At 67.2% G+C, this 56930-nt stretch carries 51 protein-coding genes, 1 tRNA gene and 3 pseudogenes (1 of these 55 running past the window's edge); 20 read left to right on the top strand and 35 right to left on the bottom strand.

The genetic code is table 11. From position 1 onward, the window contains the following. The 5 genes from E3T28_RS05775 to E3T28_RS05755 all read right to left on the bottom strand — a co-directional run. Positions 1-107 carry the 5' end (the start) of a LolA family protein gene (locus tag E3T28_RS05775; protein ID WP_134428783.1) on the bottom strand. Its footprint begins 1069 nt before the window's first position, so the window shows 107 of its 1176 coding nt (coding positions 1-107); it begins with the start codon at positions 105-107; its stop codon lies beyond the left edge, outside the window. A gap of 104 nt (positions 108-211) precedes the next feature. Next, a complete protein-coding gene (locus E3T28_RS05770; RefSeq protein WP_134428781.1) occupies positions 212-538 on the bottom strand; it encodes a TFIIB-type zinc ribbon-containing protein in 327 nt (108 codons plus the stop codon). 362 nt (positions 539-900) lie between these two features. Further along, the gene (locus E3T28_RS05765; RefSeq protein ID WP_134428779.1) at positions 901-1158 is read right to left on the bottom strand and encodes a zinc-ribbon domain-containing protein; all 258 of its coding nucleotides are present in this window, start codon (positions 1156-1158) and stop codon (positions 901-903) included. Between the two features lie 3 nt (positions 1159-1161). After that, a complete protein-coding gene (locus tag E3T28_RS05760; protein ID WP_241979183.1) occupies positions 1162-1698 on the bottom strand; it encodes an SRPBCC family protein in 537 nt (178 codons plus the stop codon). 14 nt (positions 1699-1712) lie between these two features. Further along, positions 1713-3203 carry a phytoene desaturase family protein gene (locus E3T28_RS05755; RefSeq protein WP_134428864.1) on the bottom strand — a complete coding sequence of 497 codons (1491 nt, stop codon included), beginning with the start codon at positions 3201-3203 and terminating at the stop codon, positions 1713-1715. A gap of 272 nt (positions 3204-3475) precedes the next feature. Here E3T28_RS05755 and E3T28_RS17300 point away from each other — a divergent pair, with 272 nt between their 5' ends. The 9 genes and pseudogenes from E3T28_RS17300 to E3T28_RS05715 all read left to right on the top strand — a co-directional run. Next, positions 3476-3691, top strand: a complete 216-nt coding sequence (locus E3T28_RS17300) for an AsnC family protein (RefSeq protein WP_134428777.1) — start codon at positions 3476-3478, stop codon at positions 3689-3691. 266 nt (positions 3692-3957) lie between these two features. Continuing rightward, positions 3958-4947, top strand: a complete 990-nt coding sequence (locus E3T28_RS05745; protein ID WP_134428775.1) for a serine hydrolase domain-containing protein — start codon at positions 3958-3960, stop codon at positions 4945-4947. Positions 4948-5274: 327 nt separating this feature from the next. Then, the gene (locus E3T28_RS16780) at positions 5275-5430 is read left to right on the top strand and encodes a hypothetical protein (RefSeq protein ID WP_166786935.1); all 156 of its coding nucleotides are present in this window, start codon (positions 5275-5277) and stop codon (positions 5428-5430) included. 426 nt (positions 5431-5856) lie between these two features. Then, positions 5857-6393: a DoxX family protein gene (locus tag E3T28_RS05740; protein WP_134428773.1), complete on the top strand. Its 537-nt coding sequence runs from the start codon at positions 5857-5859 to the stop codon at positions 6391-6393. After that, positions 6390-6791, top strand: a complete 402-nt coding sequence (locus E3T28_RS05735; RefSeq protein ID WP_134428771.1) for an Rv1678 family membrane protein — start codon at positions 6390-6392, stop codon at positions 6789-6791. The genes E3T28_RS05740 and E3T28_RS05735 overlap by 4 nt, the downstream gene beginning before the upstream one ends. Beyond that, positions 6788-7963: an Rv1679 family acyl-CoA dehydrogenase gene (gene fadE16 / locus E3T28_RS05730; RefSeq protein ID WP_198417161.1), complete on the top strand. Its 1176-nt coding sequence runs from the start codon at positions 6788-6790 to the stop codon at positions 7961-7963. The genes E3T28_RS05735 and fadE16 overlap by 4 nt, the downstream gene beginning before the upstream one ends. After that, complete coding sequence (locus E3T28_RS05725) at positions 7960-8772, top strand: Rv1680 family SBP-like protein (RefSeq protein WP_134428769.1); 813 nt, start codon at positions 7960-7962, stop codon at positions 8770-8772. Before fadE16 ends, E3T28_RS05725 begins: the two co-directional genes overlap by 4 nt. Continuing rightward, a complete protein-coding gene (locus E3T28_RS05720) occupies positions 8766-9812 on the top strand; it encodes an Rv1681 family radical SAM protein (protein ID WP_198417160.1) in 1047 nt (348 codons plus the stop codon). Before E3T28_RS05725 ends, E3T28_RS05720 begins: the two co-directional genes overlap by 7 nt. Beyond that, a pseudogene (locus tag E3T28_RS05715) lies at positions 9813-11024 on the top strand (oleate hydratase); the annotation flags it as partial. It abuts the gene before it with no gap. A 983-nt stretch (positions 11025-12007) separates the two neighbouring features. On the opposite strand, the gene E3T28_RS05710 reads toward E3T28_RS05715, so the two are convergent. From E3T28_RS05710 to E3T28_RS05695, 4 genes and pseudogenes are all read right to left on the bottom strand, one after another. Further along, on the bottom strand, positions 12008-12697 hold the full coding sequence (locus E3T28_RS05710; RefSeq protein WP_134428767.1) for a cation efflux transmembrane domain-containing protein: 690 nt from the start codon (positions 12695-12697) through the stop codon (positions 12008-12010). After that, a complete protein-coding gene (cmtR, locus tag E3T28_RS05705) occupies positions 12697-13047 on the bottom strand; it encodes a Cd(II)/Pb(II)-sensing metalloregulatory transcriptional regulator CmtR (RefSeq protein WP_134428858.1) in 351 nt (116 codons plus the stop codon). Before cmtR ends, E3T28_RS05710 begins: the two co-directional genes overlap by 1 nt. 416 nt (positions 13048-13463) lie before the next feature. Next, positions 13464-16250, bottom strand: coding sequence for a cation-translocating P-type ATPase (locus E3T28_RS05700; RefSeq protein ID WP_134428766.1), 2787 nt, complete (start codon positions 16248-16250; stop codon positions 13464-13466). Between the two features lie 826 nt (positions 16251-17076). Further along, a pseudogene (locus E3T28_RS05695) lies at positions 17077-17553 on the bottom strand (transposase); the annotation flags it as partial. Between the two features lie 142 nt (positions 17554-17695). Here E3T28_RS05695 and E3T28_RS05690 point away from each other — a divergent pair. Then, positions 17696-18166 (top strand): MauE/DoxX family redox-associated membrane protein, encoded by a 471-nt coding sequence (locus E3T28_RS05690; protein ID WP_134428764.1) that lies wholly within the window; start codon positions 17696-17698, stop codon positions 18164-18166. 327 nt (positions 18167-18493) lie between these two features. Here E3T28_RS05690 and E3T28_RS05685 read toward each other — a convergent pair. The 6 genes and pseudogenes from E3T28_RS05685 to E3T28_RS05660 all read right to left on the bottom strand — a co-directional run. Continuing rightward, positions 18494-19510, bottom strand: a pseudogene (locus E3T28_RS05685) (ISL3 family transposase); the annotation flags it as partial. Further along, positions 19402-20301 carry a phage integrase central domain-containing protein gene (locus E3T28_RS05680; RefSeq protein ID WP_420898260.1) on the bottom strand — a complete coding sequence of 300 codons (900 nt, stop codon included), beginning with the start codon at positions 20299-20301 and terminating at the stop codon, positions 19402-19404. The pseudogene E3T28_RS05685 and the gene E3T28_RS05680, both read right to left, overlap by 109 nt. A gap of 97 nt (positions 20302-20398) precedes the next feature. Further along, complete coding sequence (locus E3T28_RS05675) at positions 20399-20563, bottom strand: helix-turn-helix domain-containing protein (RefSeq protein WP_134428857.1); 165 nt, start codon at positions 20561-20563, stop codon at positions 20399-20401. Between the two features lie 216 nt (positions 20564-20779). Beyond that, positions 20780-20851, bottom strand: a tRNA-Gln gene (locus E3T28_RS05670). 125 nt (positions 20852-20976) lie between these two features. Continuing rightward, entirely contained in the window at positions 20977-22497 is a 1521-nt protein-coding gene (gene gltX / locus E3T28_RS05665; RefSeq protein ID WP_134428760.1) for a glutamate--tRNA ligase, read from the bottom strand. An 11-nt stretch (positions 22498-22508) separates the two neighbouring features. Then, the gene (locus E3T28_RS05660) at positions 22509-23528 is read right to left on the bottom strand and encodes a LysR family transcriptional regulator (protein ID WP_134428855.1); all 1020 of its coding nucleotides are present in this window, start codon (positions 23526-23528) and stop codon (positions 22509-22511) included. A 118-nt stretch (positions 23529-23646) separates the two neighbouring features. Here E3T28_RS05660 and E3T28_RS05655 point away from each other — a divergent pair, with 118 nt between their 5' ends. Beyond that, positions 23647-24789 (top strand): aminotransferase class V-fold PLP-dependent enzyme, encoded by a 1143-nt coding sequence (locus E3T28_RS05655; RefSeq protein ID WP_134428758.1) that lies wholly within the window; start codon positions 23647-23649, stop codon positions 24787-24789. Between the two features lie 239 nt (positions 24790-25028). Here the strand turns inward: E3T28_RS05655 and E3T28_RS05650 are convergent, their stop codons facing one another. Then, entirely contained in the window at positions 25029-25739 is a 711-nt protein-coding gene (locus E3T28_RS05650; protein ID WP_134428756.1) for a type 1 glutamine amidotransferase domain-containing protein, read from the bottom strand. Positions 25740-25785: 46 nt separating this feature from the next. Beyond that, entirely contained in the window at positions 25786-26805 is a 1020-nt protein-coding gene (locus E3T28_RS05645; RefSeq protein WP_134428754.1) for an NADP-dependent oxidoreductase, read from the bottom strand. 95 nt (positions 26806-26900) lie between these two features. On the opposite strand from E3T28_RS05645, the gene E3T28_RS05640 reads away from it, so the two are divergent. Continuing rightward, positions 26901-27518, top strand: coding sequence for a TetR/AcrR family transcriptional regulator (locus tag E3T28_RS05640; protein ID WP_134428752.1), 618 nt, complete (start codon positions 26901-26903; stop codon positions 27516-27518). Positions 27519-27574: 56 nt separating this feature from the next. Here the strand turns inward: E3T28_RS05640 and E3T28_RS05635 are convergent, their stop codons facing one another. From E3T28_RS05635 to E3T28_RS05625, 3 genes are read right to left on the bottom strand one after another with little or no spacing between them, the layout of a single operon-like run. Further along, complete coding sequence (locus E3T28_RS05635) at positions 27575-28345, bottom strand: fumarylacetoacetate hydrolase family protein (protein WP_134428750.1); 771 nt, start codon at positions 28343-28345, stop codon at positions 27575-27577. Beyond that, positions 28342-29487 (bottom strand): branched-chain amino acid aminotransferase, encoded by a 1146-nt coding sequence (locus E3T28_RS05630; RefSeq protein WP_134428748.1) that lies wholly within the window; start codon positions 29485-29487, stop codon positions 28342-28344. Before E3T28_RS05630 ends, E3T28_RS05635 begins: the two co-directional genes overlap by 4 nt. Next, a complete protein-coding gene (locus E3T28_RS05625; RefSeq protein WP_134428746.1) occupies positions 29484-30557 on the bottom strand; it encodes a 3-isopropylmalate dehydrogenase in 1074 nt (357 codons plus the stop codon). Before E3T28_RS05625 ends, E3T28_RS05630 begins: the two co-directional genes overlap by 4 nt. A gap of 102 nt (positions 30558-30659) precedes the next feature. Between E3T28_RS05625 and E3T28_RS05620 the strand changes: the two genes are divergently transcribed. After that, positions 30660-30911: a DUF6458 family protein gene (locus E3T28_RS05620; RefSeq protein ID WP_134428744.1), complete on the top strand. Its 252-nt coding sequence runs from the start codon at positions 30660-30662 to the stop codon at positions 30909-30911. A gap of 30 nt (positions 30912-30941) precedes the next feature. Here the strand turns inward: E3T28_RS05620 and E3T28_RS05615 are convergent, their stop codons facing one another. After that, positions 30942-32465: an MFS transporter gene (locus E3T28_RS05615; protein ID WP_241979188.1), complete on the bottom strand. Its 1524-nt coding sequence runs from the start codon at positions 32463-32465 to the stop codon at positions 30942-30944. 95 nt (positions 32466-32560) lie between these two features. Here E3T28_RS05615 and E3T28_RS05610 point away from each other — a divergent pair, with 95 nt between their 5' ends. Continuing rightward, on the top strand, positions 32561-33154 hold the full coding sequence (locus E3T28_RS05610) for a TetR/AcrR family transcriptional regulator (protein ID WP_134428742.1): 594 nt from the start codon (positions 32561-32563) through the stop codon (positions 33152-33154). Here E3T28_RS05610 and serA read toward each other — a convergent pair. Beyond that, positions 33144-34736, bottom strand: coding sequence for a phosphoglycerate dehydrogenase (serA, locus tag E3T28_RS05605; RefSeq protein ID WP_134428741.1), 1593 nt, complete (start codon positions 34734-34736; stop codon positions 33144-33146). The two genes, E3T28_RS05610 and serA, sit on opposite strands and share 11 nt — an antisense overlap. Positions 34737-34833: 97 nt before the next feature. Here serA and E3T28_RS05600 point away from each other — a divergent pair, with 97 nt between their 5' ends. Then, positions 34834-35229: a DoxX family protein gene (locus E3T28_RS05600; protein ID WP_134428740.1), complete on the top strand. Its 396-nt coding sequence runs from the start codon at positions 34834-34836 to the stop codon at positions 35227-35229. A gap of 3 nt (positions 35230-35232) precedes the next feature. Here E3T28_RS05600 and E3T28_RS05595 read toward each other — a convergent pair whose 3' ends face one another. The 3 genes from E3T28_RS05595 to E3T28_RS05585 all read right to left on the bottom strand — a co-directional run bounded on the left by E3T28_RS05595 (position 35233) and on the right by E3T28_RS05585 (position 37376). Beyond that, positions 35233-35601, bottom strand: a complete 369-nt coding sequence (locus tag E3T28_RS05595) for a hypothetical protein (protein WP_134428739.1) — start codon at positions 35599-35601, stop codon at positions 35233-35235. Continuing rightward, a complete protein-coding gene (locus tag E3T28_RS05590; protein ID WP_134428738.1) occupies positions 35598-36188 on the bottom strand; it encodes a hypothetical protein in 591 nt (196 codons plus the stop codon). The genes E3T28_RS05595 and E3T28_RS05590 overlap by 4 nt, the downstream gene beginning before the upstream one ends. Before the next feature lie 132 nt (positions 36189-36320). Beyond that, a complete protein-coding gene (locus E3T28_RS05585) occupies positions 36321-37376 on the bottom strand; it encodes a zinc-dependent alcohol dehydrogenase family protein (RefSeq protein ID WP_134428737.1) in 1056 nt (351 codons plus the stop codon). Positions 37377-37448: 72 nt separating this feature from the next. Here E3T28_RS05585 and E3T28_RS05580 point away from each other — a divergent pair, with 72 nt between their 5' ends. Further along, positions 37449-38363, top strand: coding sequence for an alpha/beta fold hydrolase (locus E3T28_RS05580; RefSeq protein ID WP_134428736.1), 915 nt, complete (start codon positions 37449-37451; stop codon positions 38361-38363). Positions 38364-38473: 110 nt separating this feature from the next. Here the strand turns inward: E3T28_RS05580 and E3T28_RS17295 are convergent, their stop codons facing one another. The 7 genes from E3T28_RS17295 to E3T28_RS05545 form a co-directional block, all read right to left on the bottom strand. Beyond that, the gene (locus tag E3T28_RS17295) at positions 38474-38632 is read right to left on the bottom strand and encodes a hypothetical protein (RefSeq protein ID WP_241979187.1); all 159 of its coding nucleotides are present in this window, start codon (positions 38630-38632) and stop codon (positions 38474-38476) included. A gap of 382 nt (positions 38633-39014) precedes the next feature. Beyond that, entirely contained in the window at positions 39015-40454 is a 1440-nt protein-coding gene (locus E3T28_RS05570) for an FAD-binding oxidoreductase (RefSeq protein WP_134428734.1), read from the bottom strand. A 208-nt stretch (positions 40455-40662) separates the two neighbouring features. Next, positions 40663-41739 carry a ketol-acid reductoisomerase gene (gene ilvC / locus E3T28_RS05565; protein WP_134428733.1) on the bottom strand — a complete coding sequence of 359 codons (1077 nt, stop codon included), beginning with the start codon at positions 41737-41739 and terminating at the stop codon, positions 40663-40665. Between the two features lie 43 nt (positions 41740-41782). Next, positions 41783-42292: an acetolactate synthase small subunit gene (ilvN, locus tag E3T28_RS05560; RefSeq protein WP_134428732.1), complete on the bottom strand. Its 510-nt coding sequence runs from the start codon at positions 42290-42292 to the stop codon at positions 41783-41785. Positions 42293-42295: 3 nt separating this feature from the next. Further along, positions 42296-44116, bottom strand: a complete 1821-nt coding sequence (locus E3T28_RS05555) for an acetolactate synthase large subunit (RefSeq protein ID WP_134428731.1) — start codon at positions 44114-44116, stop codon at positions 42296-42298. A 37-nt stretch (positions 44117-44153) separates the two neighbouring features. Continuing rightward, positions 44154-45848 carry a dihydroxy-acid dehydratase gene (gene ilvD, locus E3T28_RS05550; RefSeq protein WP_134428730.1) on the bottom strand — a complete coding sequence of 565 codons (1695 nt, stop codon included), beginning with the start codon at positions 45846-45848 and terminating at the stop codon, positions 44154-44156. Positions 45849-45894: 46 nt separating this feature from the next. Further along, positions 45895-48087: a bifunctional alpha,alpha-trehalose-phosphate synthase (UDP-forming)/trehalose-phosphatase gene (locus E3T28_RS05545; RefSeq protein WP_241979182.1), complete on the bottom strand. Its 2193-nt coding sequence runs from the start codon at positions 48085-48087 to the stop codon at positions 45895-45897. Positions 48088-48356: 269 nt separating this feature from the next. Between E3T28_RS05545 and E3T28_RS05540 the strand changes: the two genes are divergently transcribed. Together E3T28_RS05540 and E3T28_RS05535 are read left to right on the top strand one after the other, a co-directional pair. Beyond that, positions 48357-49019 (top strand): hypothetical protein, encoded by a 663-nt coding sequence (locus E3T28_RS05540; RefSeq protein ID WP_134428728.1) that lies wholly within the window; start codon positions 48357-48359, stop codon positions 49017-49019. Then, on the top strand, positions 49016-49792 hold the full coding sequence (locus E3T28_RS05535; protein WP_134428727.1) for a PspA/IM30 family protein: 777 nt from the start codon (positions 49016-49018) through the stop codon (positions 49790-49792). The genes E3T28_RS05540 and E3T28_RS05535 overlap by 4 nt, the downstream gene beginning before the upstream one ends. 334 nt (positions 49793-50126) lie before the next feature. Here E3T28_RS05535 and E3T28_RS05530 read toward each other — a convergent pair whose 3' ends face one another. The 3 genes from E3T28_RS05530 to E3T28_RS05520 are packed head-to-tail and all read right to left on the bottom strand — an operon-like array spanning position 50127 to position 55563. Next, entirely contained in the window at positions 50127-52043 is a 1917-nt protein-coding gene (locus E3T28_RS05530) for a YhgE/Pip family protein (protein WP_134428726.1), read from the bottom strand. Then, a complete protein-coding gene (locus tag E3T28_RS05525) occupies positions 52040-54940 on the bottom strand; it encodes an MMPL family transporter (protein ID WP_134428725.1) in 2901 nt (966 codons plus the stop codon). The genes E3T28_RS05530 and E3T28_RS05525 overlap by 4 nt, the downstream gene beginning before the upstream one ends. 5 nt (positions 54941-54945) lie before the next feature. Then, positions 54946-55563 carry a TetR/AcrR family transcriptional regulator gene (locus tag E3T28_RS05520; protein WP_241979181.1) on the bottom strand — a complete coding sequence of 206 codons (618 nt, stop codon included), beginning with the start codon at positions 55561-55563 and terminating at the stop codon, positions 54946-54948. A 106-nt stretch (positions 55564-55669) separates the two neighbouring features. Here E3T28_RS05520 and E3T28_RS05515 point away from each other — a divergent pair, with 106 nt between their 5' ends. After that, a complete protein-coding gene (locus E3T28_RS05515; RefSeq protein WP_134428724.1) occupies positions 55670-55858 on the top strand; it encodes a hypothetical protein in 189 nt (62 codons plus the stop codon). Between the two features lie 92 nt (positions 55859-55950). Next, positions 55951-56367: a hypothetical protein gene (locus tag E3T28_RS05510; RefSeq protein WP_134428723.1), complete on the top strand. Its 417-nt coding sequence runs from the start codon at positions 55951-55953 to the stop codon at positions 56365-56367. The last annotated feature ends 563 nt before the right edge of the window (positions 56368-56930 follow it).

Here is a 56930-nt window from a genome sequence, read left to right as displayed (position 1 = left end):
GGCAGGTCAACGGCGGCACCGGCCTGCAGCGGCACGGCAAGCACGCCAGCGACGATGACAACCGGAACGACGATGGCGGGGAGCCACTTGACTGAATTGCGTGACATGATCAACGACCTGTTCCGAAACGAATCATACTGTGATGCTACGCCGAGGCTCTGACAGTGGGCTTGGAATCCCGCTGGGAGGTTGCCCACAAACGGCGGCGCGCCTAACCGAAGAGTTCACCCAGCCAGTTGTCCTTCTTCTTGGGCCGATACCCGTCACGATTGTCGTAGCCGCGGTCCCGGTCGTCGTGGCTCCGATCACGGTCGCCGTATTGCGGCGCACGAGTGCGCGGGTCCGGGTATTGCTGCACCGGTGTGGCGGCAACCGGCTGGACCGGTGCAGCCTGGGCGAATTCTTTTTCGGCCCGGTCGAGGATCTTGTCGAGCTCGCCTCGGTCGAGCCACACGCCGCGGCAGTCGGGGCAGTAGTCGATTTCCACGCCACTGCGTTCGCTCATGACGAGGGTGGTTGAGTCGTTGGGGCACTTCATGGGATCCTCCGGGACGTCGTGGGGTTCCGATCCTAGACAGCCAGGCCGGGCTGATCCTGAGAGCCGCCGGGGACAGCGGTCGCCCCGGTGGGTAGTGGGGCGATTCTCACCCGTGTTCAGGGCCCCGTCTGGCTGGTCGTCTTCCGCACAGCTGCCCCTGGGCAATACGTCACCGCCGAAGACGTTCTCGACCTCCTGGTCGCGTTCGGTTGGATCGACGGCGCCATCCGCAACGAACGAGTCAGGAGCAACGGTGAGCCGGGCACTGTTGATTCCGCTCCACAGCGGTCAGCTTCCTGATCAAGCGCGTCCTTCTCGACGTCGTTGATGAGCCGTTGCACGTGACAGCTGTCGACCACTCCCTAGCCTGCTGAGGCGTGTGGTGCCGCCCAATCCATGGAGTGCCCAACCTGGGTGGCAGTGAGGCGTGTGGTGCCGCCGCAGTTGGTGCATTCGTTGGCGTAAGACTTCGCCAGGGGGAATAAAGGCACGAAGAACAGCGTGAATTTCGTAGACTTTTTCACCACCTGCTGCTGTGCGAGAACCCCGCAATATCCGCACACGAACGAGACAACGTTTATCACCGCACGATGGGCACGGGTGCCGAAGAGTAGGAACATGATCTACTTTCCCAGCGTCGCAGAGTGGTCGGGCAGGTTGGGAATCCTCTGGGCAGTGTCCGCCTTTTTCGACTTCGACATTGTGGTCGTTCCTGGTACCTGGGGGACCTTCCCGGCGCCGCCCTCAGCAAGGAATGCCAGCCGTCGCAGGGTCTCCACGTTTCGCATCCGGATCGCCGAGTCACGTAGGAATAGGGGCACGAACCGGCCGGGGCCGGCGGTGGCGTCCTCGGTGATGCGGACCATGCATCCGTTGCCTCGCGCTTTGACGTCGACGGCCACATGGGCCTCGCCGACCGGCCAGCCACGCGCCTTGAAGAGCGCATGCCGGGGTGGGTCCCATTCCAAAGCAGACGTGGAGTCGTCGATCAGGGCCGGCCAGACACCCACCGAGTGATGGATGGCGCTCCCTGCTTCCGGCCACGTCGCATCGACAGCCCGCATTCGCGAGGCTCCGACTACCCAGCTCGGGTAGAGCCAGCCGTCGGCCAAGACTGCGAAGACGTTCTCGGGCGGGCAGTTCATGGTGTGGTGGTTCACGGCCACAGTGTCACCTATTTCTGGTTGGTCGTTATCTGATTGGTCGATTTCTGCGTGGTCGGGGAGAGATCGGGGGCGGTGAGCACCCCGAGGTCGTGGCGAAGAGCGCTCAGAGCCGCGTGCCAGCCGGCCAGACCATGCACGCCCGGGCCCGGCGGCGTGGACGACGAGCACAGGTACACCCCGTTCAAGGGAGTGCGCCAGGGGTCCGGGGACAGGACCGGCCGCCGGAGGAGTTGGGTCAGACTCACCTCGCCAGCCGAGATGTCCCCGCCGATGTAATTGGGGTTCAGCTGTTCCATCTTCGTGGCGGTGCGACCCGTGCTGGCCAGGATCGTGTCGCGGAACCCCGGGGCGTAGCGCTCGATCTGGCGCACGATCGCGTCGGTCTGGTCGATGGTGGAACCGCGCGGAACATGGGTGTACGCCCAGAGGGTGTGCTGACCGGCCGGAGCGCGACTGGGGTCGATGCCGCTGGGCTGGGACACGAGAACATAGGGCTCCTCGGCGTGACCGCCGCGTGCGACGGTGTTCTCAGCTCGCCGCATCTGCGCCCGGGTGCCACCCACGTGCACGGTGCCCGCCGCCCGCAACCCGGTGGCCTGCCAGGGCACCGGATCTGAGATGGCGAAGTCGACCTTGGCGACGCCGTTGCCGTAGCGGAAGGCGCGAAGCTTTCTCGCGTATGCGTCGGGCAGCTCGCCCTCGGCAAGCCGCAGCAGCGCCCGAGGCGTCAGGTCCAACATCACCACCCGGGCCGGTGGCAGGTCGCTCAGCCGCCGCACCTCGGTCGACGTGACGATCTCGCCACCGTGAGCGAGCAGGTCGTCGACCAGCGCGGCCACGATCGCGCCACTGCCGCCCACCGGGATCGGCCAACCGCCGGCGTGGGCGTACGTGGCAAGAGTGAGACCGGCACCGGAGGTGGCGACGCTGGGCAGGGCCCTGATCGTGTGCGCACTGACGCCGGTGAGCAGGGCGGGCGCGATCTCACCCGAGAAACGCAGGTCCCAGAGCGGACTGCCCTGTTCGAGGGCGCGCAAGCCGAAGCGCAAAGCGGTGGCCGGGTGCTGTGGCAGCCGCAGAAGCTGCGCGCCGGTGAACTCGGCCACCTGCTCAGCATGGGACACGAGGGGCGCGAACAACCGGTTCCAGGCCGGGCCGTCCCGGCCCAGCTCGGCAACGGTCCGCGTCAGGCTGCGATAGGCGAGGCCCGCGGTGCCGCCCGGCAACGGGTGGCCGTAGGAGACCTCCGGAACGACCAGTTCGATCCGGTCCGCGAGCCCGAAACGTTGAAAGAACTGGGAAGCCAACGCAAGCGGGTGCACGGCGGAGCAGACGTCGTGGTGGAAGCCCGGCAGGGTCAGTTCCGCGGTGGCGGCGCCGCCACCGACGTTGGCGGACTTTTCGTAGACGCGCACGGAGAGCCCGGCTCTGGCCAGGGTCACCGCTGCAGCCAGGCCATTCGGCCCGGAGCCGACCACGATCGCGTCGACGTCCGTCACTTTTCGCTGCACAGTCACCATCTCATCCCCCACTCGTTCTCGGAAGAGTCTCCCCGTCGGTCCTGACATCGTTCACAGGAACCAGGTGGCCGACGGCCGTCTAATGCCCCACGGCGATGAGACGCCACATCCGCTTCCGAGACCAGCCGCGGAGCCACGCCGCCGAGCCGGAGGCATGCGGCGGGTGCCGACACTCGACGTCACACTGAGCCCACTCGCGTACTTCTGAATTGATCTCGTCGCCGCTCACTATCGTCAACTAGTATTGACGAATGCAGGCGGAGCGATTGAGAACACTTGTCGGAGCGATGGACGGCAAGGGACCAGCTGAAGCACTGCAAATCATTGCCGAGCTCCATCGAGAGGTGGGGCGCAGTGAGGCAGGCCTCGTTCGCAGTGCTCGTCAGGCCGGGCTGTCATGGGAGGCCATTGCTCAGTGCCTCGGCGTAACCAAACAGGCAGTGCACAAGAAGTACGGCAAACGGTAGCGCGCAGTCAGGCAGCCGCTCCAGCGCCGAGGACCGCACAGCCCCATCGAACTGCACAAACGTTTAGAACCCGACCGCTCAGCGATGACTTCTGGGCGCTTTCGCCTCAACCTGCTGCAACATCACATCGAAGCGAGATCGCGGTGGCACCGAACCACTGGCGTCAACCGACGTTGACTTTCGGCGAATGGATCACCTATGGTTTGATCGAACGCATCGTCAACAAAGATTGACGAGCAACGAGAACGGGCGGAAAGGAAGCTTTCATGGAGATTGGCTGGACTGGGGATGCTGAACTCGTTCATGCTGTGGGCCGCGTCTTCCGTTCAACCGGAGCAGCAGCAGCAGTGGCAGTGATCACCCCTCAGGGCGGATTGACCGCAACTGTGGGTGCGGACCACCATTCCACCTTCGAGATCGGCTCGATCTCGAAGGCACTCACGGGCATGTTGTATCGCGACGCGACCGAGCGCAGTCTCGTCTCGCAGACAACAATCCTTCGCGACTTGCTTCCGCTCGAAGGCCACGGAAAGGTCGGCTCAGTGCGCCTGAGTTCCCTGTCCATTCACCGTTCCGGTCTTCCCGGTTTACCGCCCGGGATGCATGCACTTCGCCGCACCGTCGACTTCTGGTTCCGAGGGCAAAACCCTTACGGTGATTCGCTCGCTGATCTCCTCGAACAGACTCGCAACGTGCGAGTCGGCTCTGCCCGACCCAGGTACTCGAACCTCGGTTTTCAGTTGCTGGGGCACGCCGTGGCGCAAGGCGCCGCGACTAGCTACGAACGACTCCTGCACGAGGTCCTGGGCGAGGGATTCTCGACGCCCATCCGCGCTGATGACCTTGGGCCGATGGATCTGACTGGGTTCAGCCGATTCGGACGCCCACTGCCCGCTTGGGTAGGTGAGGGGCTCGCGCCGGCAGGAGGCGTCCGCGCGACGATAGGCACGATGCGGGGCTTCCTCAGCTCGATCCTCGACGGATCGGCGCGGGGTCTTTCCGCGCTCGAGCCGGTCTCAAAATACTCTTCCAGGGTCGGTATCGGTGCAGGGTGGATCACACTCGAGTTCCAGGGCCGCGCAATCACTTGGCACAACGGCAGTACCGGGGGGTTCAGCAGCTGGATCGGTCTCGACCGAGATGCGGGCGTCGGAGTTGTGGTGCTCGCGGCAATGCATGGGTCCGTCGACAGGCAGGGATTTCGCCTCCTGACGGAATTCGCTGCATCCCGGAGAAGCGCCATTGTTTCTCGCTGAAACTTGGCGAGCAGAACGGTCGGGAGCAGGGCCGTTGGCCTCGGTGCACGACCGCAGCCGTGAGCAGCCGGGTCGTTTCGGGACGGGTCCGTGACTTCGGGCAGCGATCGTCAGTTCGAGGAGCGTGCGCCTCCCGACGACGAGTCCCCGCCGAAGGTTCGACGATTGCCGCTGCTCCCTGTCACCTCCCAGTCCGATGGCGCTCCCGGCCTCGGCGGCCGGAGGGCGGGGCCGAATCTTGGTGATCCCGGGCGTGGCGGAGATGCCGGTGTCTGTCGCCGCGGTCATCACGGGGGTCGACGGAGCGGCGGCGCGAGCGTGCCGATCGTGACGGTCGTGTCCGTGGAGACGACGGACACGTCGCCGGCGAGGTCGGTCGCCTTCGCGGTCACGGTGCGGGCGCCGTCCGGGAGCAGGCTCGAGGTGATCGAGTATGTGGTCGTCGTGGTGGTCAGGCTTCCGATCGGCGTGGTGCCGTCGTAGACGGATGACGAGGGTTGCGACTGTCGCCGACCACGGACGCCCCGGTGTACAGGGTCACGGTCGCCCCGGTCTCCGTGGTCCCGGTGAACACCGGGGTGGTCACGTTCGTGTTGCGGTTTCGAGCAGGATCGCCAGCTTCCTGGTTCCCGCGGACGGGTTCGAGGACTTCGCCAGCGGATTGCTCGGTGGGAAATCCTCCAATTTTCCGCCGCCCCTGGAATAGCCACCCCCAGGTTGAGTTCGCGGTCGGTACATGTTTGTCGCAGCGGAAATCGCTGATGTCAAAAAAATTGGCCCTACATGATCGTCACCGGTCACCAGACGGTTGCGCTAGCCGACCGCCCCCGACCTGTCAGGGTCTCGTAATGTTTTCGTCGTTGCGCTCAACGCTCGATGTGGTTTGACTGATCTCGTCGAAAGGAACCCATGTCCACAGCGGCGAGCGCACTAGTCGACGCCCCGGAGATGTCGCGCGCTTCGAGAATCATGATCGCCGCGCTCCGCTGCGGCGTCGCCCTCATGTGGATCCAAAATGTCGCGTGGAAGGTACCCCCGGACTTTGGCCGGGCGAATAACGACGGCCTGTACTTTTGGGCCGGCCTGGCCGTTTCGCATCCGGTGTTCGCGCCGTATTCAACGTTCGTCGACGTGGTCGTGCTGCCGAACATTGTCGTCTTCGGATGGTTCACGCTTCTGATCGAGGGCGGGCTGGGCGCTTTCCTGCTTGTCGGCCTCGCGACACGATTCTGGGCCGTCGTCGGTATCGGCCAAACATTGGCGATCACCCTCTCGGTGCTGTTCGCACCCGATGAGTGGCAGTGGTCGTACTACCTGATGGGGCTCGCTCATCTCGCCCTCTTCGCGACTGCGGCCGGGCGCTGCTATGGAGTCGACGGACTACTGCGCACGTCGTGGTCGGCGTCATCCGGACGACTCTCACGTCTCATGTTGAGGGTGTCGTGACAAGCGTCTTCGGAACATCGACGGCCTACGACCGCGGGACGGTAGTGATCGGTGCCGCCGCGATCGTTCTTGCCGGTTTCGTCTTCGGCACCTCGCTCCCCACTGAGTTTCGATTCGTGAACATCGGACTGGTCGGCGCGAGCATCCTGGTGGCCGCCGGCATTCTCGCGATCGTGAGCGGCATCATCCGGAGCCGGCTGCTGCGATTGATTGCAGGGACGCTGCTGACGGGAGCCGCCCTCCTCCAGCTCGTGGGCCTCGCCCTGTCGGTCCGGCCTCTCGGCGGTGACGCCTCAGCGATGGCGGTGGCCGGCGGCCTGGGCATGGCACTGCTCGCACTCTCGTTGTCACCAGCTCCCCCAGCCCAGCCGCACGACCCGACGAAAGGCAGACCGTGATCGATGTTGTCAAATTACTGAATCCCGTTGTGGAGATCGCCCGCCGGCATGCGCATGACGTGGATGCTGAGGGCCGCTTTCCCGAGGAAGCGGTCGCCGCGCTGCGGTCATCGGGACTGCTTGGACTGACTCTTCCAACCGAGGTCGGTGGGCTGGGCCGAGGACCGCGGGAGCTTGTACTGGTGGCCGGTGCCCTCGCCGGCGCCTGCGGGTCGACAGCGATGATCTACCTCATGCACGTGAGCGCCGCGATGCCGATCGCTGCGGCGCCGCCCACCGGGATGCCGGGACTGCTCGCCGACCTCGCGAGCGGCCGCTCGCTCGCGTCGCTGGCCTTCTCCGAAGCAGGTTCGCGCTCCCACTTCTGGGCGCCCGTTTCGCGAGCGACATCGATACCGGAGGGCATCCGGGTTTCCGCGAAGAAGAGCTGGGTCACCTCGGCCGGCCACGCAGACGTCTACGTCATCTCCACGGGCACACCGGATGCGGAGGGTGTGGACCTCTTTGCGATCCCCGCCGGCACGACCGGCCTGTCGATCGATCGCCCGTGGAAGGGCATGGGATTCCGTGGGAACTCTTCGAGCCCGATGACCGTCGACGTCGACACGACCGAGGGCTTCCGTCTAGGCGCGGCGGGTGGAGGGTTCGATCTGATGATGGGGCAGGTGTTGCCGTGGTTCAACCTGGGCAACTCCGCCGTGTCGATCGGTCTCAGCCGAGCCGCGGTCGACGCCGCGGTACGGCACACGATGGGAGCGCGGCTCGAGCATCTCGATCAGAGCCTGTCGTCTTTGCCGACCATCCGGGCACAGCTCGCGAAGATGTCGATCGATCTCGCCAATGCGAGCGCCTACCTCGACGTGGCCGCGGGCAAGGTCGCCGCTCCCGAAGACGACACTCCCCTTTTCGTGCTCGGAAGTAAAGCATCGTCAAACGATGCTGCGCTGCGTGTCACGGATGTCGCCATGCGCGTGTGCGGCGGAGCGGCGTTCTCTGAGCACCTGCAGATCGACCGCTACTTCCGCGACGCGCGAGCGGGACACGTGATGGCCCCGACATCCGACGTGCTCTACGAGTTCTATGGTCGTGCGATCACCGGCCGATCCCTCTTCGATGCGCCGACGGCTGCTGCCGGGGCTCCACAGCCCGAGACGGCCGGGGCCGCAGCATGAACGCTCCACTCGTCATCGGCTCGGTCGCCTACTCGCCCAACGTCGTACCGATCTGGGAAGGGTTGCGGGACTACTTTGCCGAGACCACGACACCGATCGACTTCGTGCTGTTCTCCAATTACGGCAGGCAGGTCGATGCTCTCATCTCCGGATCGCTCGATCTCGCCTGGAACACCAACCTCGCCTGGGTGCGCACCGTCGCCCAAACCGATGGCGCATGCCGCGCTCTCGCCTCGCGCGACACGGATCTCGTCTTCAAGACGGTGTTCGTGGCTCGCTCGGGGAGCGGGTTCACCTCGCTCGAGAGCCTTCGCGGCCGCCGCCTGGTTCTAGGATCGCGTGATTCGGCCCAGGCGGCGATCCTTCCGATTCACTTCCTGCGCGAGGCCGGCCTCGGTGAGGGAGACGTCAGTCTCACCCGGATCGACAGCGACGTGGGAAAACACGGCGACACCGGTCGAAGCGAGCTCGATGCCCTGCGTGCAGTGCTCGACGATCGGGCGGATGCCGCCGCGATCGGCATCAACACGTGGAACGCCATCGGGCGAGGTGAGTTGCTGCCCGGGGCGTTCGAATCGTTCTGGACTTCACCTGAGTACAGCCACTGCAACTTCACCGCGATGCCGTCGCTCACTATTGAGCGCGCGGATCTCTGGGTCGCGAATCTGCTCGCAATGGATTGGCAGAATCCGCAGCATCGTCCGATCATGGAGATGGAGGGCCTGCAGGCCTGGGTTCCTCCGAGGCTTGAGGGCTACTCGTCCCTCGTTGCCGCCGTGAGCGAGCAGAGAATCGCCCCGAGATGGTGACCCCGACCTCGCCCGTGAGCCCGTCGGTGGCCGAACCCACCGCGATGGGTGTCGTCCTCGACCTCATCGAAGGCATCGGGCGTGTACCGAGGGGCGGGACGGTGACTGTCGGACTTCGACAAGCGCACCGTGCTGCCGCGCTCGGCCTCGTTGCGGCGTGGTGTGCCGCGAGCGGCAACGAGATCGTCGTGGCCGAGGAAACGACCCTGACCGTTCGTCACGGGCGCACCCCCGACCCGCTCGCGCAACTCGACCCCGCTCAACGACCGGGATCGCGGGTGTGGGTCTACACGAACTTCGACTGCAACCTCGCCTGCGACTACTGTTGCGTTCGCTCGTCACCGAAGGCGGAACGGCGGGCGATTGGGGCCGACCGGCTCCAACAGATCGCGCGTGAGGCCGCCGACGCGGGGGTCGGCGAACTCATCCTCACGGGGGGCGAGCCGTTCCTTCTGAACGACCTCGATGATCTCGTGAAGTCGTGCACCGACGCACTTCCCACGACACTGCTCACCAACGGAATGCTGTTCCGAGGCGCTCGACTCGAGCGCCTGCGCCGAATGGATCGGTCCCGGCTCACCCTCCAGGTCAGCGTCGATTCAGCCACTCCGGCCATCCACGACAGTCACCGCGGAACCGGGTCGTGGGCGAAGGCCGTCAGCGGCATCCGCATCGCGCATGAGGAGGGGTTCCGCGTGAAGGTCGCGGCCACTCTTCCCGCCGATCAGATGCACGAGCTCGATCCATTCCACGTCTTCCTCGACACCCTCGGAATCTCACGCGAGGATCAGGTCATTCGCGCGCTCGCGCACCGCGGTGTCGCCGACTCCGGCATCGAGCTCACGGTCGACTCGCTGATCCCCGAGGTCACGATCACAGCCGACGGTGTGTACTGGCATCCGGTCGCGGCCGATCACGACGACCAGTTCGTGACTCGAGACATCTTCCCCCTTGCGGATGCGATCGCAGAGATCACCCGCCGTTTCGTGGCACACCGCCGCGCGGCCGACCGCGCCGCGGAGTGGTTCCCCTGCGCCTAGCGAGACGACCCGAACTATTCCCTTCAGCGGGCCACGGTCAAGCGGGGCCAGGACGCCGGCACCGGAGGCCGCTTCGATCTCTCCGAAAGTTCCCAACAGGAACTCACCAAGGTCTTCTTGGCCACCCGTGAGTCGATGGAGGGTAAGCGGATCAACGAGGTCTTCAGCGAGGACTTCCTCACCACCACCTTCTGGATGTATTGGCGAACCATGTTCGCCTTCGAGGAGCGGCACTCCGCTCTCGAGATGAAGCTGTACCTGAACCGCTTCATCCACCTCATCGGCGGACTGCCCGACTTCACGGCCCTGAAGTTCACGAAATACAACCAGTACGAGTCCCTTGTGCTGCCCTTGTACCGTTGGTTGCTCGACCAGGGCGTGACATTCAGGTTCGGCACGGAGGTCACCGACGTCGACTTCGCGATCACGGCCGACCGCAAAACCGCCACGGCCATCCACTGGATCGCTGAGGGCGTCAGCGGCGGCATCGATCTCGGCGACGATGACCTCGTACTCACCACAATCGGCTCACTGACGGAAAACTCCGACAACGGGGACCAGCACACACCGGCAAAGCTTGACCAGGGCCCAGCCCCGGCCTGGGACCTGTGGCGCCGCATTGCCGCACAGGACCCGTCGTTCGGGCACCCGGACGTCTTCGGCTCGCACATACCGCAGACCAAGTGGGAGTCGGCAACGGTCACAACGCTGGACAGGCGCATCCCTGCGTACATCGAGAAGATCGCCAAACGCGATCCATTCAGCGGGAGGGTCGTCACCGGCGGCAGCGTCACCGCCACGGACTCCTCCTGGCTGCTGAGCTGGACCGTCAACCGCCAGCCGCACTTCAAGCAGCAACCCCAGGACCAGATCGTGGTCTGGGTGTACTCGCTTTTCGTCGACAAGCCTGGCGACTACGTGAAGAAGTCCATGCAGGAGTGCACCGGTGAGGAGATCACTCAGGAGTGGCTCTACTACATGGGCGTCCCTCTAGCCGAGATCGCCGAGCTCGCCGCGGAGGCCGCCACGTGCGTGCCCGTGATGATGCCCTACATCACGGCGTTCTTCATGCCCCGGCAAGCAAACGACCGACCCGCTGTGGTCCCGTCCAACGCGGTCAATTTCGCGTTTCTCGGTCAGTTCGCCGAAGCCGGGACCCGAGACACCATCTTCACGGTCGAGTATTCGGTGCGCACCGGAATGGCACGAGTGCCCGAAGAGCCTTCCCGAACACCACTCCCCTGAACGCCGTGCGATTTCCCGCAGCGACACACCGTCGCTCTTGTGAAGGCGAGGAACTCACGCCCAATCTTCCACTCTGATCATCCAGCCAATCGTGGTCGAGTGGATTAGTTTTACAGCCGTAGTCGGTGGGCTCCTGGGCAAGGTTCGTTCGCGGCAGCACGCCTGGGCCGCGGCAATACGCGTGCTCCCGCGCGGGGTACCTTCGTGACACAACCTGGCAGGCGGGCATCGTCGAGTCCTCGACCCGACGCCGCGGCGCGCTTGGTTATTGGGCCCCGCACCGCGTCCAGGGTTCATGTCATGCGTCTAGCGACCGCCTCCGGCCTAGCTCGTGTTCAACGTGCCCCGGTTTGGATGCACGCTGGTTTACACGCCGCGGAGCAACCAGTCGTTGTCAGGGTTTCTTCCACCCTCGGGGTCAGGTGAGTCCGAAGCCGGCACGGACATGCTCTGCTCGTCCACTGGCACTCGAGCGGGCAAGACCAGCCAGCGGTCCAGCGGCGCCGCGACCCCAGGACCAGGTTCGTCTTCCTCAACATTTTCGTTCGAGTCCCCGATCACGTGGTCCACCTTCCGTTCGTCAACCTCACCGTCCAACTGTGTGATCCACCTAGACGACTGTCATGCTCCTCGCTCGAGTACCCGCCGCCCCCGAGATCGCAAACCGGCCGCCCCAACTGGAACGACTCCGTTCAGCCCTGCTGCTGAGTGTACGCCCGTCTATAGCTGGCCTCCCGGCGCCCATCCTTGGTGTTTGTTGCCAGACAAGCGCGGGCGATGAACTGGCAATCGTTGGATCACGTGGCCTGATGCCCGGCGAATCCATGGGTAGCAGCTCTGGTCGAGAACGACCGAACACCTCTGGACAAGGACCCCGCAGCTTGTGGAGGCGTTCATCTTCATCTACATAGATTGATGTCACTATTCGGCCGGAGGCCGGCCGAGTCGGCCTAGCTGCGTCGGTCGCTGGTTCTCTCTTCGAGTTGCTCGTTGTCGTCATCCTCAACCATCTCGCTGAGAACTTCGGATGGTGATTCAACGTCACCGCGCCACGCCTCAACGCCTTCCCGGATCGCGAGCACAGCGACGACGAGAGCCGCAACGGAATCGGCCCAGGCCCAGCCGAATAGGCTGTTGAGCAGCAAGCCGATGAGGACGGTTCCGGAGAGATAGATACACAACACGAGTTGCCTGGCATCGGCCATCACGCTTTTCGATCCGAGTTGGCGGCCGGTTCCAAATTCGATCCAAGCCAGCACGGGCATGACCAGCAGGCTGAGGGTCGCAATGCCGATACCAAGCGGGCTGTGGTCCACGTCCTGGGCTCCGGTGAGTGAGAGTACGGAGTCGGTGACCACGTATGCGGCCAAGGCAAAGAACGCAATCCCGATCGCGCGCACTGTCGCCTTCTCCCAGCGCTCCGGGTCCTTCCGGGTGAACTGCCAGGCAATGGCTAGAGCAGAGAGCACTTCCACGATCGAATCGAGGCCAAACCCGATCAGTGCGGCGGAGGACGCCAACGCGCCGGCCCAGATTGCCACGACAGCTTCGATCACGTTGTAGATGATCGTGAAGGCGACAATGAACCGCACCCGGCGGTGCAGGACTGCTCGGCGGGCCGCGGTCACTGTGGCAGTCATCAGGTCGCCTCGCAGCAGCCTGCGATCGAGCATGCCGGGTCGAGGCAGGGTGCGTTCTCCTCAACGGCCAGCGTCACGTCGACCAGCGCGGTTAGCGCCCGGCCGAGGTGTGGGTCTGCAATTTCGTAGCGGGTCTGTCGCCCCTCAGTTTGTGCCACGACGATGCCGCAATCTCGCAGACACGTGAGGTGGTTTGACACGTTAGAGCGGCCGAGTCCCAGGTCACGGGAGAGTATGGCCGGGTAGCTCGGGCCGTCCAGCAGGGTGATGAGGATGCGAGAACGCGTCGGGTCCGCCATCGCGCGGCCCAGCCGGTTCATCACGTCAATACGGGTAGTAATAGTCAGCACATGATGACTATACATCGAACACTGTATTAACAAGGTGCCAGAATACGGCAGAACTGCGCGTGCGCCGTCCTTCGAAGTAGCGGTCGAATCGAGAAAGCGGCGGGCACGAGCGCTCTCCTCGGCCGTGATCGAGCGGACGACCGAGCCGCCTTCACCGGCGGCCGATGAGGAGAGTTCGCCGAGTAGCATCCGTTCGACGTCGACAAGGCCATCGCCTGATGGCGAAACTCAGCTCGAGCCTCTTCGTAGGTCGCGGCCGTCGCGCCGAGGCGATTCAGGGCACCTCTGTCGTCACGGGTGGAGGCGCGGGCTCGGTACCGACCACTGGGGAAGGGCCGGCCGTCCACCGTGCGCAGTGCGCCGGAAGGGATCGAGGCTAAGCGCCGGGTGGAGCCGCACGTGTGCGCTACTTAGCGTCAAGCCCGAAGCGTAACGTTTCCTACGGGCAGTGCTCCCTGCTCTCGCGGCGTACGGTTTCCAATCCGTCGGATGACGGCCTTGGCACCTTCCATCACCACGAAAACGCCGACGGCAACGCCAGCTGTCAGCGCCCAACTGTGGAAACCGATGGGGGTTGAGTCGAACCAGTAGTTCATGAACGGCGCGTAGGTGAACATGATCTGCAGGGCCATCAGCAGGCCGGCCGAGATCCACAGGTTGCGGTTACCGGTAAGCACCCGAACAGTGAACGCGGAACCGTTGAGCAGACGGCAGTTCAAGAGGAAAGCGAGCTGGCCGAGGGCGAGCATCAGGACTGCGGACGTCTGTGCCACGGCGTAATCGCCGGTGCGGTCGCGCTCGAGGAGGTAGACGGCGAGGGTCGCGACGCCGATGACGACCGAGGCGGTGAGGACGACGGCGATCGCCCGCGACGACAGTACCTGCTCCGTAGCTGAGCGCGGCATGCGCCGCATGATGCCTGGCTCTGCGGGCTCTCCCGCCAAGGTCAACGACAACGTGAGCGCGGTGATCAAGTTGATCCAAAGGATCTGCACGGGGGAAAGCGGCAGAGCAATCCCCGCCAGGACCGCAGCGAGGATCACAAGGGCCTGCGCGCCGTTGGTGGGCAGCAGGAAGACTACGGACTTGCGGATGTTGTCATAGATCCGCCGGCCTTCCTCGACGGCGCGTTCGATGGTCGCGAAGTTGTCGTCGGCGAGAACGATGTCCGCCGCTTCCTTGGTCGCTTCGGTTCCCTTGATGCCCATGGCCACGCCAACGTCGGCGCGCGTGATCGACGGGGCGTCGTTGACGCCGTCGCCGGTCATGGCGACGACCTCGCCGTGGGACTGCAGGGCGCGCACGATCCGCAGCTTGTGCTCCGGGGAGGTGCGAGCGTAAACGTCCACGTCACGTACGACCCGGCGGAGTTCGTCGTCGTCCATCGCGTGGAGGTCGGCGCCGGTCAGCGCGAGGACTTCGCCCTCGGCGGGGGCGATGCCCAGCTCACGGGCGATCGCCGTCGCAGTCCCGCGGTGGTCGCCGGTGATCATCTTCACGCGGATGCCTGCAGCGTGGGCCTCGGCGATCGCAGCGGTTGCCTCGGGGCGTGGTGGGTCGACGATGCCGATGACGCCGAGGAAAGTCAGGCCGCCATCGAGGTCGCCCAGCACGATGTGGTCGACACCGTCGGCCGGGCGTGTGGCTGCGGCCAGCACGCGCAGTCCTTTGGCCGAGAGTGCGTCGATCCGCTCCTCCCACGCCGCCCGGTTGACCGGTGCGGTGCCGCCGTCGGCAGAGCGCTCGGTGTCGGCTCGGTCGAGAAGGCGGTCCGGGGCGCCGACCACGTGGACGAATCGGGTCACGCCGTCGGGGGTTGAGCCGGTCGGGAGCTCGTCGAGGGTGGCTGCGAACTTGTGGGTTGATTCGAACGGCACCGCGCCGACGCGGGTCGCGGCGCCGGTGGCTGCGCCGGCTTTCGCCGCCAGGACGTCGAGGGCTCCCTCGGTCGGCACGCCGACGACCCGCCAGCCGTCTTCCGTCTGTTCGACGTGGGCGTCGTTGGTGAGACCGGCGGCCAGCACGAGATCGGAGAGGTCGGGGTGGGCGGCGAGGTCGGCGGTCTGGCCGTCGGAGTTGACGACCCGACCCGCGGGGTCATAGCCGGTGCCCTCGACTGTGTAAGTGCTTACTGCCGTGACGACCGTCCGGGCGGTCATCTCGTTCTGTGTGAGCGTCCCAGTCTTGTCAGAGCAGATGGTCGTCGTCGAGCCGAGGGTCTCAACCGCCTCCATCTTGCGTGTGATTGCGTGGCGTTTAGCCATCTGCTGCACGCCGAGCGCTAGCGTGATCGTCACCAGGGCTGGCAGTCCCTCAGGCACCGCAGCCACGGCGAACCCGATGGCCGCCGAGATGAGCTCATCGACACCCAGGCCGTGCACGAACCAGCCGACGAGCAACATGACAACGGCGAGCACTCCGATGAGGATCGACAGTTGCTTACCCAGGTGGGCGAGCTGTCGGGCGAGCGGGGTGTCCATCTGGTCCTGCTCGGACACGAGCGCCGAGATACGGCCGATCTCCGTGTCCCGCCCCGCAGCCACGACCACGGCCTCGCCGTTGCCCGCGGTGACGATCGTCCCTGAGAAGAGCATCGACGTTCGGTCCCCGATGCCCGCGTCCGCAGCCACGATTTCATGGCTCTTGTCAGCGGCCACCGACTCGCCTGTCAACGCAGACTCGTCGACCTGCAGCCGCCCGGAGGTCAACAGCCGGACGTCCGCCGGCACCCGGTCGCCGCTACGAACGCGGACGACGTCACCGACGACGATGGTCGCGGAGTCGACCACTCCCCAGGTCCCGTCGCGCCGTACCTGTGCGCTCAACGACTGCATCTTACGCAACCCCGCGAGCGCCGACGCCGCACGGCCTTCCTGGATGAAGCCGATCAGCCCAGTAGCCGCGATCACAACAGCGATGACGGTGAAGTCGACCCAGTCACCCGTGATCGCCTTCAGCACGGCCGCCGCGATGAGGATGTATATCAAAACGTCAGCGTACTGGGCCAGCAGCCGCTTGAAGACGGACGGCTGGGGCGGAGTAGGCAATTCGTTGCGACCGTCGCGCGCGAGGCGGGATTCGGACTCGTGTTCCGTCAGGCCTTCTGGCCCGCTAGCGACGGCGCGCAATACCTCCTCCCCAGTGATGGCCCAGGACGCTGGGGGCGCCTCGGTGCGGGAGTAGTCGGTCTCAGAAATAGTCATCTGGCGTGCTCCTTGGCATGGTGCGGTATCGCATGATCGTCCGTCCAGCGCAAGCGGCGCTACCGCAATAAGCGAGCGATTGCACTGCGTCGGCCTCCGGCTCATCTGTCCTTGGTGACCTGTGCGTCGCCGACCGCGATTGCAGTCGGGTTGTTTCTGATTGTAGACACCCGAAGAGCATTTCGGTAATCACAATGCGTACGTCAGATGAAATCCGGTGCGTTACGCAGAGAAGCCTGCTGGAGCGCAACGAGGTCGTCGCCCGCGCGCTGAATCCGGCGTCGCGCAGGCGCGACGCCGGAAGTTCATCGGGGCCGAACTGCTCTCGACTGGCCGGCCGAAGGTGAGGGCGTTATCGCGAGCAGTCCGCGCGCACGGTGCGCCCGTTCCCAGGAATCGAACGTATGTTCCAATCGGATAATGGGAGCGAACAAGAGATATCCGAGTAGCCCGCACCCGCCACCTCAGTGCAGGCCGACAGCCTAATGCAGGTCGAACCCGACTACGGGGGGCGAGTTCATCGCGCGGCCGGACGCCACGCGCCGTCTACGTCGAGTGGGAACACCGTGGGCTGCATCGGGTCTGGGTCTGGGCCTCAGCGGTGGAGAGCTGCGGGTTGTCCTGATCAAGGACGTCTCGCGCCGGCGCTGGCGCCAGGCTCACCTCTGCCAACCGACAGTGCGAACTTGACCTCTATCCACCGGTCGGTCTGGTTGAGTCGGCCCGCCACCGTTTGAGCTGAGGTTTCTCTCGGCGGGCGTGGCGGAGCGACCGGCCTTGCTGCCGGTGATGTTCCTGGTTCTGGTTGCGCCGTGGGGCTGGGTGGTCAGATGGACTTGGTTCGCGGCGGGCCGCAGGCCGCCGCGAACAAAGCTGTCCACCCGGTTTCCCAGGGCCAGCTGGCCGGGAGATGCAGGACGTGTATCCGAGCCGAGGTCGAGATGCGCGCCGGAATTTGAATCAGCTTCCGGCGGATGGTGCCGGTGCGCGCTTTGCCGAGGGCGCTGCCGGCGAGGGTTCCGGTGGCGCGGGAGAGGTTGAACGCGATCGTGGGCAACACCAGCCAGGCGGCTTTGGCGGTGAATTTCCCAGACGGCAGGTGCGCCAGCGCACTGTCTTTGAGATCGGCGTTGACCTGCTCGATGATCGCGTGTTGCCGGTGGGTTCTATCAGCGCTGACGGTGTCTGGGGTGCTGGTGGTGAAGAACGCGTGGAACCGGCGCGTATCGAACAGGGTCGGTTGCCCGGCGCCTTCAAACGGGTTTCGTTCCGGGATCCGGCGAACGACCAGGCGTCCCTCGACTATTTGGACATCTGCTGGAGTCCGGCGACTTTCTCATGGAACGGACATTGGCGGCGGCCATGGCTACGGTTCACGGGCACTACGCTGGGTGAGGACGGTCGTAGGCCGCCCTGCGTAGCCAAGTAAACAAGCGAGGAAATCCATGCTGGATAGGCTGTTTTACTCAATCTTCCGCATCGCCGTGGGCATCCCGCTGCTCGTCGGCGGTACGGACAAGATCATCGCCCTCGTCTCAGGTGACAGCGGCCTTCGCGACTGGCTCCTGGGCATGTTCGCGGAAGAGCCCGTGCCCGACTGGATCGTGACGCTTGCCGGGACACTTCTGCCGTTTATGGAGTTCGCGACCGGCTTCCTCGTCGTCCTCGGGATCTTTCCTCGGATAGGCGCGACGCTCGGGCTGCTTACGTTTGGCATGTTCTTGTTCGGCGCTGAGCTCACGCACTACGTCGAAGGCCAGATCACCGAGATCATTCAGCAGATGTTGTTCACTCTCGGGTTTTTCCTGGTGGCTCTCTATGCGAAGCTCCCCGATCCGCTGCGGATCTACCCGCGTCGCCCCATCGACACGTGGTCCTCGCACCTTCCGGAGGATCGCTCGGTGACAACAGGCTGACGGGAGGCGAACGCCCGGCAGGTGCGCCCCAGCCGAGCACGCTCGCGTCGAGCGACACCATCAAAGGCATCGATCGGATGTCCGGAGTGATGCAATTCGTGCTCTTCCTCGCGCACAGGTTCCCCGTGCGCCCTACGATGGCGCGACCGACACCGTCGTAGGCCTCGCCGTCACCGGAGCGATCGAACACTCGGACACTAGGCATCGGGGCAACCCGCCTCACCGGGCTCAAGTACGACACCGTCCTGCACCTACCGCAACCCGATACGAACACACAGTTAGAAACCCGCCGAAATGAGGCTCTCCTGACTTTTCCGTGGGTTGAATCCGGCCGGGAAGCACGGGTTTATGCCCGCCGAGGCTGAGCATCGCGGGGGCGATGAGGGCCTCGGGTGATTTGAAGCCGAATGTGAGGCGGATCTTGGTGTTCATGGATTCGACGCGGCCGTTGGATAGGCCGTGCTCAATGGACGCCAGGATCGCGGTGCGGTGCTTCACGATGCTCTTCTGCAGTTTCACGAAGGACGGGATGTGGCAGCAGCGAGCCCAACCAACCCATTTGTCGAGAGCTTCGGTCGCTTCCTCGAGAGGCAGTTTGAAGATCACACGGATGCCTTCCTTCAGGTAGTAAGCGCGGGCCAGCCGGGGGTCGGTCTGCACGATCCAGGCCAGCTTCGCCTGCTGCTTCTCGGTCAGGTTCTCCGGGTTCTTCCAGAGCGCGTAGCGGCAGTTCTTGATGCCGGCAGCTCGAGCACTATCCGGTCGGGCCGGAGCGTCGGCGGCGGGCCGGCCGCGGGTGCGGCGGGCATCGTTTTGCCGGGCGGCTTTGCGGGCATCGTTCTACGCGGCCCGGCGGACCTCGTCGAGGGCCTCGGCGGCCCATTTCACGACGTGGAACGGATCAGCGCAGCGGATGGCGTTGGGGACTTTCTCCGCGACAACATTGGCGATCCGGGCCGCACCGTCCGCGGAAATCTGGGTGATCTGCGCCGAACGTTCCGGTCCCACCGCGTCGAAGAACGTCTCGAGGGTGGCCTTGTCCTGGCCCGGCGCGGCCCAGACGAGACAGCCGGAATCGTGGTCGACAACGCGGGTCAGATATTTGTGGCCGCGCTTGTAGATGATCTCGTCAATCCCGATCCGGGTCAGGTCCGCGAACTGGTCGAACTGCTTCTCTGTGTCAACGGCCCGAACCCGGGTGATGATCGCGCCGACAGTGCGCCACGCGATGCGCATCAGCACGGTGATGGCGGTCTTTGATGTTTGCGTGGCCAGCCACGCGACCTGGTCATCGAAGAACAGCGTGTGACCGCTTTGATGCCGAGCCCACGGCACGGTGGCGACGGTTCATGTTCTCCCGCTGCTTCCATGATGGCACTCCGCTGAAGACGGTATCTCGAAGACGCACACGGATCCAACGCCGTCTCCTGCCCGTAAGCGGAAGGCTTTCGACGAAGCCCCTCCGTGCAGGTCTGAGTGATCGTCCCCGCGATAAGCACCGTGGGCGGGTTCGCGGTCACGTCGACGTCGCATCGACGCAGGGCAAGCACCTCGCCGATGCGGGCACTGGTGCCAACCATGATCCACATGGCGTTCTCCAGCAGCCTCGCGTTCGGGCGAGGACCGTGCTGGTATCCGTTGGCCCGCCATGACCGCATGCGTTCCCGCACGGTCTCAAGTTGCCCTGCGTTGAGCGCCGATTCTTTCTTGGGCGGTAACGGCAGAGAACGGGCATCGCGGACCGGATTGAACGTGAGAACACCGTGCTCGATCCCGGTTGCACAGATCTGCGAGAACATGCTCCGGGCTTTTCGGGCGGCCGACAACGATTTGGTGTCTCGGATGTGCTGCAAGATTCGGTTGCAGCGCAGCACCGTGAGATCAGTCAGCAGCAGGTTGCCACACTCGGGGATGATGACGTTGTTCACGCTGAACTCATACGTTTCAATAGTGGACACCTCGACCGTCTCCGACCGCCGCTTGTCGTCAAGGAAGACCGCGGCGGCCTCTGCGATCGTTGAGTAGGCATTCAACGACTGCGCGGCGCGTCCGTTTCGGATCAGGTTTGCTTGCTCTTCCAGTGCCCGGCGGACATCCGTCTCGGTAGCGCGCGCCACTTTCAGGCGGTGTGGCATACCGACCTCGTCGCGCATCCGTGCATGGGCCTGAACCTGTCCGTTGGCGAGAGCGACGATGCGGATGGTGCCGACTTCGCCCGCACGCATTCGCCGCCTAGGCACGAGGGACCAGCGCCTCGAACCAGGCAAGCACTTCGTGACGCAGGTACCAGACGTGTCGACCCATTCGCCGCCACGGCGGCCCGCTGCGTGTCTGCCGCCACTCTTCGAGTGTGCGCGGCGAGACCTGCAACAGGTCTGCGACCTGCTGCCCGGTCATGATCTCCGCGTCCTCACCGGCCATAACAGAGAGGTGCGCCGCGGCATCCCGTACTCGGTCGAAACAGCCCGTAGTTGCCCGGGTCAACCGCGGTCGTTGACGCGGAAATGCGGTCTGTAAGGCGTTTGTGGCACCCAAAGTGGCACTTCTGGCCCGGAAGAGTGGGTTTGGAAACAAAAAAAACCCCTGGTTTCCGCGGAAACTCAGGGGTTAGAGCTGGGGTACCTGGACTCGAACCAAGAACAACTGAACCAGAATCAGTCGTGTTGCCAATTACACCATACCCCACTGCCCATTCCGCGGAACGGACCGACTCGTAACTCTAACCCACTCTGGGAGTTGCGACAAACTCGGAGCCGAAATATCCGGCGGCTCGCCGGGGCAGGCCCCGTGACCGGCCCCGACGACGCAGGTCACTCGGGGGTGGTAGCCGCCAAGCGGGCGAGGCGCAGCACGGACTCCGCCTTGCCGAGGATCTCCATCGACTCGAACAGCGGCGGCGAGATGCGACGGCCGGAGACAGCGACCCGCAGCGGTCCGAAGGCCACGCGCGGCTTGAGGGCGAGCCCATCGATCAGCGTCTCGGTCAGGCTCGTGTGCACGCGGTCGTGGGTCCATTCCGCTTCGGGAATGTCGAGCAGCGCGGCCGTGGACGCGGCGAGGATCTCGCGCGCGTTCTTCGGGAGCGAGGCCAGCGCATCCGGCTGGTACACCAGCGAGTCGCCGCCGATGAACAGGAAGCCGAGCATGCCGGGCGCCTCGCCGAGAAGGGCGATTCGCTCCTGCACGAGCGGTGCGGCCGCCTCGAGGATGGCCTGCTGCACCTCGCTGAGCGGCTCGGACACGTCGCCGGCGGCCACCAGGTACGGGATGACCCGGGCTGCGAAGTCGGCGGGCTCGAGCAGACGGATGTGGTCGCCGTTGAGCGACTCGGCCTTCTTGAGGTCGAAGCGGGCCGGATTCGGCAGAACGTCGACGACGTCGAACGCGGCGATCATTTCCTCGATCGTGAACACGTCGCGGTCGCTGGAGAGCGACCACCCCAGCAGGGACAGGTAGTTGACCAGACCCTCGGGCACGAAGCCGCGGGCGCGGTGGTGGAACAGGTTGGACTCGGGATCGCGCTTGGAGAGCTTTTTGTTGCCCTCGCCCATCACGTAGGGCATGTGCCCGAAGCGAGGCACGAACGTGGCCAGTCCGATGTCGATCAGCGCGTGGTAGAGCGCGATCTGGCGCGGCGTGGAGGAGAGCAGGTCCTCGCCACGCAGCACGTGGGTGACGCCCATCATGGCATCATCGACCGGGTTCACGAACGGGTACAACGGATGCCCGTTGGGCCGCACCACGACGAAGTCGCTGAACGAGCCGGCCGGGAAGGTGATCTCGCCCCGAACCAGGTCGTCGAAGGAGATGTCCGTGTCGGGCACCTTGAGGCGGAGCGCCGGCGAGCGACCCTCGGCGCGGAAGGCCGCCTTCTTCTCCTCGGTCAGGTCGCGCTCGAAGTTGTCGTAGCCGGCCTTGGGGTCGCGGCCGAGGGCGACGTTGCGCACCTCGATCTCCTCGCCGGTGGCGAAACTCTCGTAGATGTGGCCGGAGGCCTTGAGCTGCTCGATCACGTCACGGTAGATGTCGTAGCGCTCGGACTGGCGGTAGGGAGCGTGCGGTCCGCCGACCTCGACACCCTCGTCCCAGTCCAGGCGCAGCCAGCGGAGCGCGTCGAGGAGTTGCACGAAGCTCTCCTCGGTGTCGCGGGCCGGGTCCGTGTCTTCGATCCGGAAGATGAACGTGCCGCCGGTGTGCCGGGCGTAGGCCCAGTTGAAGAGCGCCGTGCGGATCAGGCCGACGTGCGGCGTTCCGGTGGGCGAGGGGCAGAACCGAACGCGAACGTCGGTGCCGGTGGCGGTGGAAAACGGGTGCGCAATTGTCTCTGACATCACGTCCGATTCTAGTTGCCTCGGCCCGCAGGCGAGGAGGAAGACGCCGGTGAAGCCACGGCGGGGGCGGCGAGCGGGGCCGCGGCGGCCGTATGCTCGGCGGCCGTATGCTCGGCGGCCGTATGGGCGTGGGCCGTGTGCTCCGCGGCCAGCGCGATGAGCCGGCGCAGGGTGGCGGCGATGGCCGGCACCCCAGCGGCCCCGGTGACCGTGACTGCGTGCAGGGTGCGGTGGTCACGATCGCGGGTGGGCCGGATGGCCACCAGGGGCTGCGCGCCGACGGAGTCGAGGGCCAGCGCTGGCAGCATGGCCACCCCGATGCCGGCCGCCACGAGGCCGAGCACCGCGGCCGCGTTGTCGGTCTCGTAGGAGATGCGGGGCGTGAAACCGGTGTGACCGCAGAGCTCCAGCAGGTGGCCGCGGCACCGGGGACATCCTCCGATCCAGTTCTCCTCGGCCAGGTCGCCGAGGTCGACGGCACCGTCGCCGGCCAGGGCGTGCGTGGCCGGCAGCACGAGCATCATCTCGTCGCGGCGGAGCCGGGTCACGACGAGGCCCGCCGCGCTGTCCCGGTGCGGGTCGACCCGGTCCCCGGGGTAGCTGAAGGTGATCGCCAGGTCGGCCCGGTTCTCCCGCACCAGCGCCACGGCTTCGGGTGGCTCGGCCTCGAGGTAGGTGACGCCGACTCCCGGATGGCGGCGGCTGAGGTCGGCAAGCAGACGCGGCACGATCGTCGCCGAGGCGGACGGGAAGGCCGCCAGCCGAACCCGGCCGGAGCGCAGGCCCCGCAGTTCGGATAGCTCCCCCGCGGCGGTGTCCAGGGCGCCGCTCACGGTCGCGGCGTGCCGGGCGAGCAGCCGGCCGGCTTCGGTGAGCCGCACGCCGCGGCCGACGCGTTCGATCACCGCCATCCCGATACGCTGCTCGATCCGCTTGAGCTGCTGGCTCACGGCCGGCTGGCTGTAGCCGAGTGCGGCGGCCGCGGCCGTGATCGAACCGTGGTCGGCGAGGGCGCCCACGACGCGCAGCATGATGGAGTCGAGTTCGGGCGGGGCGAGAGAGGGCACTCCTTAACCATAACGCTGGCTTATGGGTTGCCTCAGCTGCTGGTCATTGTTGAATGGATGGATCCGGCCGCATGCTGGAGGCATGATCACGAGCGACTCCCCCACGTCCCGTTTGTCGCTGCCCGTGCTGCCGGAGGGCTCGTCATCGCTGCCGGGGGGTCTGCCCGGGCGGCCGGACCGCATCGGAGTGCGCTCGGCGCGCGAGCGGTTCCGCGGCGGCCGCGGCTACCTGGCCGCCTGCACGCTCGGGCTGCCGACCCGGGAGACGGAAGCGGCCCTGCGCGCGGATGCGGAGGCGTGGGCGTCGGGACGAGCCACGGCGGCGGGCTATGCCGCCGTGGTCGAGCGGGTTCGGCACGCGTATGCCGGGCTTGTGGCGGTGCCGGTGAGCCGGGTCGCGATCGGGTCGCAAGCATCCGTGCTGGCGGGCCTCGTGGGCGCGAGCGTGCCCGACGGCGCCGAGGTGCTCTGCGTCGACGGCGATTTCAGTTCAATGGTGTTCCCGTTCCTCAGCCAGGCGCACCGCGGGGTCACCGTGCGGCACCTGCCTCTGGCCGAGTTGGCAGACGGGATCACCGCGAACACCTGGCTGGTGGCGTTCTCACTCGTGCAGTCCGCGACGGGTGCCATCGCCGACACCGCGGCGATCGTGGCCGCCGCCCACGCTCACAGGAGCTTCACGCTCTGCGACACGACGCAGGCCGTCGGGTGGATGCCGGTGGACGCATCCGTCTTCGACGCCACGATCTGTCACAGCTACAAGTGGCTCTGCGCCCCGCGGGGCGTGGCCTTCCTGACCGTGGCCGAGCGGCTGGCCGCTCTGCTGCATCCGGTGCAGGCGGGCTGGTACGCCGGCCATGACCCGTGGGCCTCCTGCTACGGTCCGGGCATGGACCTTGCGACCGACGCGCGCCGATTCGACGTCTCCCCGGCGTGGAATGCCTGGGTGGGGGCAGAACCCGCACTCGACCTGTTCGGCCGGCTCGACCTGGCCGCGGTTCGCGACCACGCGGTGGCCCTGGGCGACGCGCTCTGCACCGGACTCGACCTCGCCCCGGCCGGCCAGGCGATCGTGACCTGGCCGGATGCCGACGGCACCGACCTCGACCGCCTCACCGGGGCGGGTCTCACCGCGTCGGGCCGGGCAGGACGCGCGCGCGTCGCCTTCCACCTGTGGAACGACGAGGACGACGTCGCCGACGCCCTGCGCGCCCTCCGCCCGTAACCGGGTCTCCCCTAGCCGGGTCGCGACGCGCTCAACGCGCTCGACCCCCGGCCGGTCAAAGCTGGCCGAACTTCCTGCCCCTGTTCATCACAGGCGGCCCATCGTGCCGGGCGTCGAACCGATTCGACGGAGATTCTGGGTCGAAATCCCGTTTTTGACTTCAGAAACGTTGTTTACGGGACAATCTCCGTCGAATTCGTTCGGGCCCGCCGCCGTGGTGTGCCGGAAACCGCTCTGCGCTACGCGGACTTCGCGGTGACGGCGGCGATGATCTCGCCGGCAAGAGCGGCGGAGGATGCCGGGTTCTGGCCGGTGTAGAGGTTGCGGTCGATTTCCGTATGCTCACCCCACGCCTCGCCGGCAACGAAGACGGCGCCCAACTCGACCAGGCGGCTCTGCACGAGCCACTTCGCCTTCGGGGCGAGACCGCCGAGGGTCTCCTCCTCGTCGGTGAAGCCGGTCATCCGGTAGCCGGTGAAGGGCCAGCTGCCGTCGGCCCGCTTAGCGGCGAGCATCGCGGCGGGGGCATGGCAGACCACGCCGAGGATGCGGCCGGAGTCGAGGGCCTCGGTCATGATGCGTCCGGAGACGGCGTCGACGGCCAGGTCTTCCATCGGGCCGTGGCCACCGGGGTAGAAGACCACGTCATAGTCGGCGACCGTCACGTCACTGATCGAGCGCGGCTCGTCGAGTTCACTGCCGATCGTGTCGAGGTAGGCCACGATGGCCGCGGCTCGGTCTTCTCCGCCGGCGGCCGCGGGTGTCAGGCTGCCCGCGTCGATGGTGGGGGCGACGCCGTCCGGCGTCGCGATGGTGATCTGCCACCCGGCCTCGGTGAACAGGCGGTGCGGCTCAGCGAGCTCTTCGGCCCAGTAGCCGGTGGGGTGCAGGCTGCCGTCGTTGAGAGTCCAGTGGTCTGCGGCGCTGACGACGAAAAGTACGGAATTCATGGGTTCTCCAGAGTTTGTGATCGTGAAAAGGATGTTGTCGGGAAAGTCAGATGTTCGTGCGGACAACCATCTTGCCGGTGTTCTCGCCGCGCATGAGGCCGAGGAAGGCGTCGACCGCGTGATCGATCCCGTCGACCACGGTTTCATCGAAGACGACCTCGCCCGAAGCCAGCCAGGCGCCCATGTCGGCGGAGAACGCGGCGAAGTGCTCCACGTAGTTGCCCACGATGAAGCCCTTGAGGGTCAGCCCGCGGCCGATCATGTTTGCCAGGTTGCGGGGGCCGGCAGCGGCCTCGGTGCTGTTGTAGACGGAGATCGCGCCACAGAGGGCCGCGCGTCCGCCGTCGTTGAAGCTGGCCAGTGCGGCCTCGAGGTGCTCGCCTCCGACATTGTCGAAGTAGACGTCAATACCGCCGGGCGCCGCCGCGGCGAGCTGTTCGGCGATGTTGCCGTCCCTGTAGTTGAAGGCGGCGTCGAAGCCGTACTTCTGGGTCAGCAGGGCGACCTTCTCGGCAGATCCGGCGGAACCGATCACGCGCTTCGCGCCCTTGAGCCGCGCGATCTGGCCGACCATGCTGCCCACGGCTCCGGCCGCGCCGGAGACGAAGACAGTGTCGCCCGCCTTGAGCCCGGCGACCTCGAGCAGCCCGACGTAGGCGGTGAGGGCGGTCATGCCCAGCACGCCGAGGTAGGCGGAGAGCGGCACGCCGGGCAGCTCGGGTACGACCCGGAAGCCGTCGGCATCCTCCTGAACCAGGTCGCGCCAGCCGAACTGGTGCACCACCACGTCGCCGACGGAGACTGCGTCAGAGGCGGATGCGACGACGCGGCCGACGGCCCCACCCGTCATCGTCTCGTTCAGTGCGTAGGGGGCGGAGTAGGACTTGGCGTCGTTCATCCGACCGCGCATGTAGGGGTCGACCGAAACGAACTCGTTGGCCACGCGGACCTGGCCGGGGCTCAACTCGGGCAGGTCGGTCCGGATCGTGCGGAAGTCGGCATCCGTCGGCCAGCCGGTGGGGCGGGCGGCAAGTTGGATTTGAGTACTGGTGGTGGACGAGGCCATGCGGGGCTCCCCTGCTTTTTGTAACGGAGGGCCTAATATATGTTGTGTACCGAGCGATACACAAAACCACTCACAGCGAAGACGGAGGAAACGCCATGGGACGGCTGCAGTCTTTCGAGCGCCAAACCGTGGTGCAGGCCGCCAGGGACCTGTTCTGGGACAGAGGCTTCGACATGGTGTCGCTCTCGGACCTCGAATCGGCCACGGGACTCAAGCGGTCTAGCCTCTACCACGCCTTCGGCAGCAAGCGCGGGCTCTTCGATGCCGCCGTCGAGGACTACCAGGACACCGTCATCCTCCCGCGGCTGCGCATTCTGACCGGGTCTGGGATCGGCCGGGACTCGCTGCTCGCCTACTTCGCCAACCTACGGTCGTCGCTCGCCGCCCTACCCGGCGACTCCCCGCGTCGAGGCTGCCTGCTGGTGAACTGCGCGGCGGGTCTCGCCGGGCACGACGATGTCGCCCGCCAGGTGGTGGAGGGGTACCGATCGGACCTGACCAACACCCTGCAGGGCGCCCTCCGGGCGGCCGGCGCCGCGGCCCGCGAAACCGGGCCGGACCGCGCGCACGAGCGCGCCCGCACCTTGGCGTCGCTGGGAATGAGCGCCATGCTGCTCGCCCGGGTCAACGCGACCGAATCGGTGGCGCTGCTCGACACGGCGACGGACCAGATCCGGTCCTGGTACCCAGAGGTCTCCGGCCCCGCCGACTGACGGTCGCGACTGGCGGGCGCGACCGACGGGCGCAACTGACGGGCGCCGACTGACGATCAGGCGCGCCGCACCGGGTTCGCCAGCACGCCGATGCCGGCGATGTCGACCTGCACGGCGTCGCCATGCACGACGGGGGCGGACCGGTCGGGGGCACCGGTCAGGATGACGTCGCCCGGCAGTAGGGTGAACACGCCGGAAACGAAGGAGATCATCTCCGCGACGGTGTGCTTGAGCAGCGTCGCGTTGCCCGTCTGGATGACCTGGCCGTTGATGCGTGACTCGAGATTCAGTGCGGTCCAGTCGTATTCGGTGTCGATGACCGGTCCGAGAGGGCAGAATGAGTCGAAGCTTTTGGCCCGCGTGAGGTGGCCGTCGCGCTCCTGCAGGTCGCGGGCGGTGACGTCGTTCGCGACCGTGTAGCCCCAGATCGAGGCTTCAGCGTCGGCGACGGACACGTTGCGGGTGATCTTGCCGATCACGATCGCGAGCTCACCCTCGACGTGCACGTCGTCCGACGACGCTGGAAGCGTGATCGGGTCGCCGGGGCCGACGACGCAGGTGTTCGGCTTGAGGAAGAACCGGGGCTCGCCGGACAAGCCGGACGCTGCGGACTGCTCGGCCGCATCAGCGAAGTAGGACCAGGCCATACCCACGATCTTCGATCGCGGGATCACCGGCGCGAGCAGCTTCACGTCGCGCAGGGCCACACGCTGCCCGGTCGGGTCGTAGCCCGCGAACATCGGGTCCCCCTTCAGCACCACGATCTCGTCGTCGTCGATGATACCGAAGGAGATGAGTCCCTCGTGGCTGAACCGTGCGATCTTCACGCCTGCGCCGCCGGGGCGTCGAGCCGGGTGAGCCAGCCGTGGCGGTCGGGCAGGCGGCCGTACTGGATGTCGGTAAGCTCCTGGCGGAGCGCCATCGTGATCTCGCCGGCCGGGGCATCCGGGTCTCCAATGGAGAGGTTCGGGCCTTTGAGCTGTGAGATCGGGGTGACGACCGCGGCCGTGCCGCAGGCGAACACTTCGGTGATGGCACCGGATGCGACACCGTCCTGCCATTCGCCGAGGGTCACGTCGCGCTCCTCCACGGTCAGGCCGCGGTCCCGTGCGAGCTGGATGATGCTGTCGCGGGTGACGCCCTCGAGGATCGCGCCGGTCAGGCGGGGGGTGACGAGCGTGTCGGTGCCGTGCACGAAGAACACGTTCATGCCGCCGAGTTCGTCGATGCGGCTGCTGGTCTCACCGTCGAGGAAGAGGACCTGGGCGCAGCCGTTGTCGTAGGCCTGCATCTGGGGCAACAGGCTCGCGGCGTAGTTGCCGCCGCACTTGGCGGCGCCGGTGCCGCCGCGGCCGGCGCGGGAATACTCGGTTGAGAGCCAGATCTTGATCGGGGCCACACCGTCGGCGAAGTAGGCGCCGGCCGGGCTGGCGATCACGTAGTAGCCGACCTGGTGTGCGGCCCGCACCCCCAGGAAGCTCTCGTTCGCGATCATGAACGGCCGCAGGTAGAGGCTGGTCTCCCGGGCGGAGGGAACCCAGTCGCCGTCGACGGCGACGATCTGCCGGATCGATTCGATGAAGTCGGCCTCGGAGAGCTCCGGCAGCGCCAGACGGCGAGCCGAGCGCTGCAGACGCTCTGCGTTCTTCTCCGGACGGAAGGTCCAGATCGAGCCGTCAGCGTGGCGGTACGCCTTCAGCCCCTCGAAGATCTCCTGGCCGTAGTGCAGCACCGAGGAGGCCGGGTCGAGGTGCAGCGGGCCGTAGGGCATCACCCGGGCGTTGTGCCAGCCCTCATCGAGGGTCCAGTCGATGGCGACCATGTGGTCGGTGAACTTCTTGCCGAAGCCGGGATCGGCGAGGATCTCCTCACGCTCGATCTCCGTGCGGGCCGCGGTCGACGGCGTCAGGCTGAACTTCAGCGGGAAGGTGGCCGTGCCGGATGTCTCGTCAGTCGCTGCCTGGCTCATTGGATTCCCTTGTCTGTAAGTCGAGTCACGATGGCGTCGCCCACGGCACTGGTGCTCCGGGGCGTGCCGAGAGCCGCACGGGCCACGATATCGGCGGTGACGGCGGCGGTCACCCGGGCTGCGGCATCCGTGAGTCCGAGGTGCTCCAGGAGAAGCGCCACCGAGAGGATGGCCGCCGTGGGGTCAGCCAGTTGTTTGCCCGCGATGTCCGGCGCCGAACCGTGTACCGGCTCGAACATGCTGGGGAACCTGCCGTCGGGGTTGATGTTTCCGGAGGCCGCAAGACCGATGCCGCCGCTGATTGCCGCCGCGAGATCGGTGAGGATGTCGCCGAAGAGGTTGTCCGTGACGATGACGTCAAATCTACTCGGATTCGAGACCAGGAAAATCGTGGCCGCGTCGACGTGCAGGTAGTCGACGCTCACATCGGGGTATTCTGCCGCGACGGCGATCACAATCCTCTGCCACAGGCTGCCGGCGAAGACGAGCACATTGGTCTTGTGCACCAGGGTGAGGTGCCGGCGGGGCCGGTTCTGGGCCTGGGCGAAGGCATAGCGCACCACGCGCTCGACTCCGAAGGCCGTGTTGACGGAGACCTCATTCGCGACCTCGTTCGCGGTGCCCTGGCGGATCGCTCCGCCGTTGCCCACATACGGGCCCTCGGTGCCCTCGCGCACGACCACGAAGTCGACATTGCCGGGCGACGCCAACGGGCTGGGCACCCCGGGGAACAGAACGCTCGGGCGCAGGTTCACGTAGTGATCGAGCGAGAAGCGCAGCTTCAGCAGCAGTCCGCGCTCGATATTCGCGTTGGCGAGGCGCGGGTCCCCCGGCACGCCCCCGACGGCACCCAGCAGGATGGCGTCGTGGCCGGCGATCGCCGCGAGGTCGTCGTCGGTGAGCACATCGCCGGTCTCCAGGAACCGGCCCGCGCCCAGGGAGAACCAGGTTGCGTCGAAGGTGACATCGTCGGCGGCCGTCGCCGCTTCGAGAACCTTGACCGCTTCAGCGACGACTTCGGGGCCGATTCCGTCGCCGGGAATGACAGCGAGCTTGATGTGAGGGGACATTCGACTCCGTATGTCTGGAAGTTGGCTGTAGATAAACCCTACTGCGACGCATCGATTGTCTAAGCTGGACAACTCCTGACAACCAACAGAAAGCAGTCCCGCATGAGTCTCGGATTGGGAATCTTCCTCCTCGTCGTCGGCGCCATCATGGTGTTCGCCCTGAACGTGACCGTCGAATGGATGGACATCGAACTGGTCGGCTACATCCTGATGGGCGCCGGTGCCGTCATCATGGTCATCGGCATTGTCCTGCTGACCCGCAAGCGCAGCAGCATCACGACTACCCGCAGCGCCGTCGACCCGGCGAGCGGCGAGCAGGTCACCTCGCAGAAGCGTTCCGTCGACGACATCTAGTCGCACTGGTGCCGGCGGCGGCCCCAATGATCAGGTGGCCTTGCGCAGGGTGACCAGTGCCACGAACGCCGCCGCCAGCACCAGCGCCGTACCGATCCAGGCCGTGGGCCCGATTCCGCTGGTGAAGGCCTCGCGGGCCGATGCGAGCAGCATCTGGGCCAGACCGTCGGGCAGTCCGTCGGCCACGGCCACGGCCCCGCCGAGCGTTTCCGCCGCCGAGGCGCCCTGCGCCGCGGTGAGCGCCTCCGGCAGCACGACCGCGCTCCGGTACGACGCCGTGAGGATGGTACCGAGGATGGTCGTGCCGAGCACGGCGCCCAGCTCGTAGGCCGTCTCGCCGACGGCGGAGGCCGCCCCCATCTTGTCCGCCGGGGCGTTCGCCACGATCAGTTCGTTCGAGACGGTCTCCGCCGCACCGATCCCGATCCCGAGGGCGACGAACACGAGGGCGATGCCCGCCGCGTCGAGGTCTCCCCCGCCCAGCGCCGCGGCCGCGTAGCCCGCGGCCGAGATCAGGAGGGCCACCGGCACCACGATTGACGGTCGGACCCGCCGGGCGATGGGCACGACCAGTAGGCCCGACACGATCATCGCGGCCAGTCCCGGCACGAGCACCAGCCCCGCCTCAAGCGGCGAGAGGGCCAGCACGAGTTGCAGGTACTGGGAGACGAAGAACAGGCCGCCGACGAGAGCCACCACGCTGAGGAGGTTGACGCCGATCGCACCGCTGAAGGCACCCTGGCGGAACAGACCGAGGTCTATCATCGGGTGCGTCAGGCGAGGCTGGCGGCGCACGAAGAGGAAGCCGGCGGCCAGCCCGAACACGATCGGTCCGAGGGAGGAGGGCGTGGGTCCGTGTTCGGCCAGGGCCTTGATGCCGTAGACGACCGGCAGCATGGTCGCCAACGAGAGGGTAATGCTCCAGAGGTCGATGCGTCCGGGGTTCGGGTCTCGGGACTCCGGCACGAGCATAGGTCCGAGAATCAGCAGCGGCACAAGCAGCGGCACGGCAAGCAGGAAGACCGAGCCCCACGCGAAGTGCTCCAACAACACACCGCCCACCACGGGGCCGAGGGCGCTGCCGGCGGCGAAACCGCTTGCCCAGATCGCGATCGCCAGCCGCCGCTGGTTGCGGTCGGTGAAGACGGAGCGCAGTAGCGACAGCGTCGGCGGCATCAGCATGGCACCGAAGAAGCCCAGCACGGCGCGGTCGATGATCAGCCATTCGACGCTCGGGGCGAAGGCCGCAACCACGGAGACGGCGCCGAAGCCCGCCGACCCGATCAGCAGGAGCCGACGGCGCCCGATCCGGTCACCGAGGCTGCCCATGGCCACCAGCAGGCCGGCGAGCATGAGCGGGTAGATGTCGATCACCCAGAGCAGCTGCGTGCCGGTCGGGCGGAGATCCTCGGAAATAGCCGGCAGGGCCAGGTTGAGCACCGTGTTGTCGATCGAGACCAGGAGCACGGGCAGCATGAGCACGACGAGGGCCCACCACCGGCGGCGGGGGCTGATCACGCGGCTGACGGGGGCGACGGGGATGATCTCTCGGATGGAATTCGACACGGTGACGACTGCTTTCGGCTTCAGGGACGGATGCTGTACCGTCCAGACGGTATAGTAAACCGTCTAGACGGTATAGTAGCATCATGAGTTCTGAAACCGCGACCCTGGCCGGGCATGTGCCACGCCTCTCCCCCACGCGTGATCGCCTCCTGGATGCCTTCGCGCACCTCCTGATCGACCAGGGTGAGCGGGCGACCACCCTCGAGGCGGTAGCGGCGGCGGCCGGACTGTCCAAGGGCGGCCTGCTCTACCACTTCGGGTCGAAGGACGCGCTTGTCGAGGGCCTCCTGGCCCGGCTCGACAGGCTCGTCGCAGACGATGTCGAGCAGATTCGAGCCGCCCCGGCCGGAGCGGTCGACTACCTGATCCGCACCTCGATGAGCGAGGGAACGGTGCTCGACCAGGCGATCGGTGCGGCCGTCAGACTGGCGCAGGGGGCACATCCACAGGCTAATGCGGCCCTGGCCTCAACTCGGCGCCAGTGGCTGAGCGTCATCGAGGAGGCGGTGGGAGACCCGGACGTGGCCGAGGTGATCATGCTCGTCAGTGACGGACTGTACTACGAATCCACCCTCGCGAGCCCCGGTCAGCCTGCCGTCGACGACACCTCGACGACGAGGCTGGACCGGTTGCTCGCGGTGATCGGTCGAATGACCGAGGGGACCGCTATTCCGTGATGGAGATTTCGATCATGGCCTCGGCCGAGATCGCATCGCGCACCTTGGTCAACAGGCTCGCCGGAACGGGCGAGTCGACCGTCAGCACGCTGAGAGCCTTGCCGCCGGCCTCGTGCCGGGCGATCTGCATGCCGGCGATGTTGATCTGGGCGTCGCCGAACTCGCGGCCGTAGACGGCCACGATTCCCGGACGGTCCGTGTAGAGCATCACGATCAGGTGGCCGTCGAACGGAACCTCGACGTCGTAGCCGTTGATCTCGACGATCTTCTCAATCTGCTTGGTGCCGGTCAGGGTGCCGGACACCGAGACCTGCGAGCCGTCGGCCAGGGCGCCGCGCAGCGTGATGACGTTGCGGTACTCCGGTGACTCCTTGTCGGTGATCATGCGCACGGCGACGCCGCGCTGCTCGGCGAGCAGCGGCGCGTTGACGTAGGACACGGTCTCGCTGACGACATTGGTGAAGATGCCCTTGAGCGCTGCGAGCCGGAGCACGCTCACGTCGTACTCGGCGAGCTCGCCGCGAACCTCCACGTCAACGCTGGTCAACGGGCTGTGGGCGCCGAGACCGGAGAAGACCTGGCCGAGCTTTTCCACCAGCGGGATTCCGGGGCGCACGTACGGGTCGATAACGCCGCCGGCGACGTTGACCGCGTCGGGCACGAGTTCCCCGGACAGGGCGAGGCGCACCGACTTGGCGACCGAGACGCCGGCCTTTTCCTGGGCCTCGTCCGTGGACGCGCCGAGGTGGGGCGTGGTGATGATGTTGTCGAGCCCGAGCAGCTTCGACCCGGTCGGCGGCTCGCTGACGAACACGTCGAGGCCGGCGCCGGCGATCGTGCCGGCGGTGAGGGCGTCGTAGAGGTCGTCCTCGTTGATGAGGCCGCCGCGGGCCACGTTCACGACGAACGCGGTGGGCTTCATCAGCTTGAACTGCTCGGCGCCGATCATGCCGTTCGTCTCGGGTGTCTTGGGCATGTGGATCGTGATGAAGTCGGACTGCGCGAGGAGCTCGTCGAGGCTGACCGGCACCACGCCGAGCTGCTGGGCGCGGGCGGAGGTGATGTAGGGGTCGTACGCGATGATATTCGTGCCGAAGGCCTGCATCCGTGCCGCTATCAGCGCGCCGATGCGCCCGAGGCCGATGATGCCGATGGTCTTTTCGTAGAGCTCGACGCCGGTGTACTTGGAGCGTTTCCACTGCCCCTGAGCCAGGGCGCCGTGGGCGGCCGGGATGTGACGGGCCAGGCTGATGATGTGCCCGACGGTCAGTTCTGCTGCGGAGATGATGTTGGAGGTCGGGGCATTGACGACCATGACGCCCGCGGCCGTGGCCGCCTTGATGTCGACGTTGTCGAGGCCGACTCCCGCGCGCGCGATGACCTTGAGCAGCGGTGCTGCGGCGATGGCCTCGGCATCCACCTTGGTGGCGGAGCGCACCAGCACGGCGTGCGCCGTGGCCAGCTCAAGAAGCAGAGCGACCCGGTCGGTGCCGTCTACGGAGCGAACCTCGAAGTCGGGCCCGAGGGCGTCGACGGTGGCAGGCGATAATTCTTCGGCGATAAGGACAACAGGTTTTGACACGAAAACGGATCCTCCGATAGCAGCAGAAAAACATGGCTTGCGCCGCGACCGTGGGGCGCCAGATATGAAAACACTCTATCGGCTGGAGAATAGAGCCATGAGCAGCGTGACGTACCCCGACCTCCAGTTCGCCTTGCGCCTCGTGCTGGCGGTGATCTTCATCGGTGCCGGCATCACGCATTTCGTGCCGGTGGTAGCACGCACGATGAGTGCGATGATCCCGCCGCGCCTGCGCACGACCGGGATCTTGCGCCCCGCCAACCTGGTCATCCTCACCGGGGTCTGCGAGATCGCAGGCGGGCTCGGGTTGCTCTACCCACCCACGATTGTGACGGCCGGCGTCTGCCTGATCGTGTTCCTGGCGGCCGTCTTCCCCGCCAACGCCTTCGCCGCCCACTACCCGGACCGTTTCGGCGTGGCCGCGATCCCCCTCGTGCCGCGGCTGGCCGGGCAAGTGGTGCTGATGGGGCTGATCGTCGTGGCGATCCTCTAACCGCTAGACGAGCAGACTGCCCGCGCCGAGGGTGAAGATGTTGGCGGCGATCACGGCATTCAGGCCGAGGCCGGCCAGGAACAGGGCCGCCAGGGCGGCAGGTCCACGGGAGCGCCCGATCCACGCGGCGAGTACGAACACGAGGAGCGGGCCGAGCACGCCGACGAGGAGAACGAAGATGCCGAATCCGCTCAGTTGGGTGTCGAGAAGCTGGGCCTGGCCGTTCAGACCGACGAGGTTGCCGATGCCCTCCCAGATGTCATAGGCGTACAAGAGGCCGAACAGGATCGCGATGCCCGTCGACAGCCAACGCGGGGTGCGCCGCCGCCGTGAGGGAGCAGCCGCGGGCGTGGTCACAGGTGAATCGGTCATGCGATGACCCCCGGTCCGGAGATGAAGGAGAGCGGGGCGAGCAGCACGGCGCCGAGGAGCAACCAGCCGATCCGGGCTCGGGGATGCGTCTTGGTCAGCCAGAACGTCACCGCGAACCAGAGCGCGGGCGCGGCCACGGCCAGCCAGAGTCCGAGGGAGAACATGAACTCGGTCAACACATCGCTGGGCGGGGTCTGGATGCGGCCCGCGCCGATGAACCAGCCGATCGTGTAGAGCAGGTAGATTCCGCCGAAGATGCCCAGGGAGACGAGTGCCAGCGAACTCGTGGCCGTCCGGGCGGCGGCGGCGTCGGCAGCGGCCTGGGCCTCGACGGCGGATGCCGGGCCGGTCACGGTCCATCCCTCCGGCGGTTCGCCGGGACCGGCGCCGGCATCCGCCGCGGGATCTGCCTTCGCGCTGGAGGCGGTCGCGAAGCCGTCGGCGGTCGGAACGAGCGCCCCGGAAGCGGGCTCGACCGGCCGAGCAGCCGCGGCCGTCGCGTCGCCGGAGACGAGCGTCGGATCGTCGTCGCCGGCCCAGCCCAGGGCGTCGTCCCGGTCGTCACCGTCGGAATATCCAGAAGTCATCTGCTCAGCGTACCGATCCGCCGCGGAAAGGGTGGCCGCGCCGGGCAGCGTGACTGTCGCCAAATCGGACGAATGTTGCCGGCGTACCGGCCACAGATGTCCGACCGAGCAACAGTTACGCCATCCGGATCGTCACCGGTTCATCACGACCTTCAGCGCCTTCGTTTCCGCGGCCCGGGAGAAGGTGTCGTACGCCTCCAGGATCTGATCGAGCCGGAACCGGTGCGTGGCCAGCCTGTCGGCGGGGATCTTCTTCTGCGCCACGAGCTTCAGCAGCATGGGTGTGGTGTTGGTGTTGACCAGCCCCATGCTGATGTTGATGTTCTGGATCCATAGGTGCTCCAGGTGCAGTTCGACCGGTTTCCCGTGCACGCCGACGTTGGCCACGTTGCCGCCGGGGCGCACCACCTCGATCGCCATGTCGAAGGTCGCCGGGATTCCGACCGCCTCGATGGCGACGTCGACGCCCGCTCCGTCGGTCAACGCCAGCACCTGCTGCTTCCAGTCGGGGCTGCCGGAGACGACGGCATCCGTCGCCCCGAACAGGCGGGCCTGCTCCAACCGGTTCACGTCGGTGTCGATGGCGATGACCGTGCCGGCGCCGCACAGCCCGGCCGTGGCAATGGCGGCGAGGCCGACCGGCCCGGCGCCGATCACGGCCACCACATCGCCCGGTTTGACCCGGCCGTACTGCACGCCCATTTCGAACCCGGTCGGCAGGATGTCGGAGAGCATGACGGCCTCCTCGTCGGTGATCCCGGCGGGCAGCAGGTGCAGTGAGTTCTCCGCGTAGGGAACCCGCACGTACTCGGCCTGGGTGCCGTCGATGAGGTGGCCGAAGATCCAGCCGGTTCCGGACGCCCCCTCGTCGCCCAGGCAGTGCGAGTACAGCCCGGTCCGGCAATTCGCGCAGTGCCCGCAGCTCTTGATGCAGGAGACGATGACCCGGTCGCCCACCGCGAGGGTCTGCACGGCCGTGCCGACCTCCACGATCGTGCCCACGGCCTCGTGACCGAGGATGCGGCCCGCCTGCACGGCCGGCACGTCGCCCTTGAGGATGTGCAGGTCTGTGCCGCAGATGGTGGTCGTGTCCACGCGCACGATCGCATCGGCCGACCTGACGATCTTCGGGTCAGGCACGTCTTCCCACGCTTTCTTGCCGGGACCGTGAAACACCAGTGCCTTCATCGCTGACTCCTTCGTCGAGATGAACCGGGCATTCGCCCGGCACGGCCAACGGTACTCCCGTAGACTTTTTTGATGACGGATGCGGAGTCCCTCGGCAATCCCTTCGCCCTTCCCGGCGCGAAGAAACCGCGCGTCGGCTGGTACGACGTGAACGGATGCCGGCTGTACGCCGAGCTGCGCGGCGCCGGTCCGTCGCTGCTCATCATCGGCGCCGCCAGCGACGACGCCGAGATGTTCCGGCCGATCGCCGAGCGCCTGACCGAGTTCACCGTGGTGACGTGGGATCCCCGCGGCACCGGGCGCAGCAGCCGCGAGGGCTGGCCGTGTGATTCGGCTCGGCACGCCGACGACGCTGCGGTGTTGCTCCAGCTGCTGGGTCTCGCGCCTTCCGCGGTCTTCGGCGCGAGCGCCGGCGGGATCGTGGCGCTGCAGCTTGCGCTGCGGCATCCGTCGCTCGTGCGCCAGGTGCTCGCCTACGAACCAGGGTATTTTCGGCGCACCGCGACGGGGGCCACCCTGCTGGCCCAGGTCAACGACGCCGTGCGGATGCACCTGGTAGCCCACCCAGGTGACTGGGCCGGCGCCATGACGCTCCTGTCGCACGTAGCCGCGCAGTCAACCGAACGGAATTCAGCACCCGGCGACCGAACCTCGGACCTGCTCGATGCCCCGGCAGGGCTCGACTGGTATGCCGAGCGCGGCGCCGCCCTGGCCGAGAACCTGATCCGGGACGACCTGCAGCGCACGAACGAGACCGTACGGCCCGAGGAATTGGCCGCCTCCGAGGCCGACATCCGGTTCTGCGCCGGCACCGAGTCGCCGCCGGTCTTCCGGGAGATCGTGGCGGAGCTGACCTGCCTGCGCCGGCGGCCGGGCACCGACGATCCCCGGCAGGCAGACAGTGTTCCGGGCGCCGGCCATCTCGCCTATTTCACACCGGAGCAGGTCGCCGACTACATCCGCGGCCACTGCCCGGCGATCCTCTGAAAGCCCGCCGGAAAGCCCGCCGGAAAGACGGTTCTCACCGGAGGGCCCGCGGCCCCCCCGATGCCGGTGTCAACCGTCAGAACCGAAACGCCCCGGCCCTCCGGGTACCGTCATAGCCGCCCGTCGGCGCGGCCAGCCCGAATAGCGCGCCGACTGTGGGTGCCACATCGATCGTGTGCACCGGCTCGCAAGAATCCGGAGCTCTCGGACACTTCCCAGTCCACCGTGACAGCAGGGCCGAGCCCCGAGCCGGGCAGCGCATCGGGCATCGGGGTGACCCGGGTCCAGATCAGCACCCTGTCCGGCAGAGGGTCTCCGGAAGCGACCCCGTACCGGAAGTCAGGGACCACCGCGGAACCAGCGGCTTGGGCGGGCGTGGCCTGACCAGCGCTTGCAGCAGCACCGGCAAAGGCTATGACGCCGGCGGATCGCAGCAGATCTCGTCTATTGAAAGGACTCATGCCCCCAGTCTGGGGGTGCAGATTCGCGGCGCTGTGCGCTTCTGTTGCCTGTTCACCTCGTGTTCCGGGAGGGTTCTTCGGAGGTCCATTGCCTGCACCGCGTCGGCGTGGGTCGAATAGCCTGCGCGGCCGTCACCCCTGCCCGCCTTTCCGGGTGCGCGCCACCAATGCACGGTTTCCGGCCGAAGGCTCACCCGAAGGCCTGCGGCAGGGTCGGCGGGATGTTGTGGTTCAGTCGGAAGAAGTTGTCCGGGTCCCAGGCTCGTTTGAGGGCGCTGAGGCGCTCGAGTTTCGCGGGTCCGAAGACGGCGAGGGCGGCGGCAGCCGGGTCCAGGTCCGGTTCCGCCCCAAGGAAGTTCAGGTACTGGCCACCCGAGGCGAACGGCTCCATCTCCGCGGCGAATCCGCGCACGAACGCGATCCGGGCCTCGTCGTCGGCGGCATCGGGCCAGAAGCCGTAGATGTTCAGCCAAAACCGCGCCGCCCGGTTTGGGAACGGGGTGGTGTTCTCGTCGACCCGAGCGACCGCTCCGCCCATGTGGTGGATGTCGAATCCCGTCCCCCGCCAGGTCTGTTCGGCCGCCCGGCGTGTGATGACCTCGATCACGTCGTCATCGAGCCGGTCGAAGGACGTGTTCTTCCAGTACCCGCGCACGCCCTTCGGGAAGAGGTCGTCGACGGCCGACTGCCAGTCGGTCCAGCGGGCCCGCTCGACGTCCTCGACGTCGGGCGGCGCCGCCCGGCGCAGTCGGTCCACGACCTCCTCGCCCGCCGCCTGGTCCAGTGACGCCCAGGCGAAACCGAACAGCATCAGCGGGTCGTCCCCCAGTTCCCAGTCGGGCGACGGCACCATGAAGCTGATGATCGAGGTCAGTTCGTCCGGCAGGTCGCACGTCCAGGCGTCGAAGGCGCGCAGAGCCTCCGGCCAGCGGGCCCGACCGTAGACGAGGTTGCCGGAGAGCACCCTCGCGGGCAGCGGATGCGCCCGGAAGGTGAACGTGGACACCACCCCGAAGTTGCCGCCGCCTCCACGCAGCCCCCAGAGCAGCTCGGCATTCTCGCCGTCGCTCGCCACCACCAGTTCTCCCGCCGCGGTCACGAGCTCGGCCCCGACCAGGTTGTCGACGGTGAGACCGTGGGCGCGGGTCAGCCAGCCGACCCCGCCGCCCAGGGTCAATCCGGCCACCCCGGTTCCGGAGACGACTCCGACCGGTACCGCCAGACCGTAGGGCTCGGTGGCCCGGTCGAGATCGGCGAGGGTGGCACCGGGCTGGGCGCGCACGGTATTGGTGCGGTGATTCACCTCGACCGCCCTCAGCCCGCCCAGGTCGAGCACGAGACCGCCGTCGACCGTGCCGTTGCCGGCCACGTTGTGGCCGCCGCCCCGCACCGCAAGCGGGAGGCCGCGGGTGCGCGCGAACTGCACCGCCGGGCCGATGTCGCCCGCATCGGCAGCCCGCACGACCGCGACCGGGCGCCGGTCGACCATGCCGTTCCAGACCCGTCGGGCCTCGTCGTAACCCGGATCGCCGACGGTGATCACACGACCGGAAATATGCCTCTGCAGGTCGTGCACCTCGTTGTCGGACTGAGGATGCCTGCCCTGCTGCCTGGAAGCCTGCTTGCCCATGGAATACCACCTGCGATTGTCATCGTCGATGTCTGTTGGCCGCGCGGGAAGACGTGAATGCGGCCGGGTTCATCCGCTGGGAACAATGCTAGACAGCGGCACCTGCAGCGGCAAGCACTCCGCACTTATCCTCCGCTCAAGCAGCCTTTTAACGCGACAACGGGGCCAATCGAGTGGATTGGCCCCGCTGTGGATGCGCGCTTGGGTGTTAGCGCGCGGCTTCACCGTCGGTGTAGTCGTCATCGGCGGAGGCGTTCCAGGCGAACAGCTTGCGCAGCTCGCGACCGGTGGCTTCGATCGGGTGCTCTTCGCCCTTCTTGCGCAGTGCGAGGAACTCCGGTGCTCCGGCGTCCTGGTCCGCGATGAAGCGGGCCGCGAAGGCGCCGTTCTGGATGTCGGCGAGAACGGCCTTCATGTTCTCCTTCACGTGGGCGTCGATGACGCGCGGGCCGGAGACGTAGTCGCCGTACTCGGCGGTGTCGGAGACGCTCCAACGCTGCTTGGCGATGCCGCCCTCCCACATCAGGTCGACGATGAGCTTGAGCTCGTGCAGCACCTCGAAGTAGGCGACCTGCGGCTGGTAGCCGGCCTCGGTGAGAACCTCGAAGCCGTACTGGATCAGCTGTGACGCGCCGCCGCAGAGCACGGCCTGCTCGCCGAACAGGTCCGTTTCGGTCTCTTCGGTGAACGTGGTCTTGATGCCGGCGGCGCGCAGGCCACCGATCGCCTTGGCGTAGCTGAGGGTGAGCGGCCAGGCGGCGCCCGACGCATCCTTCTCCACGGCGACGATCACGGGAACGCCGCGGCCGGCCTCGTATTCGCGGCGCACGGTGTGGCCCGGTCCCTTGGGCGCGACCATGACGACGTCGATGCCCTCGGGGGCCTTGATGTAGCCGAAACGGATGTTGAAGCCGTGTCCGAAGACGAGGGCCTTGCCCGCGGCGAGGTTCGGCAGCACGTCGTCGGCGAACAGGTGACGCTGCACCTGGTCGGGCGCCAGGATGACGATGACGTCGGCCCAGGCGGATGCCTCGGCGGTGCTGAGAACGGTGAAGCCGGCTTCTTCGGCCTTGGCCTTGGACTTCGAACCGTCCTTGAGGCCGATGACGACCTCGACACCCGAGTCGCGCAGGTTCTGTGCGTGGGCGTGGCCCTGCGAGCCGTAGCCGATGACGGCCACCTTCTTGCCCTGGATGATCGAGAGGTCGGCGTCTTTGTCGTAGTAAATCTCAGACACGAGTAAATGTTCTCCTTGTTGTTGTCGTCGGTGGTCGTGTCTCGACAGGCTCGACCACCGGGATCCCGGTGGTCGAGTTGGTCGAGACCGGTTAGTTCTTGAAGATGCGCTCGCTGATCGATTTCGACCCGCGGCCGATGGCGAGCAGACCGGACTGGGCGATTTCCTTGATCCCGTAGGGCTCGAGCACGCGCAGCAGAGCCTGTGTCTTGCCGGAGTCGCCGGTGACCTCGATGACGACGGCGTCGACGGACACGTCGACGACGCGGGCGCGGAACAGGGTCACGGCTTCGAGCACCATTGACCGGGTCGTGTTGTCGGCTCGCACCTTGACGAGCAGATGTTCGCGCTGGACCGACTGGGCCGGGTCGAGTTCGACGATCTTGATGACGTTGATCAGCTTGTTCAGCTGCTTGGTCACCTGTTCCAGCGGCGCGTCTTCGACGTCGACGAGGATCGTGATGCGGGAGAGGCCCGGCACCTCGGTGTGGCCGACCGCGAGGCTCTCGATGTTGAAGCCGCGCCGGGCGAAGAGTCCGGCGACCCGCGTGAGCAGGCCCGGCTTGTCCTCGACGAGGAGGCTGAGAACGTGGGTGCTCACGGGTTATTCCTCTTCCCAGGTCGGTGCGTGATCCTTGGCGTACTGCACATAGCTGTTGCTGACGCCCTGCGGGACCATTGGCCAGACCATGGCGTCACGGCTCACGATGAAGTCGATCACCACCGGTCGGTCGTTGGTGGCCAGCGCCAGCTTGATGGCGTCGTCGACCTGGTCGGGGCTGGTGACCCGGATGGCGAGGGCGCCGTAGGCCTCGGACAGCTTCACGAAGTCCGGCACCATGGCGGAGCCGTGCCCGGTGTGCAGATCGGTGAAGGAGTGCCGTCCGTCGTAGAACAGGGTCTGCCACTGGCGCACCATACCCAGCGAGGAGTTGTTGATGATGGCGACCTTGATCGGGATGTTGTTGATGGTGCAGGTGGCCAGCTCCTGGTTGGTCATCTGGAAGCATCCGTCGCCGTCGATCGACCAGACCACGCGGTCGGGCTCGGCGACCTTGGCACCCATCGCGGCGGGGATGGAGTAGCCCATCGTGCCTGCTCCCCCGGAGTTGAGCCAGGAGTTGGGGCGCTCGTACTTGATGAACTGGGCCGCCCACATCTGGTGCTGGCCGACGCCGGCCGCGTAGACGGCTTCCGGCCCGGTCAGCTCGCCGATGCGCTGGATCACGAACTGCGGGCTCATCAGGCCGTCGGTCGGCTCGGAGTAGCCCAGCGGGAACTCGTCGCGCAGACCCTTGAGGTAGGTCCACCAGACGCTGACGTCGGGCGTCGTCGTGGTGATCGCGGCCGCGTAGGCGACGGTCAGGTCGGCGATGACCTCCTTCGCGTCACCGACGATGGGCACGTCGGCGGCGCGGATCTTACCGATCTCCGCGGGGTCGATGTCGACGTGCACGATCGTGGCGTGCGGCGCGAACTCGGAGACCTTGCCGGTGACCCGATCGTCGAAGCGGGAGCCGAGCGCGATGATGAGGTCTGCCTCCTGCAATGCGAGCACTGCGGAGACGGTTCCGTGCATGCCGGGCATGCCCAGGTGCTGGTCGTGCGAGTCAGGGAACGCGCCACGCGCCATCAGCGTGGTGACGACGGGCGTCTTGCTCAGTTCGGCGAAGGTGAGAAGTTCTTCCGACGCGCGGGCACGGATGACGCCGCCACCCACGTAGAGGACGGGCTTCTTGGCCTCGGCGAGCAGCTGGGCCGCGGCCTGCACCTGCTTGCCGTGGGGTTTGGTGACCGGTCGATAGCCGGGCAGGTCGAGCTTGGGCGGCCAGATGAACGGTGCGCTCTTCTGCTGGGCGTCCTTGGTGATGTCCACCAGCACCGGGCCGGGCCGACCTGTGGAGGCGATCAAGTGCGCCGAGGCGATGGCCGCCGGGATGTCCTCGGGGCGCTTGACCAGGAAGGAGTGCTTCGTGATCGGCATGGTGATGCCGACGATGTCGGCCTCCTGGAAGGCATCCGTGCCCATCAGGGTCGAGAAGACCTGGCCGGTGATGCAGAGGATCGGCACCGAGTCCATGTAGGCGTCGGCGATGGCCGTGACCAGGTTGGTGGCGCCGGGACCGGAGGTGGCGATGGCCACCCCGACGCGGTTGCTCGCCGAGGCGTAGCCCTCCGCGGCGTGCCCGGCGCCCTGCTCGTGCCGCACCAGGATGTGCCGGATGGCGGTCTGGCTCATCAGCTCGTCGTAGAGCGGGATGACGGCGCCGCCCGGCAGGCCGAAGACGTCGGTGACACCCAACAGTTCCAGCGAGCGGATGATCGCGCCGGAACCCGTGAGGATTTCCGGTGTGCCTGAATCAGGTGCCGCAGCGGATGCGGCAGGCGAGGGTGATGGCGATGGCACGGGAGTTTCCGCGGTCATGTGATCAGTTCCCTAGTTCGATGACGAATGGTGAGTGCTAGCCCGTGACGGCGCCGACGGCCGCAGACTGGACGAGCTTCGAGTACTTTGCGAGAACGCCCCGGGTGTAGCGCGGAGGCAGAGGTGCCCAGCCAACACTCCGGGCGGCCAGCTCATCAGGGTCGACCAGTAGGTCGAGCGTGCGAGCTGCGATATCGACCCGTATCAGATCACCATCGCGCACGAAGGCGATTGGACCTGCGTCCACCGCTTCGGGTGCTATATGGCCGATGCACAGTCCGGTTGTGCCGCCTGAGAATCGACCGTCCGTTAAGAGTAGTACATCGGCGCCGAGCCCGGCGCCCTTGATGGCGGCGGTGATCGAGAGCATCTCCCGCATTCCGGGCCCGCCCTTCGGACCCTCGTAGCGGATGACGACGACGTCGCCCTTCCGGATCTCGCCCGCGGTGAGCGCATCCATGGCGGCGCGCTCGCGTTCGAACACGCGCGCGGGTCCCTCGAAGATGTCGGAGTCGAAGCCGGCGGTCTTGACGACGGCTCCCTCGGGGGCGATCGAGCCCTTGAGGATGGTGATTCCGCCGCTGGCGTGGATGGGGTTGTCGAGGGTGCGCAGCACCGTGCCGTCGAGCTCGGGCGGGTCGATCTCGGCGAGGTTCTCGGCGACGGTCTTGCCGGTCACGGTGAGTGCGTCGCCGTGGATGAGGCCGGCCTCGAGCAGTGCTCGCATCACGGCCGGCACGCCGCCGTGACGGTCGACGTCGTTCATGACGTACTTGCCGAACGGCTTGAGGTCACCGATGTGAGGCACCTTGTCGCCGATGCGGTTGAAGTCGTCGAGGGTGAGCTCGACCTCGGCCTCGTTCGCGATGGCGAGCAGGTGCAGCACCACGTTGGTGGAGCCGCCGAACGCCATCGCCACCGCGATCGCGTTCTCGAAGGCCTTGCGGGTGAGGATGTCCCGGGCCGTGATCCCGAGGCGCAGCAGGTTGACGACGGCCTCGCCGGAGCGGCGCGCGTAGTAGTCCCGACGGCGGTCGGCTGAGGCCGGGGACGCGGAGCCGGGCAGGCTCATGCCGAGGGCCTCAGCCACACTGGCCATGGTGTTGGCGGTGTACATGCCGCCGCAGGCACCCTCGCCGGGGGCGAAGGCGCACTCGATGCGCTTGGCGTCGGCCGCGGACATCCGCCCGGCCTTGACGGCGCCGACCGCCTCGAAGGAGTCGATGATGGTGATGTCTTTTTCGGTGCCGTCGGAGAGCTTGACCCAGCCGGGGGCGATCGACCCGGCGTAGAGGAAGACGCTGGCCAGGTCGAGGCGGGCCGCGGCCATCAGCATGCCGGGGAGCGACTTGTCGCAGCCGGCCAGCAGCACGGAGCCGTCGAGGCGCTCGGCCTGCATGACGACCTCGACCGAGTCGGCGATGACCTCACGGGAGACGAGGGAGAAGTGCATGCCCTCGTGGCCCATCGAGATGCCGTCAGAGACCGAGATGGTGCCGAACTGCAGTGGGTAGCCGCCGCCGCCGTGCACGCCTTCCTTGGCGGCCTGCGCGAGGCGGTCCAGGGAGAGGTTGCAGGGCGTGATCTCGTTCCACGAACTGGCGATGCCAATCTGGGGTTTGTCCCAGTCGGCGTCTCCCATACCGACGGCCCGGAGCATCCCACGCGAGGTGGTGGCTTCGATTCCGTCGGTGACGTCGCGGCTGCGCGGCTTCATGTCGATCTCAGTCATGCACTGAGTCTAGAACGTCCGCTGAGCACGGACCGTCGCCCGGGGCTCACGCTCCGGCGGCGGCGTCCCGCTCGGCCGCGACGGCCGCACGCTGGTCGGCGATGAGGCCCAGCACCAGCGGCACGTCTTCCGGGCCGCGCACGCGGTAGCCGGCGAGCGAGTCGCCGGCCCCGATCTTGAGGCCGACGTCGCCGGGCCGCAGCACGGCGAAGGCGTCCTCGTCGGTGGTGTCGTCACCGGCGTAGAAGACCAGGTCGGCGCCCGTGTGCCGGCGCAGCCGCTCGAGGGCGTCGCCCTTGGTGCTGGAGCGCACCGCGAACTCGATCACATCCTTGCCGTCCCGCACGGTCAGGCCGGGCAGCAGCTCGCCCAGTTCCTCACGCGCGGCCTTCTGCGCGGCCGCCGCGTTCCGTTGCGTCGCCAGCCGGGTGTGCAGGGCGAGGCCGGCCGGTTTGCGTTCGATCCAGGTTCCATCGACGCTGCCGGAGATGCGCTCCAGCACCTCGGCCAGGGCGTCCAGCTGCTCGAGTTCCGCGGTGACGAGGTCGAGCTCGATCTCGGGAGTGTCCAGCTGCACCTCGATCCCGTGCGAGCCGGTGAGGAGCACGCCGGTCTGCGGCTGCGACACATGCTGCAGGCTGACCAGGGCCCGGCCGGAGACGAACGCGACCCGCACGCCGTCCAGGTCGAGCAGTCGCTGCACGGCCTCCCGGGTGCCGGCCACGGCGCGCGCGTCTTCGGGCTTGTCGACGTGAGGGGCGAGGGTCCCGTCGAAGTCGAGGGCCACCAGGATGTTGTCGGCCCGGCTGAGATCCTTCAGCGCGCCGGTCAGGGTGTCGGGGATCCCGGGACGCACGGCGGCTCCTTCGGTCAGGGTGCGGAGGAAAGAGGAGGACCAGGCGGCGACATCGTTGTCGAAGACCTTGCGGCGGAGCGCGCGCATCCGTCGCAGCCGTTCCTGTCGCGGCATCGCGATGGCCCGGAGGATGGCGGCCTTCACGCCGTCGATGTCGTGCGGGTTGATCAGCACGGCCTGTTTGAGCTCGTCGGCGGCGCCGGCGAACTCGCTCAGCACCAACACGCCGTCCCGGTCGAAGCGCACGGCCACGTATTCCTTGGCGACGAGGTTCATGCCGTCGCGTAGCGCGGTGACCAGCATCACGTCGGCGGCGAGGTAGAGCGCCACCATTTCCTCGCGCGGGTAGCCGTGGTGGTGGTAGCTGATGGCTGTGTGGCTGATGGTGGAGAAGTCGCCGTTGAGGCGGCCGACGGCCAGTTCGATCTCGTCGCGCAGGGCGATGTAGGGGCCGACGCGTTCCCGGGAGGGGCTGGCCACCTGCACCAGGGTAACGTCTTCCACGCTCAGCCTGCCGTCGGCGAGCAACTCGCCGTATGCCTTGATGCGGTGGGCGATGCCCTTGGTGTAGTCGAGCCGGTCCACGCCCAGCATGATCGTCTTGGGGTTGCCGAGGTCTTCCCGGATCTGGCGGGCGCGTTCCTGGATCTCGGGGCGCCGCGCCAGTTCCTCGTAGGCGGCCGCGTCGATGGAGATCGGGAAGTGCTTGGCGATCACCCGGCGGTGCGTGCCCTCGGGGGCAGGAACGTCGATGGCGACGCCGCGGGTCGGGTAGCCGTAGAGGCGGCGCACGGCGCGGGAGAAGTTGCCTGCGTCCGCGAGGCGCTGGAAGCCGATCAGGTCGGCGCCGAGCAGACCGTCGAGGATCTGCTTGCGCCAGGGCAACTGGGCGTAGATCCCGTACGGCGGGAAGGGAATGTGGTTGAAAAAGCCGATCACGAGGTCGGGGCGCGCGTCGCGCAGCATCCGTGGCACCAGCTGCAACTGGTAGTCGTGCACCCACACCGTGGCCCCGGGGGCAGCGGCGGCTGCGGCGGCTTCGGCGAAGCGCCGGTTCACCCGCACGTAGGCCTCCCACCATTCGCGGTGGTAGCGCGGCGGGGCGATCACGTCGTGGTACAGCGGCCAGATGGTGTCGTTGGAGAAGCCCTCGTAGTACTCCTCCAGCTCCGATTCGCTGAGCCGCACCGGGACGATGGAGATGCCGTCGTTCTCGAACGGCTCGAACGTGCGGTCGGCGATGCCGGGCCACCCGACCCAGGCTCCGTCGGAGCTGCGCATCATGGGCTCGAGGGCGGTGACCAGGCCGCCGGGCGAGGTACGCCAGCCCTCGGTCCCGTCGTCGTCGACCTCAATCTCGACCGGGAGACGGTTGGAGACCACGACCAACGAGTAGGTGGGGTTCGGGGCGGCGGATGCCAGGGGGTCAGCTGAAGAGGTAATGGTATCGTCCGTTCCGGCTGGTGCAGAGCGCGCCCGCCTTGCTGGACTCCCAAGGCTACCAGCGGGTCGGAAAGGCTTGCCGGGCGGGCCTTTCGGTCACCTCCGGCGCGGCATGGTGACAACTCAAAGGTAACGAGCGTATTTTGGCCGTTGGATCGTGTCGTCTTGTGACGCGACTCCCCGATTCTTGTTCGATCAAAGGCGGACCCATGGACCTGAGTTTTCTGTTGAGCTGGGTGCTGATCGTCTTCGCGACCATCAGCCTCGTTGTCTTCGTCTCATTCTTCGTTCTGGTGCGAACGCTGTACAAGCGCATTCGCCGCAGCCGGGCGCTGTCCGGAGCGGTGCTGCGTTCTCGCACCCGCCTCAGCTGGGGCCCGCAACACGAGGTTCTGAAGCTGCAGTTGCGACTGCAGGAATCCCTCGATAGCGGGCAGGCGGCCGTCGGGCTGGCCCGGAGCAGTCAGGGCCCGCTCGGTGAACTTCCGCGACTCTTCCGGCGCATTGCCGGTGAAGGCGTGACGCTGCAATCCCAGTTGCGGCTGCTGACCAGCGAAACCGATCGCGCCGTGCTCGCCGAGGAGCTGTCGGTGGCCCGCCGCCGCGTCGACCAGGTGGCCGGTCTGGTGCGCCGACTACGTTCCACCGTCGCCACCGGTCTCGGGGACCTCACCGATGATTCCCTCACCACGCTGCACACAGACGTCGACCAGGAGGTGGCCGCACTCAGAGCCGGCGTCGATGAGTTGCGCGGTCTCAACGGCGACCCCCTCAGCGGCGACCGCAACGGCGACCGCAACCGGCCCGACGGGTTGACCATTCCGCGTCGACCGATGTCCATGGATCGTCTCGGCAGAAAGAATGAATCATGAGTTTCAGTTCGCGCCTGCGCGTCATCCTTCGCAGCAAGTCCAACCGCGCGCTGACTCAGCTGGAGGACCCCCGCGAGGCCCTCGACGACAGCTATGAGCAGCAGGTGAAGATGCTCCAGCAGGTTCGGCTGGGGCTGGCCGAGGTCGCGACGGCAAAGAAGCGGATCGAGCTGCAGGGCCAGGAAATGGGCGGTCGTTACCAGCGCCTCGCCGACCAGGCCCAGGAGGCTCTGAACCAGGGCAGGGAGGACCTGGCCCGCACGGCCTTGGAACGCCGCTCACTCCTGGAGGGTCAGGTCGCCGCGATCCGCAACCAGTACCTCGCGTTGGCGCAACAGCAGGCGCAGCTGCAGGACAACGAGCGGCGCCTCGCCGAGCGGATCGCGGCCTTCCGCACCGAGAAGGAGACGATCAAGGCCACCTACGCCGCCTCCGAGGCTCGGGTCAAGGCGAACGAAGCCGCAGCGGGTATCGGCTCGCAGATGGGCACGGTCGGCACCGACCTCGACCGGGCGAAGGACCGGGTCGCCCAGATGCAGGCACGGGCCGCCGCCACCGACGAGCTGCTGTCCAGCGGCGCCCTGAGCGACGTCACGGCCGCGCCCGACGCGGACCTCGAGCGGCAGCTGTCGGATGGTGCGACCAGAGCGGATGTCGACCGCCAGCTTCAGGCGATGAAGAGCGCCCGCGCCGCCGACCAGGGCCACGGCGCTCGCGCTCGCGGCGGAACCGACGCCTGGCTGAGCATCGGCCAGGCCCCGACCACCCCCTGACCCGGTGCGCCCCTGACCCGGTTCGCCCCTGACCCGGTTCGCCACTGACCCGGTTCGTCGCGGGGCCGAGCGGAGGGCGTGGTGGATGCCCGATCCGCGGAATCGCTGCCGCGAGTCCAGCGGGTGTCGTGGCTAACTCAGGAGATCCAGCCGGGCCGCGCCGGGAATCCGCACTGGTTCCGCACTGCTCCGCGGCAGCCGGGCGACCCGGGCGGCGGATGTCCTGAGTTGGCCCCAGAAGCGAGCCCGGCCGCGCCTCACCCACGGTTATTTCAGGAGAGACACGATCCCCGTCGAATGCGGTCGGGGCGGGTTCGTTCCGGTCGCGTCCGCGTCAGCTGCGAGCCTGCGCCAGCCCGAACGACCGGGCGCCGCGCCGGCTGGCGACGGTCCCATATGAGGCCAGAACGCTCACCACGGCGAAGATCACCAGGATGGCCGCCGGCCCGCCGGCGCTGGTGCCTCCCCCGGAGACGATGGCCTGCATCCCCTGCACCGCCCAGGTCAGCGGCAGGAACGGGCTGATCATCTGGAACGGTGCGGACACCAGCTCGATGGGGTAGAGCCCGCCCACCGCGGTGAGCTGCAACGCGAGCAGCACCAGGGAGACCACGATCCCGACCCGGCCGAAGGCCGCCGTGAGGAAGTGGTGCAGGGCCGCGAACACAAACGCGAGGAACACCGCGAAGGCCAGGGTCGACGGCAGAATCGACCACGAGACGCCGAGCGTGCTGTGCAGCAGCAGCACTACGACCACGGCCTGCGCCGCGGCGATGCCGAACGCGCGGCCGAGGCTGCGGACCACGAGGCCGCCGGTCGACGCGGTCGACGCCAGCGCGATCGCGGATAGCGGCTTCATCACCAGGAAGATGGCCAGGGCGCCGATCCACAGGCCGATCGGCACGAAGACCATGCCGATGACCGGGCCGATCGACGCGAAGGCGTTGTCACGCTCCACGGTGATGCCGACCGGTTCGGAAACGACCGCGGCGGTCGCCTCCGGGTCGGTATCGGTGAGCGGGGCCGCACTGTCCGCGCCTTCCTGCAGTCCCCCGGCGAGTTCGGCCGCTCCCGATTCGAGCAGGCGCGCGCCCGCGGCGGCATCCGTTGTGCCGGTGGCCAGCTGCGAGAGGCCGGTGGAGACGCCGGCGACCCCGGCGGCGAGGTCACTGGCGCCGCCGCGCAGGTCGCCGCCCCCGGCGGCGAGTTGGCTCGCACCGTCGGCGCTTTGGGAGAGACCACCGAGCACACCCTCGATGCCGGGCCCAGCCTGGCCGATGCCGGGGCTCTGCGCTGCAAGGGCGTCGAGTCCACCCTGGAGCTGCTGCAGGGCCGGCGCGTAGTCGGCGACCCGCGAGTCGCTCTGCATGAGGGCGTTCAGCTGCCGAAATCCGTCGGCGCTGTCCTGCACCCCGGCCGCGTAGGCCGGCAGGCCGGTCGCAAGCGGGGCCAGTCCGGCCGCGCCCGCTTGAAGCCGGGTCAGGCCGTCGCTCAGTCCGGTGACGCCCTGGGTGTACTCGGTCACGCCGGAGGAGAAGGATGCGGCGCCGGTCGCGGCCGACGAGGCGCCGGATGCCGCGGCGGCCGTTCCGCCGGCCAGCGACTCGAGGCCGGTGGCCACCCCGGTGACCCCGGTCGAAACCTGCGCGGCGCCATCCGCCGCCTGGGTCAGGGACTCGCCCAGCACCGCCAGGTTCGTGTAGAGCCCGTTCAGGTACTGCGAGGTGATCTCGCGACCGAAGACGCCCGACATGGCGGTGCCCACCGATTGGGCCACCGATCCGGCCAGGAACGAGTGCGCGTCATCGGTACGGATGCCGAGGTCGGCCTGAGTGGGAGTCGCCCCGCCCAGCGAGGTCACCGACGCCGAGAAGTCCTCCGGGATCGTGAGCACCGCGTAGGCGTCACCGGAAGCCAGGGCGGCCGCGGCATCCGTGGAGTTGGAGATGGTCCAGGCGAATCCGGTGGCGTTGGACCCGTCGCCGGACGGCTTGGTGAGTTCGGTCACCAGCATGCGGCCGGCGAGCACCGGCTGCTCAGTGCCGTCGGGCAGGGTGGAGGTGACAATCTCGTCGTTGTTGACGACGATCGCCGGCAGCGTGTCCACGCGCTGGTCGGCGGTGGCAAGGGCCGCGGCGAAGAGGCCGGCCACGGCGAGCGGCACCACGATCAGGCCCGCCAGCAGGGCCCCGAAAGCCCCTCGGCGTTGCCCGGGCGTGCGGCTGAACAGTTTCTCAAGCCTGGTGCTCATCGCTTCAGTGCCTTTCGGTCAAGGGAATCAAGGTCGAGAGTCTGCAGCGGGCGGGCGCCACGGTAGACCGGGGTGGCCTCGGAGAAGGAGGCGGCACCGAGGATCAGGGTGGTCGACGCCGGAGCGAGGGTCGCCAGCACCTGCACGAGATCGCGTCCCGCCGGGTCGACCGGCAGCCCCTCGCCCAGGTCCACGATGACGACTCCCGGAGTCTCGGTGAGCGCCGCCGCCACGAGCACCGTGGCGCGGCCCAGGGCCGAGAGTGACGACACGGTCGTGCCGGCGACGATCGGGCCGGAGGCACGACCGCTCGACGTGGTGCCGAGTGCGCCGTTGAGTCGTGTGAGCCAGTCGGCGAGCTGGGAGCGTCGCGACGCGGCGCGGTACCACGGATGCGCCAGGTCCAGCCGTTCGGCCAGCAACTCCCCCACGGTGAGCCCGTTATCGCGGCTGTCGCCCACGTCGGCGAGTGCCACCGCGCGGAGGGCGCGGCTGCGCTCGGACGGCAACGGGGAACCCGTGACCTGGATGCGGCCGAACACCGGGTCGAGCCGGCCGGCGAGCGTTGCGGCGACGACGCGGCGATGTGTGGCGGAACCGGTCAGTACCACCACCGTGCCGGCGTCGATGGCGAGGTTCAGCGGCCCGAAGGGGCTCTCCGGCAGTCCGAAGACGGCCCCCTCGGCGGTGATGGCGTGCGTTTGGCTGGTGGCCCACTCTTTGTCGGCCAGGTGCTGACGCAGACCCTCACCCTCGATGTCGACGTTGGGAAGGATGCGGGAGAGCCAGCGCGGCAGCCACCAGGCGGCGTCGCCGGCGAGGGCCATCGCGGCCGGGACCAGCGTCATCCGCACCAGGAACGCGTCGAGGAAGACTCCGACGGCCAGTGCGAAGGCGATGCCCTTGATCGCCCCTGTGCCCTCGGGCACAAACGCGAAGAAGACGAAGAACATGATCAGGGCGGCGGCCGTGACCACCCGGGCGGCGTGGGAGAACCCGTGCACGATGGATTCACGGGCCAGGCCGGTTTTCACGAACTCCTCCCGCATGCCGGAGACGAGGAACACCTCGTAGTCCATGGCCAAGCCGAAGAGCACGGCCATCAGCAGGATGGGCAGGAAGCTCAGGATCGGCCCGGGGGTCTCCACCCCGAGCAACTCGGAGAACCAGCCCCACTGGAAGATCGCCACGGTCGCGCCGATCGACGCGGCCACCGACAGGAGGAATCCGAGTGCCGCCTTGATCGGCACGAAGATCGAGCGGAACACCATGGTCAGCAGGATGATCGAGAGCCCCACCACGATCAGGGCGAACGGCACGAGCGCGTTGCTGAGGCGGTTGGAGATGTCGATCCCCACGGCGGTCGCGCCGGTCACGGCGATGGGCGTGCCCAGGTCGTTGTCGATCGAGGGGGCGAGATCACGGATGGCCTGCACGAGCGCCTTGGTCTCAGGCGCGTTCGGTGCGCTGTCGGGCATGACCTGGATGATGGCGGTGTCGACGGTCGGGTTCGGGGTCCCCTTGCCGACGAAGGCGACGTCGGGCAGGGTGCGGAGGGCCGCGCCGATGGTATCCAGGTCACCGAAGATGTCCGTCGTCTGGGTAATGTCGACGACGACGATCAGTGGTCCGTTGTAGCCGGGCCCGAAACCCTCCTCGAGCATGGTGAACGCCTCGCGCTGCGTCGAACCTTCCGGTTCGGACGCCCCGTCGGGCAGGTTGAGGTCGAGGCTGAGCGCCGGGACCGCCAGCGTGCCGAGCACGCCGACGACGAGGAGCACGGCCACGACGGGCGCCTTGAGCACGAGGTTCACCCAGCGGTGGCCCAGGGTGGGCCGGCCGGTGTCGGGCCGGGTGGCCCGGCGGTGCGCGCGGCTTTCGGTCTTCGGGGTGAGACGTCCCTTGGCGAGGCCGAGTACGGCGGGGAGGAGCGTGACCGCCACGAAGATCGAGATCAGCACGGCGAAGGCCGCGCCCAGCCCCATCACGCTGAGGAACGGGATTCCCACCACGAGCAGCCCGAGCAGGGCGATGATCACTGTGATCCCGGCGAAGACGACGGCACTGCCGGCGGTGGCCACGGCCGTGGCCGCCGAGTCGTGCGGTTCGGCGCCGTTGGCGAGCTGTGTTCGGTGCCGCGACAGGATGAAGAGCGCGTAGTCGATGCCGACGGCGAGCCCGAGCATCAGGGCGAGCATGGGGGCCGTGCTCGAGACCGGCACGAACGCGGAGATCACGGTGATGCCGCCAATGGCGACTCCAACGCCGATCAGGGCCATCAACAGCGGCATCCCGGCGGACACGAGCGATCCGAAGGTGATCACCAGCACCACGCCGGCGAAGATGAGGCCCAGCACTTCGGAGACGGTGATGCCGAAGGTGTTGTCCGCGAAGACCTGGCCGCCGAACGCGACCTCGAGACCGGCCGCCTCGGCGATGTCCCGCGTACCGGTCACCGCGGCGAGGGTTTCCTCGGTGACGTCGGTCGACAGGCCGGACAGCTGCACCTGGCTGAACGCGCTCTCCGAGTCCTCCGAGATCGCGCCCGATGCAAATTCGTCATAGGGCGTGAGCACCGAGTCGACGCCGGCGACGTCCGCGAGCTCGGCCGCCATGTCGACGATGGCCGTGCGATAGGGCTCGTCAGTGACGGATGCTCCGTCCGGGGTCGAGTAGACCACCTGCACCGCGGCGCCGGCCGCCTGGGGGAACACCGCGCCGAGCTTGTCGATGGTGTCCTGTGATTCCGTGCCGGGAATCGCGTAGGACTCCTGGGTCTGGCCGCCGAGGGCAACCCCGACGCCGAGGATCCCGACCAGCAAGATGGCCCAGATGCCAAGCACCAGCCCCGCGCGCCGGTAGGCGAAGTGGCCGATTCGATAGAGGAGGGTTGCCATGGGTGCTACTTCCGGGACGGGGTGGTGCGAACGGTGACGGGGGCGAGCAACTCGGTGATGACGGACAGGAGCGCAGGGCGGATCTCCTCCTCCGGGGCGATCTCCTCGCCGAGGAAGGTCATGCCGGCCACCAGGGTGTAGGCGGCGCCGCCAAGGGCGATGCCGAAACGGATGCGGTCTTCCGTGCTGGCATCGCCGTGGCAGAGCGTGTCGGACAGGCGCACGATCAGAACACCGGCCCGGTCGATCACCGGGATGCCGCGCAGCGACTGGGACTGGTTGATGAAGGTGTGCAGCTCAAGGCGGAATTCGAGGATGAAGTCGATGAAGTCGTTCACGAACCGGCTCCGGGAGAGGGCACTCTCCTCGGTGGCGAGGAACCGTTCGAGTATGGCCTCCAGCCGGTCGACCGCGGGAGTGAGCACCTCGTCGAGGAGCGCTTCCTTGGAAGCGAAGTGGTAGAGCACGCTCGACTTGGAGTAGCCGGCGGCGTCGGCGATCTGCTGCAGCGAGGTGCCGGCGAAACCGACCGAGGCGAACTGTTCCAACGCTGTCGCCCGCAGTTCCACACTGGCGCTTTGGCGGTTGTGCGGGGGCTGGGGCAGTACGGGCTCGGGAGTCACCCGATAAGGCTAGCTGACCGATCGGTCAGAGTCTGTCCGATCGGTCAGATTGTCGGGTAACGCGCAGCCGGGCAACTTCCCGGTAGCGTTAGGCGCGGAGGTCTTCATGCGAAAGTTCATTTTCAGCAGTGCAATCATCGGCGTGCTCGCCGGCGGTTGGAACATTCTGAGCGCCACGCGCACCGGTCCGCGAGACTGGCGACTGGCGCTGATGTGGATCGGCTGGCTGCTCAGCGCAGCCGTCGCCATCGGAACCGTCATCCAGGACGCCGACGAACGCCGGATCGAGGGCTGACTCCCCGATCCGTCGGCGTGTCAGCAGAGGCGGTGCCGCACCGGACGGCAGACTGAGAAGATTATGGGAACGTTAGCCGAAAGGGGCTCCCGATGTTTGGTCGACGACGTCGCGTCGAACCGGTCGCACCGGTCATTCCCCCGCACGTTCCCGAGCTCAGTGACGCGCAGGTTTTCGAGCTTCTGCACACCCAGATCGCCCGCCTCGTGGGTGCCCAGGGTCAGTGGACGCTGGTTCCGCGCAGCAGCGACGACACCGACGTGATCTTCCACGGCCTGAAGGCGAATCAGATCGCCTGGTCCCTAGCCACTGTGCTCCGCACCGAGACCGCCGCACTGCGCGGCGAGGTCGTCGCCGAGCCCACCGCACTCCCCTTCACTCCCGCCCCGATCACCGTCTGGGCGGCCCCGGAGCGCGCTGCCGTGACGGCACCTTCACCCACCGAGGCGGTCACTCTGCCACGCTTCACCCCCGGGCCTTCGACGGACCACGCCCGCCTCGTGGCCTGATCCACGCCCTCGCCTTCCGAGCGTCCGTCGACGGTTGAGCCCGCCAACCTGACCCTCGGTGGTTGAGCCCGCCGAAACCCGGCGACCCGATCTGTCACGGCTCCCATGCCCCGAAGGTTGAGCCTGCCGAATCCCGGCGACCCACCCCGGTGGTCGAGCCCGCCGAGACCCGATGCACCCACCCGAAGCCGCCCACCCCGGTGGTCGAGCCCGTCGAGACCCGATGCACCCACCCGAAGCCGCCCACCCCGGTGGTCGAGCCCGTCGAGACCCGATGCACCCACCCGAAGCCGCCCACCCCGGTGGTCGAGCCCGTCGAGACCCGGTGCACCGCCACCCGAAGACTCCCGTCCCGGTGCTCGAGCCTGCCGAGACCCGATGCACCCACCCGAAGGCTCCCACCCCGGTGGTTGAGCCTGTCGAGACCCGGTGCGCCGCCCTCCGAAGGCTCCCACCCCGGTGGTTGAGCCTGTCGAAACCAGGGACCAGAGGCCTGGAACCACGGGCCGCACTCCCTGCCTACAGCTTCGCTCGCTTGCTGGGCAGTGCGATCAGCGTCTGTT

The organism is Cryobacterium sinapicolor (assembly GCF_004403465.1).
Classification (GTDB): domain Bacteria; phylum Actinomycetota; class Actinomycetes; order Actinomycetales; family Microbacteriaceae; genus Cryobacterium; species Cryobacterium sinapicolor.
Note: the sequence above shows the minus strand (reverse complement) of the source record. Positions and strands in the feature narration are given on the sequence as shown.

Bases quoted from the DNA above. Each gene is read 5' to 3' on its own strand.
- E3T28_RS05770 (WP_134428781.1), bottom strand. From the start codon at position 538: ATGAAGTGCCCCAACGACTCAACCACCCTCGTCATGAGCGAACGCAGT.
- E3T28_RS05765 (WP_134428779.1), bottom strand. From the start codon at position 1,158: ATGTTCCTACTCTTCGGCACCCGTGCCCATCGTGCGGTGATAAACGTT.
- E3T28_RS17300 (WP_134428777.1), top strand. From the start codon at position 3,476: ATGCAGGCGGAGCGATTGAGAACACTTGTCGGAGCGATGGACGGCAAG.
- E3T28_RS05745 (WP_134428775.1), top strand. From the start codon at position 3,958: ATGGAGATTGGCTGGACTGGGGATGCTGAACTCGTTCATGCTGTGGGC.
- E3T28_RS05740 (WP_134428773.1), top strand. From the start codon at position 5,857: ATGTCCACAGCGGCGAGCGCACTAGTCGACGCCCCGGAGATGTCGCGC.
- E3T28_RS05725 (WP_134428769.1), top strand. From the start codon at position 7,960: ATGAACGCTCCACTCGTCATCGGCTCGGTCGCCTACTCGCCCAACGTC.
- E3T28_RS05720 (WP_198417160.1), top strand. From the start codon at position 8,766: ATGGTGACCCCGACCTCGCCCGTGAGCCCGTCGGTGGCCGAACCCACC.
- E3T28_RS05710 (WP_134428767.1), bottom strand. From the start codon at position 12,697: ATGACTGCCACAGTGACCGCGGCCCGCCGAGCAGTCCTGCACCGCCGG.
- E3T28_RS05700 (WP_134428766.1), bottom strand. From the start codon at position 16,250: ATGACTATTTCTGAGACCGACTACTCCCGCACCGAGGCGCCCCCAGCG.
- E3T28_RS05690 (WP_134428764.1), top strand. From the start codon at position 17,696: ATGCTGGATAGGCTGTTTTACTCAATCTTCCGCATCGCCGTGGGCATC.
- E3T28_RS05680 (WP_420898260.1), bottom strand. From the start codon at position 20,301: ATGCCACACCGCCTGAAAGTGGCGCGCGCTACCGAGACGGATGTCCGC.
- E3T28_RS05675 (WP_134428857.1), bottom strand. From the start codon at position 20,563: ATGACCGGGCAGCAGGTCGCAGACCTGTTGCAGGTCTCGCCGCGCACA.
- gltX (WP_134428760.1), bottom strand. From the start codon at position 22,497: ATGTCAGAGACAATTGCGCACCCGTTTTCCACCGCCACCGGCACCGAC.
- E3T28_RS05660 (WP_134428855.1), bottom strand. From the start codon at position 23,528: ATGCTGCGCGTCGTGGGCGCCCTCGCCGACCACGGTTCGATCACGGCC.
- E3T28_RS05655 (WP_134428758.1), top strand. From the start codon at position 23,647: ATGATCACGAGCGACTCCCCCACGTCCCGTTTGTCGCTGCCCGTGCTG.
- E3T28_RS05650 (WP_134428756.1), bottom strand. From the start codon at position 25,739: ATGAATTCCGTACTTTTCGTCGTCAGCGCCGCAGACCACTGGACTCTC.
- E3T28_RS05645 (WP_134428754.1), bottom strand. From the start codon at position 26,805: ATGGCCTCGTCCACCACCAGTACTCAAATCCAACTTGCCGCCCGCCCC.
- E3T28_RS05640 (WP_134428752.1), top strand. From the start codon at position 26,901: ATGGGACGGCTGCAGTCTTTCGAGCGCCAAACCGTGGTGCAGGCCGCC.
- E3T28_RS05630 (WP_134428748.1), bottom strand. From the start codon at position 29,487: ATGAGCCAGGCAGCGACTGACGAGACATCCGGCACGGCCACCTTCCCG.
- E3T28_RS05625 (WP_134428746.1), bottom strand. From the start codon at position 30,557: ATGTCCCCTCACATCAAGCTCGCTGTCATTCCCGGCGACGGAATCGGC.
- E3T28_RS05620 (WP_134428744.1), top strand. From the start codon at position 30,660: ATGAGTCTCGGATTGGGAATCTTCCTCCTCGTCGTCGGCGCCATCATG.
- E3T28_RS05610 (WP_134428742.1), top strand. From the start codon at position 32,561: ATGAGTTCTGAAACCGCGACCCTGGCCGGGCATGTGCCACGCCTCTCC.
- E3T28_RS05600 (WP_134428740.1), top strand. From the start codon at position 34,834: ATGAGCAGCGTGACGTACCCCGACCTCCAGTTCGCCTTGCGCCTCGTG.
- E3T28_RS05595 (WP_134428739.1), bottom strand. From the start codon at position 35,601: ATGACCGATTCACCTGTGACCACGCCCGCGGCTGCTCCCTCACGGCGG.
- E3T28_RS05590 (WP_134428738.1), bottom strand. From the start codon at position 36,188: ATGACTTCTGGATATTCCGACGGTGACGACCGGGACGACGCCCTGGGC.
- E3T28_RS05585 (WP_134428737.1), bottom strand. From the start codon at position 37,376: ATGAAGGCACTGGTGTTTCACGGTCCCGGCAAGAAAGCGTGGGAAGAC.
- E3T28_RS05580 (WP_134428736.1), top strand. From the start codon at position 37,449: ATGACGGATGCGGAGTCCCTCGGCAATCCCTTCGCCCTTCCCGGCGCG.
- E3T28_RS17295 (WP_241979187.1), bottom strand. From the start codon at position 38,632: ATGCCCGATGCGCTGCCCGGCTCGGGGCTCGGCCCTGCTGTCACGGTG.
- E3T28_RS05570 (WP_134428734.1), bottom strand. From the start codon at position 40,454: ATGGGCAAGCAGGCTTCCAGGCAGCAGGGCAGGCATCCTCAGTCCGAC.
- E3T28_RS05555 (WP_134428731.1), bottom strand. From the start codon at position 44,116: ATGACCGCGGAAACTCCCGTGCCATCGCCATCACCCTCGCCTGCCGCA.
- ilvD (WP_134428730.1), bottom strand. From the start codon at position 45,848: ATGACTGAGATCGACATGAAGCCGCGCAGCCGCGACGTCACCGACGGA.
- E3T28_RS05540 (WP_134428728.1), top strand. From the start codon at position 48,357: ATGGACCTGAGTTTTCTGTTGAGCTGGGTGCTGATCGTCTTCGCGACC.
- E3T28_RS05535 (WP_134428727.1), top strand. From the start codon at position 49,016: ATGAGTTTCAGTTCGCGCCTGCGCGTCATCCTTCGCAGCAAGTCCAAC.
- E3T28_RS05530 (WP_134428726.1), bottom strand. From the start codon at position 52,043: ATGAGCACCAGGCTTGAGAAACTGTTCAGCCGCACGCCCGGGCAACGC.
- E3T28_RS05525 (WP_134428725.1), bottom strand. From the start codon at position 54,940: ATGGCAACCCTCCTCTATCGAATCGGCCACTTCGCCTACCGGCGCGCG.
- E3T28_RS05515 (WP_134428724.1), top strand. From the start codon at position 55,670: ATGCGAAAGTTCATTTTCAGCAGTGCAATCATCGGCGTGCTCGCCGGC.
- E3T28_RS05510 (WP_134428723.1), top strand. From the start codon at position 55,951: ATGTTTGGTCGACGACGTCGCGTCGAACCGGTCGCACCGGTCATTCCC.